The 47,185-nt window shown below is 59.2% G+C and carries 58 protein-coding genes; 39 read left to right on the forward strand and 19 right to left on the reverse strand.

Annotated features, from left to right (window positions below; all coding sequences use genetic code 11):
- From ACTG36_RS14780 to ACTG36_RS14810, 7 genes are all read left to right on the forward strand, one after another.
- Positions 1-177 (forward strand): precorrin-8X methylmutase (locus ACTG36_RS14780; RefSeq protein ID WP_439142800.1); only part of this gene is annotated, 177 nt, incomplete at its 5' end.
- Positions 170-1,378 (forward strand): precorrin-6y C5,15-methyltransferase (decarboxylating) subunit CbiE, encoded by a 1,209-nt coding sequence (gene cbiE / locus ACTG36_RS14785; protein ID WP_375279279.1) that lies wholly within the window; start codon positions 170-172, stop codon positions 1,376-1,378. The genes ACTG36_RS14780 and cbiE, both read left to right, overlap by 8 nt.
- A 67-nt stretch (positions 1,379-1,445) precedes the next feature.
- Positions 1,446-2,147 carry a precorrin-2 C(20)-methyltransferase gene (gene cobI, locus ACTG36_RS14790; protein ID WP_375279278.1) on the forward strand — a complete coding sequence of 234 codons (702 nt, stop codon included), beginning with the start codon at positions 1,446-1,448 and terminating at the stop codon, positions 2,145-2,147.
- Positions 2,138-3,979, forward strand: a complete 1,842-nt coding sequence (cobJ, locus tag ACTG36_RS14795) for a precorrin-3B C(17)-methyltransferase (protein ID WP_375279277.1) — start codon at positions 2,138-2,140, stop codon at positions 3,977-3,979. The genes cobI and cobJ overlap by 10 nt, the downstream gene beginning before the upstream one ends.
- Positions 3,980-4,747, forward strand: coding sequence for a precorrin-4 C(11)-methyltransferase (gene cobM / locus ACTG36_RS14800; protein WP_375279276.1), 768 nt, complete (start codon positions 3,980-3,982; stop codon positions 4,745-4,747).
- A gap of 94 nt (positions 4,748-4,841) precedes the next feature.
- Positions 4,842-5,189 carry a hypothetical protein gene (locus ACTG36_RS14805; RefSeq protein WP_375279275.1) on the forward strand — a complete coding sequence of 116 codons (348 nt, stop codon included), beginning with the start codon at positions 4,842-4,844 and terminating at the stop codon, positions 5,187-5,189.
- 50 nt (positions 5,190-5,239) lie between these two features.
- Positions 5,240-5,686, forward strand: coding sequence for a DUF6985 domain-containing protein (locus ACTG36_RS14810; protein WP_375279274.1), 447 nt, complete (start codon positions 5,240-5,242; stop codon positions 5,684-5,686).
- 42 nt (positions 5,687-5,728) lie between these two features.
- Here the strand turns inward: ACTG36_RS14810 and ACTG36_RS14815 are convergent, their stop codons facing one another.
- Positions 5,729-6,898: a MalY/PatB family protein gene (locus tag ACTG36_RS14815; protein ID WP_375279273.1), complete on the reverse strand. Its 1,170-nt coding sequence runs from the start codon at positions 6,896-6,898 to the stop codon at positions 5,729-5,731.
- Positions 6,899-6,991: 93 nt separating this feature from the next.
- Here ACTG36_RS14815 and def (ACTG36_RS14820) point away from each other — a divergent pair, with 93 nt between their 5' ends.
- Genes def (ACTG36_RS14820) through fmt form a run of 4 tightly spaced genes read left to right on the forward strand, consistent with a single transcriptional unit; the run spans position 6,992 to position 9,454 of the window.
- Entirely contained in the window at positions 6,992-7,519 is a 528-nt protein-coding gene (gene def / locus ACTG36_RS14820) for a peptide deformylase (RefSeq protein ID WP_375279272.1), read from the forward strand.
- Positions 7,506-8,000 (forward strand): peptide deformylase, encoded by a 495-nt coding sequence (gene def / locus ACTG36_RS14825; protein WP_375279271.1) that lies wholly within the window; start codon positions 7,506-7,508, stop codon positions 7,998-8,000. Before def (ACTG36_RS14820) ends, def (ACTG36_RS14825) begins: the two co-directional genes overlap by 14 nt.
- Complete coding sequence (gene def / locus ACTG36_RS14830; RefSeq protein WP_375279270.1) at positions 7,990-8,487, forward strand: peptide deformylase; 498 nt, start codon at positions 7,990-7,992, stop codon at positions 8,485-8,487. The genes def (ACTG36_RS14825) and def (ACTG36_RS14830) overlap by 11 nt, the downstream gene beginning before the upstream one ends.
- 58 nt (positions 8,488-8,545) lie before the next feature.
- Positions 8,546-9,454, forward strand: coding sequence for a methionyl-tRNA formyltransferase (fmt, locus tag ACTG36_RS14835; RefSeq protein ID WP_375279269.1), 909 nt, complete (start codon positions 8,546-8,548; stop codon positions 9,452-9,454).
- Between the two features lie 2 nt (positions 9,455-9,456).
- Here the strand turns inward: fmt and ACTG36_RS14840 are convergent, their stop codons facing one another.
- The 7 genes from ACTG36_RS14840 to ACTG36_RS14870 form a co-directional block, all read right to left on the reverse strand.
- Entirely contained in the window at positions 9,457-10,077 is a 621-nt protein-coding gene (locus tag ACTG36_RS14840; RefSeq protein WP_375279268.1) for a trimeric intracellular cation channel family protein, read from the reverse strand.
- Positions 10,074-10,529, reverse strand: a complete 456-nt coding sequence (gene rnhA / locus ACTG36_RS14845) for a ribonuclease HI (protein ID WP_375279267.1) — start codon at positions 10,527-10,529, stop codon at positions 10,074-10,076. Before rnhA ends, ACTG36_RS14840 begins: the two co-directional genes overlap by 4 nt.
- Positions 10,522-11,124, reverse strand: a complete 603-nt coding sequence (locus ACTG36_RS14850; protein WP_375279266.1) for a class I SAM-dependent DNA methyltransferase — start codon at positions 11,122-11,124, stop codon at positions 10,522-10,524. Before ACTG36_RS14850 ends, rnhA begins: the two co-directional genes overlap by 8 nt.
- Entirely contained in the window at positions 11,121-11,582 is a 462-nt protein-coding gene (locus tag ACTG36_RS14855; RefSeq protein ID WP_375279672.1) for a DUF3429 domain-containing protein, read from the reverse strand. Before ACTG36_RS14855 ends, ACTG36_RS14850 begins: the two co-directional genes overlap by 4 nt.
- Complete coding sequence (locus tag ACTG36_RS14860; protein ID WP_375279265.1) at positions 11,582-12,037, reverse strand: YdeI/OmpD-associated family protein; 456 nt, start codon at positions 12,035-12,037, stop codon at positions 11,582-11,584. The genes ACTG36_RS14855 and ACTG36_RS14860 overlap by 1 nt, the downstream gene beginning before the upstream one ends.
- Before the next feature lie 7 nt (positions 12,038-12,044).
- Positions 12,045-12,995, reverse strand: coding sequence for a 4-hydroxy-3-methylbut-2-enyl diphosphate reductase (gene ispH, locus ACTG36_RS14865; protein WP_375279264.1), 951 nt, complete (start codon positions 12,993-12,995; stop codon positions 12,045-12,047).
- Between the two features lie 107 nt (positions 12,996-13,102).
- Positions 13,103-13,678, reverse strand: coding sequence for a LabA-like NYN domain-containing protein (locus tag ACTG36_RS14870; RefSeq protein ID WP_375279263.1), 576 nt, complete (start codon positions 13,676-13,678; stop codon positions 13,103-13,105).
- 92 nt (positions 13,679-13,770) lie between these two features.
- On the opposite strand from ACTG36_RS14870, the gene folK reads away from it, so the two are divergent.
- From folK to recO, 14 genes are all read left to right on the forward strand, one after another.
- Positions 13,771-14,352, forward strand: a complete 582-nt coding sequence (folK, locus tag ACTG36_RS14875; RefSeq protein WP_375279262.1) for a 2-amino-4-hydroxy-6-hydroxymethyldihydropteridine diphosphokinase — start codon at positions 13,771-13,773, stop codon at positions 14,350-14,352.
- Between the two features lie 97 nt (positions 14,353-14,449).
- On the forward strand, positions 14,450-14,812 hold the full coding sequence (rpoZ, locus tag ACTG36_RS14880; RefSeq protein ID WP_296417936.1) for a DNA-directed RNA polymerase subunit omega: 363 nt from the start codon (positions 14,450-14,452) through the stop codon (positions 14,810-14,812).
- An 18-nt stretch (positions 14,813-14,830) separates the two neighbouring features.
- Positions 14,831-16,966, forward strand: coding sequence for a RelA/SpoT family protein (locus tag ACTG36_RS14885; RefSeq protein ID WP_375279261.1), 2,136 nt, complete (start codon positions 14,831-14,833; stop codon positions 16,964-16,966).
- A 26-nt stretch (positions 16,967-16,992) separates the two neighbouring features.
- The gene (locus ACTG36_RS14890) at positions 16,993-17,649 is read left to right on the forward strand and encodes a DUF2062 domain-containing protein (protein ID WP_439142778.1); all 657 of its coding nucleotides are present in this window, start codon (positions 16,993-16,995) and stop codon (positions 17,647-17,649) included.
- Between the two features lie 34 nt (positions 17,650-17,683).
- Positions 17,684-18,424 (forward strand): pyridoxine 5'-phosphate synthase, encoded by a 741-nt coding sequence (locus ACTG36_RS14895; protein WP_375279259.1) that lies wholly within the window; start codon positions 17,684-17,686, stop codon positions 18,422-18,424.
- A 36-nt stretch (positions 18,425-18,460) separates the two neighbouring features.
- On the forward strand, positions 18,461-18,925 hold the full coding sequence (locus ACTG36_RS14900) for a nucleoside deaminase (RefSeq protein ID WP_375279258.1): 465 nt from the start codon (positions 18,461-18,463) through the stop codon (positions 18,923-18,925).
- 9 nt (positions 18,926-18,934) lie between these two features.
- Positions 18,935-19,237: a Dabb family protein gene (locus ACTG36_RS14905; protein WP_375279257.1), complete on the forward strand. Its 303-nt coding sequence runs from the start codon at positions 18,935-18,937 to the stop codon at positions 19,235-19,237.
- Positions 19,238-19,251: 14 nt separating this feature from the next.
- Positions 19,252-19,707: a hypothetical protein gene (locus ACTG36_RS14910; protein WP_375279256.1), complete on the forward strand. Its 456-nt coding sequence runs from the start codon at positions 19,252-19,254 to the stop codon at positions 19,705-19,707.
- On the forward strand, positions 19,704-20,120 hold the full coding sequence (gene acpS, locus ACTG36_RS14915) for a holo-ACP synthase (RefSeq protein ID WP_375279255.1): 417 nt from the start codon (positions 19,704-19,706) through the stop codon (positions 20,118-20,120). Before ACTG36_RS14910 ends, acpS begins: the two co-directional genes overlap by 4 nt.
- Positions 20,121-20,184: 64 nt before the next feature.
- On the forward strand, positions 20,185-21,003 hold the full coding sequence (gene lepB, locus ACTG36_RS14920; RefSeq protein WP_375279254.1) for a signal peptidase I: 819 nt from the start codon (positions 20,185-20,187) through the stop codon (positions 21,001-21,003).
- The gene (rnc, locus tag ACTG36_RS14925; protein ID WP_375279253.1) at positions 21,000-21,689 is read left to right on the forward strand and encodes a ribonuclease III; all 690 of its coding nucleotides are present in this window, start codon (positions 21,000-21,002) and stop codon (positions 21,687-21,689) included. Before lepB ends, rnc begins: the two co-directional genes overlap by 4 nt.
- Positions 21,686-22,594, forward strand: a complete 909-nt coding sequence (gene era / locus ACTG36_RS14930; protein WP_375279252.1) for a GTPase Era — start codon at positions 21,686-21,688, stop codon at positions 22,592-22,594. Before rnc ends, era begins: the two co-directional genes overlap by 4 nt.
- Positions 22,595-22,631: 37 nt before the next feature.
- Positions 22,632-22,964, forward strand: coding sequence for a DUF1491 family protein (locus tag ACTG36_RS14935; protein ID WP_375279251.1), 333 nt, complete (start codon positions 22,632-22,634; stop codon positions 22,962-22,964).
- A 12-nt stretch (positions 22,965-22,976) separates the two neighbouring features.
- Positions 22,977-23,702: a DNA repair protein RecO gene (gene recO, locus ACTG36_RS14940; RefSeq protein ID WP_375279671.1), complete on the forward strand. Its 726-nt coding sequence runs from the start codon at positions 22,977-22,979 to the stop codon at positions 23,700-23,702.
- Here recO and ACTG36_RS14945 read toward each other — a convergent pair.
- Positions 23,699-24,091, reverse strand: coding sequence for an META domain-containing protein (locus ACTG36_RS14945; RefSeq protein ID WP_375279250.1), 393 nt, complete (start codon positions 24,089-24,091; stop codon positions 23,699-23,701). The genes recO and ACTG36_RS14945 overlap by 4 nt on opposite strands.
- Before the next feature lie 124 nt (positions 24,092-24,215).
- Positions 24,216-25,901 carry an acyl-CoA dehydrogenase family protein gene (locus ACTG36_RS14950; protein WP_439142783.1) on the reverse strand — a complete coding sequence of 562 codons (1,686 nt, stop codon included), beginning with the start codon at positions 25,899-25,901 and terminating at the stop codon, positions 24,216-24,218.
- Positions 25,902-26,077: 176 nt separating this feature from the next.
- Between ACTG36_RS14950 and ACTG36_RS14955 the strand changes: the two genes are divergently transcribed.
- Complete coding sequence (locus ACTG36_RS14955) at positions 26,078-26,815, forward strand: sulfite exporter TauE/SafE family protein (protein ID WP_439142785.1); 738 nt, start codon at positions 26,078-26,080, stop codon at positions 26,813-26,815.
- Here ACTG36_RS14955 and ACTG36_RS14960 read toward each other — a convergent pair.
- A complete protein-coding gene (locus tag ACTG36_RS14960) occupies positions 26,812-27,339 on the reverse strand; it encodes a DUF3859 domain-containing protein (protein ID WP_375281939.1) in 528 nt (175 codons plus the stop codon). The genes ACTG36_RS14955 and ACTG36_RS14960 overlap by 4 nt on opposite strands.
- Before the next feature lie 30 nt (positions 27,340-27,369).
- Positions 27,370-28,968, reverse strand: coding sequence for a phosphoenolpyruvate carboxykinase (locus ACTG36_RS14965; RefSeq protein ID WP_439142787.1), 1,599 nt, complete (start codon positions 28,966-28,968; stop codon positions 27,370-27,372).
- A 307-nt stretch (positions 28,969-29,275) separates the two neighbouring features.
- Here ACTG36_RS14965 and ACTG36_RS14970 point away from each other — a divergent pair, with 307 nt between their 5' ends.
- From ACTG36_RS14970 to ACTG36_RS15000, 7 genes are read left to right on the forward strand one after another with little or no spacing between them, the layout of a single operon-like run.
- Positions 29,276-29,977 (forward strand): response regulator transcription factor, encoded by a 702-nt coding sequence (locus tag ACTG36_RS14970; protein ID WP_439142789.1) that lies wholly within the window; start codon positions 29,276-29,278, stop codon positions 29,975-29,977.
- 12 nt (positions 29,978-29,989) lie between these two features.
- Positions 29,990-31,732: a sensor histidine kinase gene (locus ACTG36_RS14975; RefSeq protein WP_375281937.1), complete on the forward strand. Its 1,743-nt coding sequence runs from the start codon at positions 29,990-29,992 to the stop codon at positions 31,730-31,732.
- Positions 31,733-32,182, forward strand: a complete 450-nt coding sequence (locus tag ACTG36_RS14980) for an HPr kinase/phosphorylase (protein WP_375281936.1) — start codon at positions 31,733-31,735, stop codon at positions 32,180-32,182.
- A gap of 12 nt (positions 32,183-32,194) precedes the next feature.
- A complete protein-coding gene (gene rapZ, locus ACTG36_RS14985) occupies positions 32,195-33,100 on the forward strand; it encodes an RNase adapter RapZ (protein WP_375281935.1) in 906 nt (301 codons plus the stop codon).
- A gap of 1 nt (position 33,101) precedes the next feature.
- Positions 33,102-33,497 (forward strand): PTS sugar transporter subunit IIA, encoded by a 396-nt coding sequence (locus ACTG36_RS14990; RefSeq protein ID WP_375281934.1) that lies wholly within the window; start codon positions 33,102-33,104, stop codon positions 33,495-33,497.
- Between the two features lie 3 nt (positions 33,498-33,500).
- Positions 33,501-33,770 (forward strand): HPr family phosphocarrier protein, encoded by a 270-nt coding sequence (locus ACTG36_RS14995; RefSeq protein WP_375281933.1) that lies wholly within the window; start codon positions 33,501-33,503, stop codon positions 33,768-33,770.
- 21 nt (positions 33,771-33,791) lie between these two features.
- Positions 33,792-34,676, forward strand: coding sequence for a lysophospholipid acyltransferase family protein (locus ACTG36_RS15000; RefSeq protein ID WP_375281932.1), 885 nt, complete (start codon positions 33,792-33,794; stop codon positions 34,674-34,676).
- Positions 34,677-34,692: 16 nt separating this feature from the next.
- Here the strand turns inward: ACTG36_RS15000 and ACTG36_RS15005 are convergent, their stop codons facing one another.
- On the reverse strand, positions 34,693-35,568 hold the full coding sequence (locus ACTG36_RS15005; protein WP_375281931.1) for a 3-hydroxybutyryl-CoA dehydrogenase: 876 nt from the start codon (positions 35,566-35,568) through the stop codon (positions 34,693-34,695).
- 163 nt (positions 35,569-35,731) lie between these two features.
- Between ACTG36_RS15005 and ACTG36_RS15010 the strand changes: the two genes are divergently transcribed.
- Complete coding sequence (locus ACTG36_RS15010; RefSeq protein ID WP_375281930.1) at positions 35,732-36,553, forward strand: DUF6473 family protein; 822 nt, start codon at positions 35,732-35,734, stop codon at positions 36,551-36,553.
- A gap of 62 nt (positions 36,554-36,615) precedes the next feature.
- Here ACTG36_RS15010 and ACTG36_RS15015 read toward each other — a convergent pair whose 3' ends face one another.
- The 6 genes from ACTG36_RS15015 to ACTG36_RS15040 form a co-directional block, all read right to left on the reverse strand.
- Entirely contained in the window at positions 36,616-37,545 is a 930-nt protein-coding gene (locus tag ACTG36_RS15015; RefSeq protein WP_375281929.1) for an electron transfer flavoprotein subunit alpha/FixB family protein, read from the reverse strand.
- Positions 37,545-38,303 carry an electron transfer flavoprotein subunit beta/FixA family protein gene (locus ACTG36_RS15020; RefSeq protein WP_375281928.1) on the reverse strand — a complete coding sequence of 253 codons (759 nt, stop codon included), beginning with the start codon at positions 38,301-38,303 and terminating at the stop codon, positions 37,545-37,547. The genes ACTG36_RS15015 and ACTG36_RS15020 overlap by 1 nt, the downstream gene beginning before the upstream one ends.
- Before the next feature lie 237 nt (positions 38,304-38,540).
- Complete coding sequence (locus ACTG36_RS15025) at positions 38,541-39,113, reverse strand: cob(I)yrinic acid a,c-diamide adenosyltransferase (RefSeq protein ID WP_375281927.1); 573 nt, start codon at positions 39,111-39,113, stop codon at positions 38,541-38,543.
- A complete protein-coding gene (locus ACTG36_RS15030) occupies positions 39,113-39,316 on the reverse strand; it encodes a twin transmembrane helix small protein (RefSeq protein ID WP_439142794.1) in 204 nt (67 codons plus the stop codon). Before ACTG36_RS15030 ends, ACTG36_RS15025 begins: the two co-directional genes overlap by 1 nt.
- A gap of 60 nt (positions 39,317-39,376) precedes the next feature.
- On the reverse strand, positions 39,377-40,207 hold the full coding sequence (locus ACTG36_RS15035; RefSeq protein WP_375281925.1) for an SDR family NAD(P)-dependent oxidoreductase: 831 nt from the start codon (positions 40,205-40,207) through the stop codon (positions 39,377-39,379).
- Between the two features lie 51 nt (positions 40,208-40,258).
- Entirely contained in the window at positions 40,259-40,774 is a 516-nt protein-coding gene (locus tag ACTG36_RS15040; protein WP_375281924.1) for an SH3 domain-containing protein, read from the reverse strand.
- A gap of 150 nt (positions 40,775-40,924) precedes the next feature.
- On the opposite strand from ACTG36_RS15040, the gene ACTG36_RS15045 reads away from it, so the two are divergent.
- From ACTG36_RS15045 to ACTG36_RS15065, 5 genes are all read left to right on the forward strand, one after another.
- The gene (locus tag ACTG36_RS15045; RefSeq protein ID WP_375281923.1) at positions 40,925-43,333 is read left to right on the forward strand and encodes a DNA topoisomerase IV subunit A; all 2,409 of its coding nucleotides are present in this window, start codon (positions 40,925-40,927) and stop codon (positions 43,331-43,333) included.
- Positions 43,330-44,529 carry a DUF898 family protein gene (locus ACTG36_RS15050; protein WP_375281922.1) on the forward strand — a complete coding sequence of 400 codons (1,200 nt, stop codon included), beginning with the start codon at positions 43,330-43,332 and terminating at the stop codon, positions 44,527-44,529. Before ACTG36_RS15045 ends, ACTG36_RS15050 begins: the two co-directional genes overlap by 4 nt.
- Positions 44,526-45,680 carry a M48 family metallopeptidase gene (locus ACTG36_RS15055; protein WP_375281921.1) on the forward strand — a complete coding sequence of 385 codons (1,155 nt, stop codon included), beginning with the start codon at positions 44,526-44,528 and terminating at the stop codon, positions 45,678-45,680. The genes ACTG36_RS15050 and ACTG36_RS15055 overlap by 4 nt, the downstream gene beginning before the upstream one ends.
- Positions 45,681-45,737: 57 nt before the next feature.
- A complete protein-coding gene (locus tag ACTG36_RS15060) occupies positions 45,738-46,373 on the forward strand; it encodes a hypothetical protein (protein ID WP_375281920.1) in 636 nt (211 codons plus the stop codon).
- Between the two features lie 163 nt (positions 46,374-46,536).
- Positions 46,537-47,185 (forward strand): GTP-binding protein (locus tag ACTG36_RS15065; protein WP_439142798.1); only part of this gene is annotated, 649 nt, incomplete at its 3' end.

Consider the following 47,185-nt stretch of genomic DNA (forward strand, 5'->3'; position numbering starts at 1 on the left):
GCGATCCTTGGGTTCCCTGTGGGGTTTGTAGGCGCGGCGGAAAGCAAGGCGGAACTTGCCACCGATGCGCGTGGTGTTGAATTTGTCGCCCTGCGCGGGCGCAAAGGCGGCTCGGCCATGGCGTCGGCTGCGGTCAACGCGCTGGCCGCTGGATTGCCGGAGGTCGCACATGGATAACACTGCCCCCTGGCTTCATATCGTGGGCATCGGTGAGGACGGTATGGACGGCCTTACCCCCGCGACCCGCGCAATTGTTGAGGCGGCTGAGGTGATCGTCGGCGGGGACCGTCATCACACACTGTCCGCCAATACGACCGCTGAACGGATCGCCTGGCCTTCACCATTTGATGCCATGATCACCACCCTGACGTCCTTGAAAGGACGTCGCGCCGTTGTGTTGGTGACAGGTGATCCTTTGTGGTTTTCCGTCGGCGCGCGGATCGGTCGTGCGATACCCGCGTCCGAACTGGTCTATCATCCTCAGCTCAGTGCTTTTCAGTTGGCCGCGGCGCGTATGGGCTGGTCTTTGGCAGACGTGGAGACCCTGACCGTTCATGGCCGACCGGTCGAGCAGATGATTGCCTTCATCCAGCCGGATCAGAAATTGATTGTGTTGACGACGGGCGCAGAGACGCCCAGCCAGATTGCGACGTTTTTGGCGGACCGCGGATTTGGGGGCTCGCGCATGACGGTGCTTGCCGCGATGGGCGGCGACCGCGAGGAACGTTTCGAGGGAACGGCCGCCGATTGGTGCCATGAGGTGCCGGCTTTCAACACCCTGTGCATCGATTGCGTTGCAGCCCCCGATGCGGCCTTGCTGCCGCGTGTTCCGGGTTTGGCGGATGAACTGTTCCAGTCCGACGGCACCATGACCAAACGTGAGGTGCGCGCGGCGACGCTTGCGAAACTCATGCCGATGCGCGGTGCGTTGCTTTGGGACATCGGGACCGGCTGCGGCAGTGTCGCCATCGAATGGATGCGCGCCGCCCGCTACGCCCGTGCCATTGGTATTGAACCCCGTGCCGACAGGCGGGCGATGGCCGCCGAAAACGCGTTGGCGCTGGGCACGCCGAAGCTGGATTTGATCGACGGCACGGTCCCGCACGCGCTGACAGGTCTTGAAGCGCCCGACGCGGTTTTCATCGGTGGGGGGCTATCGCTCGAGACGTTTGAGGCGGTTTGGGCTGCCGTGCGTCCCTTGGGGCGCGTGGTCGCCAATGCGGTCACCTTGGAAAGCGAGGCGCAGTTGATTGCGCTGCACAAGACCCATGGCGGCGATCTGGTCCGTCTGCAAACCCATCGCGCCGATCCTGTTGGCAATTTCACAGGCTGGCGTCCGTCCATGCCGGTCACACAGTGGAGCCTGATCAAAAGATGAGGGGCGCGTGTGGCAGATCGGCCCTCCGGGGGGAGTTTTTGGGGCCAGATGAAACAGGGGACCGGTCATGACGGGGACGTTGATTGGTGTGGGGTTGGGCCCGGGTGATCCGGGGTTGATCACATTGAAAGCCGCGCGCGCGATTGAGGGAGCCGGAACCGTTGCTTATCCATCGCTTGCGGGCGGTGACAGCTTTGCGCGGGCGATTGCGGCGGATCTTATTCCTGCTGGCGCACGTGAGATCCGGTTGGACGTTCCTATGACTGTCGCCCGCGAACCTGCGCAGCAGGCCTACGACGCTGGTGCCGCCGAAATCGCGAAGGTCCTGCGCGCTGGGGACGACGTGGTGATGTTGTGCGAGGGGGATCCGTTTTTCTACGGGTCGTTCATGTACATCAACGCGCGCTTGGCACCTGAATTCAAGGTCGAGGTCATCCCGGGTGTCACCTCAGTCACGGCCTGTGCCGCTGTGTCTGGCCGCCCCCTCGTGGCGCGCAATGAGCGTCTGACCGTATTGCCCGGCCCAATGGATGAGGCCGAGTTGCGCGACCGTATTGCAGGGGCGGAGGCTGTGGCGATTATGAAGGTCGGACGGCATTTGAGCAAAATCCGCACGGTGATTGAGGGCCTCGGCCTGACGGCACAAGCGACCTATATCGAACGAGCGACTCTGCCGCAGCAGGTTGTGCTGCCCTTGTCTGAGGCACCTGACACGGCGCCCTATTTTTCCATGATCCTGCTGACGAAAGGGGCCGACCCATGGCTGTAACGCCCGTCATTCTTGCTTTGTCGAAATCTGGTGAGGCCACCGCGCACCGGATTGCAGCCGCCTTGGGCGCGCCGATTCATGGCCGCGAAGGTCGGGTGGACGTTGCTGATGCTTATTTTGCCAATGCCTTGGATCACGCGCGTGATCTTTTTGCGGCTGGAACGCCGATCATCGGGGTCTGTGCCTCTGGCATTTTGATCCGTGGTGTGGCGCCGATGTTGGCCGATAAGACCTCTGAACCGCCGGTGATTTCTGTGTCCGATGATGGGGGCGTGGTGGTACCCTTGCTGGGCGGACATCGGGGTGCCAACCGTCTGGCGCGCCAGATTGCCGAGGCCCTAAAGGGCACCGCCGCCGTGACCACGGCAGGCGACGTGGCGCTGGGGGTGGCACTGGATGAGCCGCCCGTGGGCTACCGTTTGCAAAACCCATCAGACGCCAAATCTGTGATGGCACGGCTGTTGTCGGGCAGCGGCGTCACGTGGGACGGACCTGCGATATTCGACACCGACCTGCCTGCAGGTGACGACGTGACCTTGCACGTCACCACCGCGCCCACGCTCGGGTCTGACACGGCGCTGGTTTACCACCCGCAAACCTACACGCTGGGCCTTGGCTGTGCGCGCAATGCGGACGTTGACGCGATGTGGCAGCACATCGAAAGCGTGCTGGCCGAACATGCCATTGCCCGCGGTGCAATCGCCTGTGTGGCCTCTATTGATCTAAAGGCGGATGAGCCTGCGATCATTGAGGCGGCCAAACGTCTTGGCGTTCCGCTGCGGGTGTTCACAGCCGATGAATTGAAAACCGAGGCCCCCCGTCTGGCCAACCCGTCGGATGTGGTCTTGGCCGAGGTCGGAACGCCCGGCGTGTCGGAAGCCGCAGCATTGGCGGCGGCGGGGGCGGATGCGACGCTCACTATTCCGAAGACGAAAACCGCAACAACCACCTGCGCGCTGGCGCTGGCGCCCCAACCGGTGACGACGTTGAAAGGACGGTCGCGGGGGCGCTTGTCTATCGTTGGGATCGGGCCGGGGCAGGCGTCGTGGCGTACGCCGGAAGTGTCCAAACTTGTCGCGGATGCGGAAGAACTAGTAGGTTACGGGTTGTATATTGATCTGTTGGGGCCGTTGGCCGTAGGCAAGACCCGCAGTGATTTCCCATTGGGCGGGGAAGAGGCCCGCTGCCGTTATGCGCTGGAACAGGCGGGGCAGGGCAAAAACGTGGCACTGGTCTGTTCGGGGGATGCGGGCATCTACGCCATGGGCGCGCTTGTGTTTGAACTTTTGGATCGTGGCCCGGACGAAGAGGGTGTCACGGACGCGGCCCGCAGGGTTGAGGTCGTCTGCTCCCCCGGTGTGTCCGCCGTGCAAGGGGCCGCCGCCCGGGCGGGCGCGCCTTTGGGGCATGACTTCTGCACCATCTCCCTCAGCGACCTTTTGACGCCGAGAGATGACATAATACGTAGGTTGCATGCGGCGGCTGAAGGCGACTTCGTCATCGCCTTCTACAACCCTGTTTCTAAAACCCGCCGCACGCTTTTGGCCGAAGCGCGGGATATCCTGCTGCAACATCGCCCCGTTGACACGCCTGTCATGTTGGCCACCAATCTGGGCCGCCCCACGGAACACGTGCGCTATCGCCGTCTTGCGGATTTGCAGGTGGAGGAGGTCGATATGCTGACGGTCGTGCTCGTCGGGTCGTCCAACACACGACTGGCGCAACTGGGCGAGGGGCCGCGCATGTTCACCCCGCGCGGCTATGCCCGCAAGATTGACGGTGATCTGACCGCCAAACGCAATGATCCCTACCTTCCAGAAGAGGCTTCCTAAATGACCGTCTATTTTATCGGCGCAGGCCCCGGCGATCCGGAGCTTTTGACCCTCAAGGCGGCGCGCCTCATCAAGGCCTGTCCTGTATGTCTATATGCAGGGTCGCTGGTGCCTGAGGATGTCGTGGCGATCGCACCGGAGGGGGCGCTGGTGATGGACACGGCGCCGATGCATCTTGATGAAACCCATGCAGAAATCACCAAAGCCCATGCCAAGGGGCAGGATGTGGCACGGGTTCATTCCGGCGATCCATCACTGTATGGGGCGATCGCCGAACAGATCCGCCGGTTAAAGGCGGACGGCATCCCGTATGAGATTATCCCCGGTGTTCCGGCCTACACCGCAGCGGCCGCAGCGTTGGGGCAGGAATTGACCGTGCCAGAGGTTGCGCAGTCCATCGTGCTGACGCGTATGTCAATGAAATCAACGGGGATGCCTGCTGGTGAAACGTTGGAAAATTTTGGCCGCACCGGCACGACCCTTGCGATCCACCTTGGCATCCGCGCCCTGCGTGAGATTGAGCGTCAACTGGTACCCCATTACGGTGAAGATTGCCCTGTCGCGGTGATCTACCGTGTTGGTTGGCCCGATCAGCTGATCATCCGTGGCACGTTGACCGACATCCGCGAAAAGGTCCGTGCGGCCAAAATCACGCGCACTGCGCTGATCCTGCTGGGGCCTGCTTTGTCGGACGAAAACGGCTTTCCAGACAGTGCTCTTTACGATGCCGCAAAGCCGCATGTTTTGCGGCCAAAAGCCAAAGCCTGACCTGCAGCATTTGACATAATATAAATCAATTCAGAGTTAACTTGACCTTCACCCCTGCTGGTCCACTTATGGACCCATAGGAACGGAGACTGTCATGTTGGAATCGCTGCCCCAATCGATCTGGACCGAAATGCACGCCGCACAGCGCAAGGCTGACCGCCGCCGGTCACGTCTGCGGGTTGAGGCGAATGGAGACAGCTACCGCATTTTGCGCATGACATCCGAAGGATTCGTGGTTGAGGCTGAGACGACGCCACGTCTGCGCGGTCTTGTGGACCTCTACGATGGCAGCCGCTTGCTCAGCCAATGTTTGATCATGGCGGCGTCCCAAGAGGGTGACGAAATGGTCTACGATTTCAAGCGCAACACGTCTGCCGCCGATGGCGCGCCACTGGATTTCGAACGTTCTGACGATGCGCCCATTGCGTTGCTGGGCCGCTAAGCGCCACTCAAGGGTTTCGTGGTGCTGGTTGGCGGCGTAGGGTCGATCCTATGGCCGATATGATCATAGCGACCCACCACCTTCCGATATTCGACAATGTCAAAGTTAAGCGGTTCGAGTTTGAGCCCCTGTCAGAGACCGCACAGGCGGCCCTTGCGCGATTTATGACACTGTCCCCGGCTGACCTTGGCCCCGTTTCGCGGCATGTGTTTGCCTATTTCCAAGACCGTCAGGATCCGGACGATGCGCTGACGATCAAAACACCCGAAGATGTTTGGGCCTATGTCTCCCCCTCTGCCATCTCGGTTGAGCCGGGGGACGTTCATCCAGATCGTTGGTACGTCGCTGTTGAGGCGAACGTCCCATGGGAGGTTGAGCATGGCGTGCACATGGCTTGGGAAAACGGCACCGACATCGTGCGCGTGGGTCCCGTTGATGGGCATATCTCTAACGTTTGGGCCTATGACGACGACAGCCTAGCGGACGTTGTCTATTAGGCCTTGAACCCCGAATTCACGACGCGGCGGATAGGTTAGCCTTTACTGCAAGTCACCGAATGCCTTGGCCAGCCGCGCCACGGCTTCGTCAATCTGCGCGCGCGGGGCGGCGAAGTTGAACCGCAGGAAATCATCCCCGCCGGTGCCGAAGGTCGGGCCGTGGTTGACGGCGATCTTGGCGTCTTGCTGCACCCGCTGGGTGAATTCATCCCGCGACATGCCGGTACCTGAGAAATCAACCCATGCCAGATACGTGGCCTCCAACGGCATCGACGCGAGGCCCGGAATAGCATTCACCCCCGCATCGAAGGCTTTACGGTTGCCATCCAGATAGGCGCGCAGATCATCCACCCATGCAGCGCCTTCGGGGGAATAGGCAGCCTCAGCCATGAACAGCCCGAAGGAGTTGGGCGACAATCCAAGGGCCGCCATCCGTGCGCCGAACTGACGGCGCAGATCGGGGTCTTCGATGATGACATTGCCCGAATGGCTGCCCGCGATGTTGAAGGTCTTGGTGGTGGCCGTCATCATCACTAGCCGGTCTTCGATCCCGTCGATATGGGCCATGGGCGTGTGCCTGTGGCCGGGGAACGTCAGGTCATGATGGATTTCGTCGCTGACCAAAATCAGGTCGTGCCGTTTGGCAAAGGCCGCCACCGCACGCAACTCCCCCTTCGTCCAAACGCGGCCGCCGGGGTTGTGGGGGGAACACAGGATGACCATGCGTTCATTGCCCGTCATCTGCGCGTCATAGGCATCAAAGTCGAATTCATAACGCCCGCCATCATTGGTCAGCTGACATTCAACGACTTCGCGCCCTGCCGCGTTAATGACCTTGGCGAAAGCGTGGTAGACGGGTGTGAACAACACGACCCCATCTCCGGGGGCTGTGAAGGCATCGACGCACATGGCCGTGCCGTTAACCAACCCGTGGGTGGTGAACACCCACTCCGGTTCGATTTTCCAGCCATGGCGCGTGTCCATCCACCATTGGATCGCGGCCAGATATTTGCTGTCATCGCCAAAGTAGCCATAGACGCCGTGGTCATGCATCGCCTTGACCGCGTCTTGCACGCACTGCGGCGGGCGGAATTCCATATCGGCCACCCACATGGCGATCCCGTCGTTGGCATCCACGCCGTAGATCGGCTCCATCATGTCCCATTTCACACAATGGGTGCCGCGCCGGTCGATGGGTGTGTCAAAGCTCATGTGGTGTCTCCTTGTTGTAACCCAAGCTAGCCACCCCGGCGGCAGGTGCAACCCGTGTTGCGTACTCGGCGGGATCGTCCTACATCAGGCGCCATGACACTCCGCACGATCCTTATTCACCCCGACCCGCGCCTGAAGGCCAAGGCCGATCCCGTAGGCTCCATCGATACGGAGATGCGGCGGCTGGCCGATGATATGCTTGAAACCATGTATGACGCGCCGGGCATCGGTCTGGCCGCCCCGCAGGTGGGCATGATGCATCGGATGCTGGTGATGGATTGCGTCAAGGATGAGGGCGAGGCCCCGCGCCCGATGGTCCTGATCAACCCAGAGATCATCGCCGCCTCCGATGAGAGGTCGATCTACGATGAGGGCTGTTTATCGATCCCCGATCAATACGCCGAGGTCGAACGCCCCGCACAAGTGAAGGTCCGCTGGACCGATCTGGACGGCAAAGAGGTGCAAGAGGACTTCGACGGTCTCTGGGCGACCTGCGTGCAGCATGAGATCGACCATCTGGATGGCAAGCTGTTCATCGACTACCTCAAACCTCTCAAACGTCAGATGATCACGCGCAAGATGCAGAAACTGAAGCGGGACATCGCACGTGGCAAAGCGTGAGGTCCGCATGTGGCCGGACCCCGTTTTGACGCAGATCTGCGCCCCCGTGGATGTGAACGCCCCTGACGTGGCGGCCCTGATTGAGGACCTGTTTGACACCATGTACGACGCTAAGGGCCGCGGCCTCGCCGCGCCGCAAATCGGTGTTTTGCAGCGGATGTTCGTGGTCGATGTGACGTGGAAAGAAGGCCCCCCCGAGCCGCGTGTTTTCATCAATCCAGAGGTTGCATCGACCAGCGACGCGGCCTCTGAGATGTCGGAGCAATGCCTGTCGATCCCCGATCTGCCCATGTCTGTTACGCGCCCCGACCACATCCAGCTGCGCTGGAGTACCCGGGCCGGTGATCGCCTTGAGGCGCGGTTCGATGGTATTCTTGCGCGCTGCATCCTGCACGAATTCGATCATTTGAATGGCAAGGTCATATTTGATCACCAGCCTGCCCCCCTACGTGCCGATCTGGAGGCCCGCTATGCCCCATAGACCCTTCGTGCCCTATCCGGCCAAAGTGCTGCGCACCCCCGCCGCCGAAGTCGACGCCATCACAGACGATATCCGCGCCCTGTGGGATGAGATGATTGAGGCCATGGACGCCATGCCTGGCGTTGGCCTTGCGGCACCCCAATTGGGCGTGCCGTTGCGGGTGTGCGTGGTCGACGCATCCGACAAGCGCGGACAGGCCGTGCGCATGGCGAACCCCACGATCCTGCATGCCTCCGTTGAATTGCGCGCCCATGACGAAGCGTCACCAAACCTGCCAGGCGTCTCTGCCGGACTTGAACGACCCCGCGCCGTGACGATCCGCTATCTGAATGAGGCTGGGGTTTACGACAGGCAGGATTTCGTGGGGTTGTGGGCGACGTCGGTGCAGCATCAGATCGATCATTTGAACGGCAAGATGTATTTTGACCGGCTGAGCCGGACAAAACGGGATATGTTGTTGAAAAAGGCACGCAAACTGAACGGGTAGGGCTGTGGCCGACCGACCCTCCGGGGGGAGTTTTTTAGGCCAGATGAAGGGGGACGCGATGCGCATTATCTTTATGGGAACGCCCGAGTTTTCGGTGCCGGTTCTGGATGCACTTGTGGCGGCAGGCCATGACATTTGCGCCGTCTATTGTCAGCCCCCCCGTCCAGCTGGGCGCGGCAAAAAGGAGCGGCCGACGCCCGTCCATCAGCGGGCAGATGCCTTGGGGCTTGAGGTGCGACATCCGGTGTCTTTGAAGGGCGCGGATGAGCAAGCAAAGCTGGCGGCATTGGGCGCGGATATCGCTGTTGTCGTGGCCTATGGGCTGATTTTGCCACAGGCGGTCCTCGATGCGCCCGCGCGGGGGTGTTTGAATATCCACGCATCGCTTTTGCCACGGTGGCGTGGGGCGGCCCCTATTCATCGTGCGATCATGGCCGGAGATGCACAGACCGGCGTTTGCATCATGCAGATGGACGCGGGTCTGGACACAGGTGATGTCTTGCTGCGCCGTGAGATCGCGATTGATGCGGGCGAGACCACAGGCGCGTTGCACGACCGGTTGAGTATTCTTGGCGCGCAAGCCATCGTCGATGCCTTGGCGGATCTGGACGCGCTGAACGCCACGCCGCAGCCGGACGAGGGCGTGACCTATGCTCACAAGATCGACAAGGCAGAGGCGCGGATTGATTGGTCTGCGGATGCCACAACGGTGGCCCGTCTTATCAATGGTCTGTCGCCCTTTCCCGGTGCTTGGACGGACGCAGATGGTGAGCGTTTGAAAATATTGCAAGCACTGCCCGTTGAGGTGGCGTTGCCAGCGGGTCAGACGTCAATCGAAGGCGGTTGGTTGGTCGTGGGATGTGGTGAGGAGGCGGTGGAGATCCTGCAGGCCCAGCGGCCCGGCAAGCGTGCGGCGGCCACGTCGGACCTGTTGAAAGGGTGGACGCCACCCGCAGTGTTTACGTGATGCTACCTGCGGGGTGGGCGACTTTTGTAGACGGGCAGACGCCAACCGAACGCAAGTGACCCCGCGCGCAGCCCGAATGTCACTGTGGCGCAGCCGATCAACGCCAGTCCCAAAGGTTGCCCCAGTGATAACAGTGCCAGCGATGACGCGGCACCTGCCAGCGCGCAGGTCACGTAAAGTTCGCCTTGTTTGAGGACCAGCGGCACCTCATTGCAGACAACGTCGCGCATCAGCCCCCCGAAACAGCCCGTGGCCACCCCCATGATCACAACAACCGGCCAAAGCGCATTCATGCCCAAGGCCGCCGCGACACCGGCGGGAACCGCCACCGCGAGGGCCACGGCATCCAGCCAAAAGATCGCCTTGAGGCGGGATTCCAGAAGGTGGGCGGTGAAGAAGACACAGAACGCAGCCGCTGTTGCGACCATGATGAAAGACGGCTCCGCCACCCAGAACACCCCCCGGTCTAAGATCACGTCACGCACGGTTCCGCCGCCGACCGCCGTCAGGCAGCCCACAAAGACAAAGCCCACCAGATCAAGCTGGGCGCGGCTGGCGACAAGCGCGCCGGTCAGTGCGAAGATAAAGACCGATGCATAGTCTAGGACCGCAAGTGCAGTCACTTTGCAGCCTTAAAGGGGGCCATGCCCGCGCGGGCCAATTCATCGGCCCGTTCGTTTTCGGGGTGGCCTGCGTGGCCTTTGACCCATTCCCACGTCACATCGTGGCGCGCGCGGGCCTCATCCAGGCGTTGCCACAGATCGATGTTCTTGATTTCCCCGCCCTTCTTTTTCCAGCCCTTGGCCTTCCAGCTGTAGATCCACTTGGTGATCCCGTCTTTGACGTAAGAGCTGTCGGTCACGACCGTCAGTGTGCTGGGCCCTGAAAGGGTTTCCAGCGCCGTGATCGCCGCCAACAATTCCATCCGGTTGTTTGTGGTGCGGGCCTCTCCGCCGGACAATTCGCGCTCTTTGACCACAGTGTCGCCGTCGCGGGCGATCAGCAGGGCCCCCCAGCCGCCGGGGCCGGGATTGCCTGAACAGGCACCGTCTGTATAGGCGTACAGATCAGCCATTTTTGCGTGCCATCATCACGACCCAAGGGTCATTGGTGCCAGCCAGCCCGACCTCATGTCCTTCGTCGGTGGCAGTAACGGTCAGGCCTGCATCGGCCAAAAGCCCCGCCAATTCATCGCGCTGCACGTAACTATACCGCCGGTCTAGCCCGTCACGGGCCATGCCGTCCCCGACTTTCATGCCGATGTGGAAAATACCGTTCGGCTTAAGGGCCGTAGCGAGTGCGGCAAGGTACGTAGGCAGCCTGTCTTTAAGGGCATGCAGCAGGGAGAAATTCGCCCAGACGCCGTCATAGACCATGACATCGGTCACATCGTCAAAGGTGCCCAGCCGCGCGTTGACACCGTTCACCTCAGCCGCGACGCGCACCATTTCGCGCGAGGCATCCAAAGCATCCACATCGAAACCTGCCTCCATCATGAAGCGAGATGCGTTGGCGGGGCCGCAGCCCAAATCCAACACACGGCCCCCGTCCGCGACAGCATCCATAAACCGGTTCAGGTGTTTGCCCGGTGTGCCGCCGCTGTTGAAATGCGTGGCGTAGTCCTGCGCCTTGGCGTTGTAGACGGCGATCGTTTTGTCATCCGCGCTCATAGGACCACCGGCAGCAGGCTTAGCACAACACCCGCCGTCAGGATGGTGCGCAGGGTCATCCACCAACGGGGTGCCAGCCCCCATGTCCAGAATGCGTAATCAAGAACCAGCAAGGCCACAAAGCCCGCGATCAAATTCATGCCCGCCGACACCGGCCCCCCGCCGATCATGAAGAACGCCCAAAGCGCGGGCAGCACAGACAGGGCGTACCCCGTGGCGGCCTGACCGCCGTCTGCCTTAGTAGCAAAGCCCCACAACACGCCGGACATGAAAGACAGGATCACAGTTCCATAGGCCAAGCCCACGTAAGGCCCGATGAACCGTGGGCCGGCCAGACCCATGGTCAATTCCGCAGCCCCTTGGCTGTAGATGGTGATGGCGCCCCAGATAAAGGGCAGCAGGCCTGCCAGCCCGAGGATCAGGGCAGATTTGGGGATTTCGTTTACGCGGTCCAAGATCAAAGCTCCTTCACCTCTGCCAGTAATTTGGCGATCCGTTTGACGCGGGTCTCTGCCCGCTTGGCTGACGTCACCTGATACAACATCCCGCGTTGTTTGCCAGCGGTCAGGCCGCCCCATGTGTCGGTCAATCCGGCTGAGCGCAAGGCGTTGATCACATCGCTTGGCACCTCCACTGCATCGTCGGGTGCGGCGCGCAGGCGGACCTCAATCCTTTCGCCCGGCTCAATACCGATGTCACGCAGGACGGACTTGCCCGCATAAAGAAAGACATCGTCGATGACCGGCGCTTTGGTCAGGGCCATGTTGATGGGGTGGTCGTTGATTTCACCCTCAACCCGGCGTGTCGGGCCGAGTGCCTCAACGATTTCTGGGGGAATGCGCAGCACAGTGTAGGTGGCGTTGCCCCACTCCATCGGCTCAACCGCGCCTTCGAATGTGATGTAGTCGGTCACGGGCCTGTCAGGCCGGTTCACGCAGCACGCGCGGGACTTTGAATTCGACGTTCTCAACGGCGGTTTCCACGACCTCAACGGTCACATCATAGCGGGCCTTGAAGGCGTCGATGATCTCATTGATGAGCACCTCAGGGGCGGAAGCGCCTGCGGTGATGCCAAGCGATGAAATCCCTTCAAGCGCGCGCCAGTCGATGTCTGTGTCGCGCATGACCAGTTGGGAATAATCGCAGCCCGCACGTCGTGCGACCTCAACCAACCGTTGGGAATTGGACGAATTGGGCGCGCCCACGACCAGCATCGCGTCGCATTTCGGTGCGGCGGCCTTCACCGCCTCTTGGCGGTTGGTGGTGGCGTAGCAGATGTCTTCTTTGTGCGGGCCAACAATCGCGGGGAACCGCGCGTTCAGGGCGGCCACGATGTCTGCTGTGTCATCAACGGACAGGGTCGTTTGCGTCACAAAGGCCAGTTTATTGGGGTCGCGCACATCGACTGTGGCCACGTCATCCACCGTTTCTACCAGCAACACGTCGCCGTCGGGCAACTGCCCCATGGTTCCAACGGTTTCGGGGTGGCCTGCGTGGCCGATCATGATCATCTGCAAACCGTTGTCGGCGTGGCGCTGGGCCTCAATGTGGACCTTGCTGACCAGCGGGCAGGTGGCATCTACATAGACCATGTCCCGTTCAGCGGCCTTGGCAGGCACCGCCTTTGGCACGCCATGGGCCGAGAAAATAACGGGCCGGTCATCGGGACATTCATCGAGTTCTTCGACAAACACCGCACCCTTGTCGCGCAGATCATCGACCACGTATTTGTTGTGGACAATTTCATGGCGGACGTAGACAGGCGCGCCCCATTTTTCCAACGCCATCTCCACGATTTTGATGGCGCGATCCACACCGGCACAAAACCCGCGTGGGGCCGCAACGTAAAGGGAAAGGGGTGGCTTGGTCATGGTGCAAAACTCCGGTTTCGCCTAACTTATGCGCGCGCGCAGGCGGCGTCCAGCGGCCAGCGGTGGGGCGAACGTGAAAAGGGCGCCCCGCAGGACGCCCGATTGCTTTATTCTTCTTCGTCGGCGGTGGCCGCTTCGGCATCTGGGCGCGGCTCACGTGGGGGGCGGCCGATGACGTCGCGCAACTCATCCAATTCGATAAAGTTATCGCACTGGCGGCGCAGTTCATCTGCGATCATTGGCGGTTGGCTGCGAATGGTCGAAACCACAGACACCCGAACGCCTTGGCGCTGCAGGCTTTCGATCAAGGGGCGGAAATCACCGTCGCCGCTGAAGATCACGATGTGATCCACATGCGGCGCATGTTCCATGGCGTCGACCGCCAGTTCGATATCCATATTGCCCTTGATCTTGCGACGTCCCATGGAGTCCACGAATTCTTTCGCAGGTTTCGTGACCATGGTGAAGCCGTTGTAATTCAACCAATCGACCAATGGCCGGATGGGTGAATATTCGTCGTTTTCCAACAACGCAGTGTAGTAGAACGCGCGCAGCAATTTGCCACGTCGCATGAATTCCTGCCTGAGGAGCTTGTAATCGATGTCAAACCCGAGGGCTTTACCGGCCGCGTATAAATTCGACCCATCGATGAACAGCGCCAGGCGTTCATCCCGATAAAACATATGAATTTGTCCTTTCAAAATCGGCCCCGACCAGAGAAATGTGTGTGAGTGGTTCGCCGGTCGGACCTGCGCAAAAATAGGGAAAACCGGAAATGCTTCAAGGGGAAGAAAGCCGCAACGGCGACATGACGCTGGTCGCGCTTGGCAGCAATGCACCTTCGATTGTGGGTGACCCAAGGGCAACCGTTTTGGCCGCCTTGGCTGAAATTCAGCGCCATATTGGACCGGTCAAAAGCAGTCAGTTGTATCAAAACCCTGCTTTTCCTGCGGGTGCTGGGCCGGATTTCGTCAACGCCGCATGCGCGGTTCAGACCGAACGAGGTGCGGCGGATGTGTTGTCCATTCTCCATAGGGTTGAGGCGGATTTTGGCCGAATGCGGATGCAGCGGTGGGGGCAACGCACCTTGGATCTGGATTTGATTGCACAAGGTGGCCAGATTGCCCCCAATGCGAAAGTCTGGCAGCACTGGGCTCAACTGCCTCCGGACGAGCAGGCGCAGATCGCCCCTGATCAGCTGATCCTGCCCCATCCGCGCCTGCAGGACCGGTCATTTGTCCTCGTGCCGTTGGCGGATGTGGCACCTGAGTGGACCCATCCGGTCACAGGGCTGACGGTCACCCAGATGCGTGACGCGCGTCCCGGTGATGAGATCGCCAGCGTTCGCGCCATGTAACGCCGCGCAACCCTCAGGAATCGGGTTGTAATCTAGCTGTCAAGCCTTTATGAGCGCGGTTCTGATACCCTCGACGATTGATTGATTGGAGTGCCCCATGGCCCGCGTGACCGTTGAAGACTGCGTAGACAAGGTTCCAAACCGTTTTGAACTGGTGATGCTTGCGGCCCACCGCGCCCGCGAAATCTCGTCCGGTGGTGCGCTGACCGTCAACCGCGACAACGACAAGAACCCCGTCGTTGCCCTGCGTGAAATCGCCGACGAAACCCAGACAGCCGATGATCTCCGCGAACGCATGATCGAAGCGAACCAGACCCAGATCGAAGTGGATGAACCCGAAGAGGATTCCATGGCGCTGTTGATGGGTGGTGGTTCTGCCGAGGCGGACAAGCCTGCAGACGACGACATGAGCGAAGAGAAACTCCTCCGCGCGCTGATGGAAGCCCAAGGGCAGAAGTAAAAGGATGGCGACACCGGCATGACAGCTGATGATCTGATCGCGCTGGTTCGCACCTACAATCCTAAAACGAATACAAAAATGCTCGCCGATGCGTTTGTCTTCGGCGAGGAGATGCACGACGGACAGTTCCGTCATTCAGGTGAACCTTATTTCACCCACCCCATTGCCGTCGCCGGTATTCTGGCCGAACAGCAGATGGATGATGCCACGCTGATCACGGCGCTTTTGCACGACACGATTGAAGACACGAAAGCGTCCTTTTCAGACGTGGAAAAGCGGTTCAGCCGTGAAATCGCTGAACTTGTGGATGGTGTCACCAAGCTGACCAACCTTCAGCTGTCGTCGTCTGAAACCAAACAGGCCGAAAATTTCCGCAAGCTTTTCATGGCCACGTCACGTGATTTGCGTGTGACTTTGGTTAAATTGGCGGACCGTCTGCACAATATGCGTACGATCAAATCCATGCGCCCGGAAAAGCAGGCCCAAAAGGCGCGGGAAACGATGGACATCTACGCGCCGCTTGCAGGCCGCATGGGTATGCAGTGGATGCGCGAAGAGCTTGAGGACCTCGCCTTTCGTGTCCTCAACCCCGAGGGCCGCAATTCTATCATCCGTCGTTTCATCACGTTGCAGCGTGAAACCGGCGACGTGGTCGAAAAGATCACCGTCGATATGGAACATGAGCTGGATAAGGCAGGCATCGCCTGTGATATCTACGGGCGCGCCAAAAAGCCCTATTCGATCTGGCGCAAGATGCAGGAAAAACAGCAGGGTTTCAGCCGCCTTAGCGACATCTACGGGTTCCGCATCATCACCCAATCCGAAGCGGATTGTTATGCCGCCCTTGGTGCCATTCACCAACGATGGTTCGCCGTTCCGGGCCGGTTCAAAGACTATATCAGCCAGCCGAAATCCAACGGCTACCGCAGCCTGCACACCACGGTGTCGGGGCGCGATGGCAAACGGGTTGAGGTTCAGATTCGCACGGTTGAAATGCACGAAGTCGCTGAGGCCGGGGTCGCCGCCCACTGGTCCTACCGCGACGGTATCCGCACCGAGAACCGCTTTGCCGTTGATCCCGCGCGCTGGATTGCCCAGCTGACCGACCGCATCGATGCGGATGACGACGACAATACCTTCCTCGATATGGTCAAGCTTGAGATGTATCAGGACCAGGTGTTCTGTTTCACGCCCAAGGGGGACGTGATCAAATTGCCACGCGGGGCGACGCCTATCGATTTCGCCTATGCGATCCACACGCGAATTGGCCATGCCTGCGTGGGTGCCAAGGTCGACGGGTTGCGTGTGCCGCTGTGGACGCGGCTGAAAAACGGCCAATCGATTGAGGTCATCACCGCCGAAGGCCAGACGCCGCAGGCCACATGGATCGACATCGCGGTCACGGGCCGGGCCAAAACCGCCATTCGGCGCGCGTTGCGCGAAGAAGACCGCGAACGGTTCATCCGGCTGGGGCGCGAATTGGTCCGCGCGGCTTTTGAAAACGTGGGCAAGAAAGCGACCGACAAGGCGTTGCGGACCGCTGGAAAATCGCTGGGGCTGGGCAACATCAACGATATGTTGGAACGGGTCGGCGCGGCCGAAATTACGTCGCGCGATGTGGTGTCCGCGATCTATCCTGATCTTGTGAAAACCGTCGGTGCCGAAATTGAGGCACGTCGCGCCGTCATCGGTCTTGATGCTGACCAAACCCACCGTCGTGCCCAATGTTGCCAGCCCATTCCGGGTGAACGGATTGTGGGCATCACCTATCGTGGCCAAGGCGTTGTGGTGCACGCGATTGATTGCGATGTGCTGGCCGATCTTGAAGACCAGACAGAACGTTGGATTGACCTGCACTGGCAGGAGGGCACCCATTCCGCGTCCAACACGATTACCTTGGACATGACCATTACCAACGACGCGGGCGTCCTAGGGCGCATCTGCACCTTGATCGGTGAGAACGACGCCAATATCTCTGATCTGCATTTCATTGATCGCAAACCAGATTACTACAGATTGCTGATCGAGGTTGACCTGCGCGATGTGGAGCATATGCACATCGTCATGACGGCGCTCGAAGCTGACAGTAATGTTGCCACAATTGAACGTCACCGTGACCCCGACCGGGCCGGACAGGTTCAACGACGCAGCTAACGCCCAAAGGGCAGGGACACGAAGACGTGGTTTTCAGACGCAGAGACAGACGCCCCCTCTGGCGGGCCGGGCTCGAAATGCTCTGGCCGCGTGGGGGTTGGGGCCGTGCCGCGCAATACGTAAAACACCGCGTGCGGCGCCTGCCTGATACCCCTGAAAAAATCGCACGTGGCATTTGGGCGGGCGTGTTTGCGTCCTTTACACCCTTCTATGGTCTGCACTTTTTTATCGCCGCAGGCATGGCCAAAATTATGCGCGGCAACATCCTGGCCTCGCTGATGGCCACTTTTTTCGGAAATCCACTGACATACCTGCCGATCGCATGGTCGGCGCTGGCGACGGGTCACTGGTTGCTCGGAACATGGATGGACCGCGAATTGCTGGGCACTGAACGGGGTGGGGATTGCCGGATCGGATGCCAGTTCGGCAATGCGTTTGAGGACCTTTGGCAGAACTTTGTAGCGATTTTCACGCACGACCGGATGGATTGGCGCGGCTTGTCGAATTTCTACGAAGGCGTGTTTTACCCCTATATGATCGGTGGGATTATCCCCGGCATCGTCACAGCGAGTCTGTGCTACTACCTGTCCGTACCTGTCATCCGCGCCTACCAGAACCACCGCCGAAAAATCCTGCGCGAAAAATTGGCGCAGCTTAAGAATCCGGCTGACGTGCAGAAATAGCGTGCTAAGTTCAGTCCAGAAGGAGGGCTGACTTATGTCCAATTTGCGTCTTGGGGTGAATATTGATCACGTGGCCACTGTCCGCAACGCGCGGGGCGGGGATACGCCTGATCCGGTCCGTGCTGCCAAATTGGCGGAACAGGCCGGCGCCGACGGCATCACTGCACACCTGCGTGAAGACCGCCGCCACATCGGGGACGCAGACATTGATGCCTTGATGGATGCCCTGACGGTGCCGTTGAATTTTGAAATGGCCGCCACGCCCGAGATGCAACAAATTGCCCTGCGTCATAAGCCCCATGCCGTTTGCATCGTTCCCGAAAAACGCGAGGAACGCACCACCGAAGGCGGGCTTGAGGTCGCGCGTGAGGAAAATGCGCTGGCCCACTATATCGCCCCCCTGCGTGAGGCCGGGTGCCGTGTGTCTATTTTCATCGCCGCCGACCGCCGTCAGATCGACGCCGCCAGCCGCATTGGTGCACAGGTGATTGAATTGCACACAGGTGCCTACTGCGATGCCCACGCGGAGGGCGATTTCGCGACCCGCGATGCGGAACTTGAAAAGATGCGCCAGATGTCGTCTTACGCCCATACGCTCGGGCTTGAGGTTCATGCAGGTCACGGGCTGACCTACGCCACCGTCAAACCCGTCGCCGCCTTTCCCGAGGTGATGGAGCTGAACATCGGCCACTTCCTGATCGGTGAAGCGATTTTTCGCGGTCTGCCCGATGCGATTGGCGAAATGCGCCGTCTGATGGATGAGGCGCGGCCTTAACCTCGCCCTCAGCGGCGCGCGCCCTATCTGTCGATCATGACGCAACCAACAGAATTTGAACGCCAGATCATGGCCGAGATCAACCGCTGGGCCGTTCAGATTGGCGCGGATGAAGGCCCGCCTGCTTTTACAGCTGCCATCGTCAAAGACGGGGACGAAATCACCCGTGGGCGCAATACGGCCCGCGTGGACGGGGACCCGACGCATCACGCTGAAATCGTGACCATCGGGCAGGCAGCGGGGGTTTTGGGCACCCGTGATTTATCCGGCTGCACGCTTTTGTCGTCCTGTCAGCCGTGCGAAATGTGTCTGGCTGCCATGCGCTGGGCCAAGATCGACCGCGTGATTTTTGGCGCACAGCAAGCCGACATTGATGACCAGATGTTCCGCTTCCCCGGCCTGACCTTGCCAGATTTTCACCAAGCGTGCGGCGGATGTTTCGACTATGCAGGCGGGGTGCATGACGACATCGTGCTGCATCTTTACCGTTTGCAAGACTAGGAGAGATCGATGATCCTTCACGCTGTGTACCTGTCGTTGACCAAAGACGCCGATCCGGCGGAGTTGGCCGATGTCATGACCGGCCTCGCAGCCCTGACCGACCTGATTGAGGCGTTTGCACATGGCCCAAATATTGACGTAGAGGGCAAAACCCCAGAAAGCCATTACGGCTTTCACGTCACCTTTGCAGATCGGGCCGCACTTGACCGATATGCCACCGATCCCCGCCATCAGGCCCTGGGCGCGCGCCTTGTTGCGCTGTGTGGTGGTGCAGACAGAATCACGGTGTATGATCTGGACTGTTCGAACTGATCAAAGGCCAGCCCATGCGAATTGTCGCGACCCTTCTTGCCACCTGGCTTTCCGGAACAGCAACGGCCCAAATTGCCGTACCGTGCGATTGGCAGGCCCGCGCGGATGCTATTGTTGAACCATGGGAAGAAAATTCCGCCACCTTTGCGGACGGGGCAGTGCGTGTCGCCCTGCTGGATACGATCGAACCTGCCGCTGCGGCTTTTCACCTGCTGATCCTGCACCCTCCCTTTGATGAGGTCGGGGCCCGGACCTGTTCGACCGTGGGCTTGGACGAAGGGTTGGGCTATGCGGGGATGCTGTTTGATGACCTCACTTCGGAATACGACCCCGCGCGCGGGCTGATTTTTACCATCCCCGCGATCATCTATCTGCCAGAACAAAGCTTTCAGAACTCCGCGCTGTTGACCATCACGGTCAATCAAGCCACCGGCGATGTGACTGTAGACCAACAGTTGGGCCGCGAATGATTTTGGGTATCGGCACCGATCTGGCGAACATCGACCGTATTCAAGGCACGTTGGACCGGTTCGGCGACAGGTTTCGCAACAGGGTCTTCACCGACATCGAACAGCGCAAAGCGGAACGCCGCAAAGATATCGCGGGCACCTATGCCAAACGCTGGGCCGCCAAAGAGGCCTGTTCCAAGGCGCTTGGTACGGGTCTGCGCATGGGAATTTCTTGGAAGGACATGGCCGTCAGCAACCTTCACACCGGCCAGCCCGTCATGGCCGTCACCGGTTGGGCCAAAGAACGGCTGGACCAGATGACCCCACCGGGGCATGAGGCAATCATCCACGTCACCCTGACCGATGATCACCCTTGGGCGCAGGCCTTTGTCGTGATTGAGGCACGACCCGCGCCGCCCCAGACTGCGGGTTGACTTGGGGCCGCCGCACGCGCACATACGCCCAAATTTTATTGATGAATCAGAGCGAGGCCGCACCGTGTGGGTATCTATCAAAGAGACAGTTAAAACAGTCGTTTACGCGCTGCTGATTGCCGGCGTCTTTCGGACGTTTCTGTTTCAGCCTTTCTGGATTCCCTCAGGGTCGATGAAAGAAACCCTGCTGGTTGGCGATTTTCTTTTCGTCAACAAGATGGCCTATGGCTATTCCTATGCGTCCTGCCCGTCGATCATCATCCCTGCCGTGGGACTTGATATCGATGCGGAGGATTTTTGCGGTGTCTTCAAAGGCGGCAATGACCGGCTGTTCGGGTCCGAGCCTGAACGCGGTGATGTCGTCGTCTTCCGCCACCCTGTGACCGGCCGCGATTTCATCAAACGTCTGATCGGGCTGCCCGGTGATACGATCCGAATGCAGGACGGCCAAATCATTCTGAACGGTGAACCTGTGCCACAGCAGGCGGCCAGTCTTTTCGTTGAGCCTTTCGTGCGGCGCGGCCAGCCTGCGACCTTCCCGACCTGTTCAAACGGCACCGTGCCCATCGGCGAAGACTGCCTGAAACAGCGGTTCATCGAAACGCTGCCCGATGGCCGCCAGTACACGGTTTTGAACGTGGGCAACCGCCGTCTGGACACCACCGGCATCTTTACCGTGCCCGAAGGCCAGTATTTCTTCATGGGTGACAACCGCGACAATTCCTCCGACAGCCGCCGTGCGCAGACGGCTGGTGGCGTGGGCTTTGTGCCTTACGAAGATATCGTCGGTCGCGCCGACCGCATCATGTTCTCGTCTGCGGGCACTTCGCTTTTGGCGTTCTGGACGTGGCGCGGCGACCGTTTCTTCAAGGGGATCGAGTGAAGCTCTCCGGCCCACTTCGCGACTTTCAAGACAGGCTTGGCCATGTCTTCACCAAGTCTGAGCTTTTGATCCGCTCGGTCACGCATTCCTCCATGTCGTCGCCCCATCGTGACGACAACCAAAGGCTGGAATTTCTGGGCGACCGTGTGCTCGGTCTGGTTATGTCCGAGGCGCTGTTGAACGCCGATCCGAACGCCGCCGAAGGTCTTTTGGCCCCGCGTTTTAACGCGCTGGTGCGCAAGGAAACCTGTGCAGACGTGGCCCGCCAGATCGATCTGGGCTTGGTCCTGAAACTCGGCCGGTCTGAGATGCTGACAGGGGGGCGCCGTAAAGAGGCCCTGCTGGCCGATGCGATGGAGGCCGTGATCGCCGCCGTGTATCTGGACGCCGGTTTTGACAAAGCCCGTGATCTGGTTATCGCGCTGTGGGGGGACCGGATCACCAATGTCGAAGAAGACGCGCGTGATCCCAAAACTGCCTTGCAGGAATTTGCCCAAGGCCATGGTATGCCGCCGCCCGCTTACGTGGAAATCGCCCGCGATGGGCCAGACCACGCGCCCGTGTTCACGATCGAGGTCCGCCTGAAATCGGGTGCCGCTGAGCAGGCCCAAGCCTCCAGCAAACGCATGGCCGAACAATCCGCCGCGAAGGCCCTTCTGGCCCGCGTCACAGGAGAAAAGACATGACCCAACGCGCCGGATTTGCAGCCCTGATCGGGGAACCCAATGCAGGCAAGTCGACCCTGCTGAATCGTATGGTGGGCGCAAAGGTGTCCATCGTGACCCACAAGGTACAGACCACACGCGCACGTATTCGCGGGGTGGCCATCGAAGGCGACAGCCAGATCGTTTTCGTCGACACGCCCGGCCTGTTTCAGCCAAAACGCAGGCTGGACCGTGCCATGGTCGCCGCTGCGTGGGGTGGGGTCGCGGACGCCGATGTGGTTGTTTTGATGATTGAGGCGCATCGCGGAGTGACCAAGGGGGTTGAGGCGATCCTTGAACGGCTCGAAGACGTTGGCACGGGCCGGACTGTGGCTTTGGCGATCAATAAGATCGACCGCGTGGAAGCGCCTGTGTTGTTGGGGCTGACCAAAGACCTCAACGAACGGTTTTCCTTTGCAGAGACATTTCTGATCTCGGCCGAAAAGGGTCATGGCACCGACGATCTGCGAAAATGGCTGGCCGACCGTATGCCTGAAGAACCCTGGCTTTATCCCGAAGACCAGATCGCCGATTTGCCCATGCGGATGATTGCCGCTGAAATGACGCGCGAAAAGCTGACCCTGCGGCTGCATCAGGAATTGCCCTACCAGTTGACGGTCGAGACCGAGAATTGGGAAGAACGCAAAGACGGGTCCTGCAAGGTCGACCAGATCATTTACGTCATGCGCGACGGTCACAAAGGCATCGTGCTCGGCAACCGGGGTGAGACGATCAAGGCCATCAGCAAAGCCGCGCGTGAGGAACTGGCTGAGTTTCTTGGCCGCAATGTGCACCTGTTCCTGCAAGTGAAAGTGCGTCCCAACTGGCTGGAAGAATCCGAACGGTATTCCGAGATGGGCCTTGATTTCAAAGACGGAAATTCGTGAGGGCGGGGGCCAAAATTCGCGAATTTTGGCGGGCGCCATGACGCCGCGGTTGACCACGGACATCTGGGTTAGCGCGTACCTCACGCGGTTGCGCCTTGCGGACATTCCGGTGTTTGTGACCCGCAAAGGCGATGCGACTGCAGGTTCTGTTCTGGTGAAGCTCAACACCTTGGACGGACAGGCGCAGGCCTTTCAACGCAGTTTTGATCTGATGACCGGAGACCGCGCTTGGGTGGTTCTGGCTGAAGGGCCTGAGACGGATGTAGATGCGTCGCTCGTCAAGCAATCCGGTTTTGACCCAGACCTTTGGATCATTGAAGTCGAAGACCGTCAGGGCCGTCATTTGCTTGATGACCCATCGCTGGCCTAGACTGCATCCATGATCGAATGGCGCGATGAAGGGGCCTTGTTGAAGGTCCGCAAACACGGCGAAAGCAGCGCCATTATTGAGGTGTTCACCCAGACCCACGGGCGCGCCGCAGGCATCGTGCGCGGTGGCACCAGCCGAAAAATCGCCCCCATTTTGCAGCCCGGTGCCCAGCTGGATGTCACATGGAAGGCCCGGCTTGAGGACCATCTGGGCAGCTTCACCGTTGAACCCGTTCGCAGCAGGGCGGCCCAAGTTATGTCGGACCGAATGGCGTTGGCGGGGCTGAATGCCGTGACCTCCATCCTCGCGTTTGTCCTGCCCGAACGAGAAGACCACCCGCCGCTTTATGCGCGCACAATCCAATTGCTGGACCTGTTGGGGCAGGGGGATGTTTGGCCTTTGGCCTATCTGCAATGGGAACTGGCGCTGTTGGAAGAACTGGGCTTTGGCCTGACGCTTGATGCCTGCGCCGTGACCGGCAGCAACGATGAACTGGTCTATGTCTCGCCGCGTACAGGCCGAGCTGTGGGGCGTCATGCGGCAGGGGACTGGGCGGATAAATTACTGCCGCTCCCACCCGTTTTGGTTGGCGAAGGGGACGCTGATATCGCGGAAATCCTCACCGCGTTGCGCACGACGGGTCATTTTTTGACCAACCATCTTGTGCCGTCACTGGGAGATCGCACCCTACCTGAGGCGCGCGCCCGACTGCTGGACGTATTGGCGCGGCAAACCTAGCGCGCTTCAAACACCAGTTGTGCGCCATTTTCGTTTGACAAGATCAGCACGGCATCCGTCACCTCGGCCAAGGTCATGGTCTGCAGTGTCCCAAAGAACCGCTGTTCTGCCGACAAATCCGGGCAAGCGCGCCGCGTGGATCTGATCGCGTCGATGTTGAACCACGGATAGGGTCGGGTTTGGATCGCGGTGTAGGTGTTGCAAGGCGCTTGGCCTGTCACGCGGCCCTCAGCCGGAAAGCTGATGGTCGATGGCGCAGCTGGCGCTGCACCGCCGATTTCAATCAGATGATAGGTTGCGTCCGTATTGGCGTAGCCAGACACGGTTTCGTCGCCGGCACATAAGGTCAGCGCCACAAGAGGCATCAGGGCAAAGGTTGCTTTAATCATGCCGCCTTATAGCACGCGCCAAGGGTGATGAGAACGCCCGCCAAAATTACGGAATTTTAGTCAACCTTATAGGATACGGCGTGACGGCGTCCAATCGGTCCATTGGACCGATTGCGCGGAGGCGTTAGAGGATACGGCGGGCAATAACCTGTGCCTGAATCTCGCCGGCACCCTCAAAGATGTTCAGGATGCGGGCGTCGCACAGGATACGACTGATCTTGTACTCCAACGCAAAACCGTTGCCGCCGTGAATTTGCAGGGCGTTGTCTGCCGCAGCCCACGCCACACGTGCGCCCAGCAGTTTCGCCATGCCAGCCTCAACATCGCAACGCCGACCTTCATCCTTTTCAAAGGCTGAGAAATAGGTCAGCTGGCGTGCCACCATGATCTCAACCGCCATCATGGCCAACTTGCTAGCCACGCGGGGGAAGTTAATCAAAGACTTGCCGAACTGTTTGCGATCCTGCGCATATTTCATGCCTTCGTCCAATGCCGAACAGGCCACGCCGACTGCACGCGCGGCGGTCTGGATGCGCGCGCTTTCGAATGTTTCCATCAGCTGTTTGAAGCCCTTACCCTCTTCGCCGCCCAAAAGGTTTTCACCCTTCACTTTGAAATCATCGAAGTTGAGGGTGTATTCCTTCATGCCGCGGTAGCCCAAAACCTCAATCTCGCCGCCGGAAATGCCGGGGTCCTGCCACGGTTCCGCGTCGGTGCCCGGTGTCTTTTCGGCCAGAAACATCGACAGACCTTTGTAGTTGTCGGTGTCGGGCACGGTGCGTGCCAGTACGGTCATCACATGGGTGCGGGCGGCGTGAGTGATCCATGTTTTGTTGCCGTTGAGGACCCAATCGCCATTTTCGTCCCGAACGGCCTTGGTGCGCAGCGCGCCCAGATCGGACCCGGTGTTGGGTTCGGTGAACACGGCGGTGGGCAGTGTTTCAGCAGAGGCCAGACGCGGCAGCCATTTTTGTTTCTGCTCTTGGGTGCCGCCTGCGATGATCAACTCCGCTGCGATCTCGGACCGGGTGCCAAGGGAACCTACGCCGATATAGCCGCGCGACAATTCCTCTGACACCACACACATTGACGCTTTGGACAGCCCAAAGCCGCCGTATTCTTCGGGGATCGTCAGGCCAAAGACGCCCATCTCAGCCAACTCGTCGATGACCTCCATCGGAATCAATTCGTCCTTGAGGTGCCATTCATGGGCTTCAGGTTCGATCCGGTCGACGGAATAACGGCGGAATTGTTCGCGGATCATCTCCAACTCATCATCCAGACCGGTGCGGCCCACGGTGATTTCAGCGCTGCGTTCCTGCATAAGGTCCACAAGACGCAGACGGGCCGCTTGCGTGTTGCCCCCTTGCGTCAACGTCATAACGGCGGGTTCCATCATGGCGCGCATCTGGTCTTGTGTCAGGCCAATGTCTTGCAGGCGCAAAATCTCGCCTTGGTTCATTGGAATGCCGCCGTAAATCTGCCAGAGGTATTCGCCAAAGGCGATCTGGTGGATCAGCTGTTCGATGTCCCCGAACTGACCCTCACCGTCCAGCTTTTCTGCCCAGATCTGCATCTGCGCCAAGGCTTCGACATAGGTCGCCAGCCACGCCAACCCGTGGGTCGCCGTTTGTTCGGCTTCAACCAAACCACCGGACACGCGGCCATCTGCCATGACTTTGCTGCGCACGCTGTCCTTGGCAGCCTCAAGCAGGTCGCGCAGGGGGGGGATCGCAGCCCCCGTTGTGGCCAGCAGGTCCGGCAAAAGGGCTGTGTCTTGGGTGTTCAGGTCTTGTCCGTCGCGGGGCATGGCCGACTCCTTCATTGTGCAGTCGCAGAAATAGAGCGTTCGCATCGGCAGCGCAATAATAATTCGCCAAAATATTTACTGACGAACAATAATAACTCGACAGAATTTTCGTGCGGGCCTGCTTTTGCCGGTATATCCAAGATATCATGGCACTTGTACCCGGCATAGACAGCATAATGTCGCTGGCCCTTGTCCTGCTCGTCGCTTTGGTGGCCGGGTTGGTGAAAGGGTCCGTAGGCTTTGCGATGCCGACGGTGATGATGTCTGGGCTGACGTTGCTTTTGCCGCCTGAACAGGCGCTCGCGGCGCTGATTCTGCCGACCCTCGTGACAAACACATGGCAAGCGCTGCGGCAGGGCGTGCGCAGCGCGTGGGACACCATGGTGCGGTTTCGTGTGTTTTTATCAGTGGGTGCTGTCTGTCTTGTGGCCAGCGCACAACTTGTGCCTGTTCTGGATGCACGCATTTTATTCGGTGCGATTGGCGTGCCGATCACCCTTTTTGCGCTGATGCAGCTGGCCGGTTGGCGGCCTTCCGTGTCCCGCCCATCAAATCGGGTTGAGGCCGCGGTGGGCGGATTTACTGGCCTCATTGGTGGTATTTCGGGGATTTGGGGGCCGCCGACGGTGGCCTATCTCACGGCGATCGGCCTTCCAAAGGCGGAGACTATGCGCACCCAAGGGGCGATCTATGGCCTTGGAGCTGTGGCTTTGGCAGGGGCACATCTGCAGACGGGTGTCCTGCGGGCGGAGACCTTGCCCCTCAGCCTTGCGATCCTGCCCACGGCCTTGCTGGGGCTCTGGTTGGGGTTCAAATTGCAGGACCGGATGGCGCAGGACACATTCCGCAGGGCCATTCTTGTTGTCCTGACCTTGGCTGGCCTGAACCTGATGCGGCGGGCGCTGTTGGGCTAGCTGAGAAGGTCGAGATACCCGCAGGCATTGGCAAGGTCCGGCACCAAGGCGGGGTCCACGACCGTGAAGGTGACTTCGTAAAGTGTGGCGACGCCGGTGGTGGCCGTCATCGTCCAGTCCCCCAAGGCCAATTCATAGGTTTCATCGAACTGGTAAAAGGTGATGCCGGGACGATCCGTTGATCCGATGGATGTGACAAAGCTTTGTGTCGTCGCTCCGCTGCCTTGGAAGGGCGGATGTGTCACTGTCATCAAAACCGTGTCTTGTGCGGCAAAGCCCAGCCCTGACCGGACGCCAAAGCCCACACCCAGAACGGCAGGCACGATGCGGCCATTGCTGACAAACGGCGGGGCCTGATTGATCACATGGGTTGTGCCAGCAACGGTGCCCAGTGCGTCGCGTTCGCCGGTCGCCTCGGGCGCGCAGACGACGCCCGCCTCAAAGAAGCCGATCATGGGGGATACAAACTCCCCCTCCTGTGCCAAAACGCAGCCGCCCCAGCCAAGGGCCAGGACGGCTGTCATGATTTGCGCGCGCATCTTCATGCGAGGATCTTAGCCAATCGCGGCGGCTTTGACATCCTCGTCAATGAACGGAACGTATTGCGCGAAGTTGTCGGCAAACATGTCGACCAGTTTGGTCGCCTGCACGTCATAGGCATCGCCATCCGACCAGGTTGTGCGCGGGTTCAAAAGCCCGTCGTCCACACCATCACAGCTGACAGGCACGTCAAAGCCGAAGTTGGCGTCCTTGCGGAACTGACCCTCAACCAACGTCCCATTCAACGCAGAAGTGAGCAGAGCACGTGTGGCCTTGATCGGCATCCGGTTGCCGGTGCCATAGGCGCCGCCGGTCCAACCGGTGTTCACCAGCCAGCAGGTGGCGCCATGTTCCGCGATCTTGCGCTGCAAGAGTTTGCCGTAAACCTCAGGCCGGCGGGGCATGAAGGGTGCCCCAAAACAGGTGGAGAACGTGGGCTCGGGTTCGGTCACGCCACGCTCAGTGCCCGCGACCTTGGACGTAAACCCGCTGAGGAAATGATACATCGCCTGCGCCGGTGTCAGCCGCGCGATGGGGGGCAGCACGCCAAAGGCGTCGCAGGTCAGCATGATGATGTTCTTGGGATGTCCACCCAACGCCGTATCCGACGCGTTTGAGATGTAGTCGAGAGGGTAGGCGCAGCGCATATTGGCCGTCAGGCTGTCGTCCTCGAAATCCAGTTCAAGCGTTTCGGGATCAAACACCATGTTTTCGATGACCGTACCGGGCATCTGGGTTGTGGCGTAAATCTCGGGCTCGGCCTCGGGGTTCAGACCGATGGTTTTGGCATAGCAGCCGCCCTCAAAGTTGAAGATGCCACGGTCCGACCACCCATGTTCATCGTCCCCGATCAAGGTGCGGTTCGGGTCGGCAGACAGTGTCGTTTTGCCAGTGCCGGACAGGCCAAAGAACACAGCCGCATCCACAGGATTGCCTTTGGCGTGGTTGGCGGAACAGTGCATCGGCATGATGTCTTTTTCGGGCAGCAGGTAATTGAGAAGCGTGAACACCGATTTCTTGTTCTCGCCTGCGTACTCCGTGCCGCCAATCAGGATCAGCTTGCGGTCAAAGTTCATGGTGATGACGGTGGACGACCGGCAGCCGTGACGTTCGGGGTCGGCCTCAAACGACGGGCAGTTGATGACAGTCCAGTCGGGGGTGAAGCCTTCGACCTCATCTGCCGCCGGGCGACGCATCATGTGGCGGATGAACAACCCGTGCCACGCCAGCTCAGTCACAAACCGGACGTCCAGACGGTGCGCAGGGTCCGCACCGCCATAAAGGTCGGACACAAAGTAATCCTTACCGCCCATATGCGCGATCATGTCGTCATAAAGCTGGTCGAACTTCGCGGGCTCCATCGCGGCGTTGTTGTCCCACCAGACGGTGTTTTCCGTGGTCGCAGACCGCACGACGTGTTTGTCTTTGGGGGACCGGCCTGTGAATTTGCCAGTGCTGACAAGAAAGGTGCCGCCTTGGCCCAGCTGGCCTTCCTTGCGGGCCAAAGCCTCTTCGATCAGCGCATCTTCGGAGTAGTTATAATAGACCTGACCCACACCGGTGATGCCCTGATCAGGCAGCTTCATGGAAAGGTTGACCGTGCCGTGGTCCATTGTCTTGCTCCTATTGTAAGGGGCCGACGTGGCCCCGGTAAGGCCGACCTAACATGATGATTTTAACCCTGGATAGTCGCCTTTGTCGCAGTTAGCGCAACCAAATGAACGTTAGCGCAACCAACTGCCCGCGATCTGGTCGCCCAAGCACAAAGTGAGACATTTTAGTCATTGGTTACCCTTTTTGTGGGCACAACGAGGCGATCATTGCGTGGTTTTTGCAGTTTTGGATTGATTCGTTCAGGCGAAGCGGGGCAAAACAAAAGAAAAACAGGCAATAATAATTGAGCAGTAGAGGGGCAGTAGTATGTCACGAATCGCACTTGTCGATGACGATCGGAATATTTTGACATCCGTTCAAATCACACTTGAGGCCGAAGGCTTCGACGTTGAAACCTACAATGACGGCCAGCAGGCGCTGGACGCATTCAACAAAAAACTTCCCGATATGGCTGTGCTGGACATCAAGATGCCCCGCATGGATGGCATGGATTTGCTTCAGCGTCTGCGCCAGAAAACCACCATGCCGGTGATCTTTCTGACGTCCAAAGACGACGAGATTGATGAGGTTCTGGGCCTGCGCATGGGCGCGGACGACTACGTCAAAAAGCCGTTTTCCCAGCGTCTTCTGGTCGAACGCATCCGCGCGCTTCTGCGCCGTCAGGATGCAATCTCGGGCGAAGAAATCGAAGAAACCGAAGAGAATAAGATCCTCGTCCGCGGCGATCTGAGCATGGACCCGCTGCGCCATGCGGTGAAGTGGAAGGGCAATGATGTGTCCCTGACCGTCACCGAATTCCTGCTGTTGCAGGCCCTGGCCCAACGCCCCGGTTTCGTGAAGTCGCGCGACCAGCTGATGGACGTCGCCTATGACGATCAGGTCTATGTCGACGATCGCACCATCGACAGCCACATCAAACGTCTGCGCAAGAAAATGCGCACGGCGGATGATGAATTTTCCGCGATTGAGACGCTCTACGGTATCGGCTACCGCTACAACCAAGAGTAAAGAAGGCACGCCATGACGGTTGCCCCAAAGATTGACGTTCGCGATCTAAAGTCCGTCCGCGCCGCCGCGCGTGAGACGGGCGACGTCGTCTTGGGTGAAGACTTTGTGGCGCCCTCCGCCGATGATTTTATGACCCAGCGCCGGAAACGGCGCTCGGTCCGGCATCTTTTTCGGTCCCCCATTGCGCGCAAGATCATCACGTTCAACCTTTTGGCGTTGATCGTTTTGGTGGCTGGGATGTTGTACCTCAATCCCGCGCGCGACAACCTTGCCTATCAGCGCGGGTCGTCCTTGGTGAATGAGGTGGAATTGATCGCCGATGTGTTTGAGGCGCAATTGCCTGTGAATGCGCCGGTGAACCTGATGTCAGGCGATGGTGCAGACGCACGAGTGACCCTTGAAAACCTGGACCTGCGGGGCGGAGTTGACGTCTATTTGTTAGACGCCCAAGGCAACGTTGTTGAACGCTGGTCCGACCCAACCCCTGACGATGACGCCATCCCCGGTCTTGACCGCACGAACCGTGGCGTGTTCCTGACGCGTGCCTTGGACAGCATCTGGACCAAGGCATCCGGTCTGTTCCGTGACGGGTTGGATGACACCGTCACCGCCCCTGATCTGAGTGAGGATTTGTCCACCAAAGTGGCCGCAACGCTTGAGGGTGGGACGTGGCTTGAGAACCGGACGGACAATCGCGGACAGTCGTTTTTCAACGTCATGACACCGGTCGTCCAGCAGGGTGGCACGCCCGTGGGCGTAATTGCTTTGGTGTCGGCACCCGGTGAATTGGATGCTCTGGTTGCCCAAGACCGCGAACAGCTGTTGCAGATGTTTGTTGTTGGCGTCGTTGTGTCCATTTTATTGAGCCTTGCGCTCGCCTCGACCATCGCACATCCGCTGTCTGATCTGGCCAAGGCGGCAGAGCTTGGGCGCGACAAGAACGCCCGCAAAATGTCGCCACATCGCATCCGCATTCCTGATCTAACCGGCCGCCCTGATGAAATCGGTCGCCTGTCCGGCGCACTGCGCGGCATGGTTTCCGCCCTGTTTGAACGCATCGAAGGCAACGAACAATTCGCCGCCGATGTGGCCCATGAAATCAAGAACCCGCTGGCGTCTTTGCGGTCGGCTGTGGGGACATTGCGGCTGGCCAAAAAAGAAGAACACCGCACGCGTATGCTGGATGTCATCGAACACGATGTGCAGCGTCTGGACCGTCTGGTCAGCGATATCTCTAATGCGTCGCGTCTGGATTCTGAACTGGTCAAGGAAGAAGAAGAGGCATTCAACCTCATCAAGACCCTCAGCCACCTGACAGAATTCCTCGGCAATCAGGCCAAGCAAAAGGGTGTCGATTTCATCTCCGATCTGCCGAAAGACCCGATTGAGATTATGGGCCTTGAGGGGCGATTGGCGCAGGTTTTCGTCAACCTGATCTCAAACGCGATCTCGTTCTGCGAAGACGGCGACGCGATCCGTGTCTGGGTCCGTAAAAAAGAAAACCGTGTGCTGGTTGTGGTCGAAGATACAGGGCCGGGCATTCCCGAAGGGGCCCTGCAAAAAGTGTTCCAACGGTTCTATTCCGAACGCCCTGAAACGCAGTTTGGCGACAATTCCGGCCTTGGCCTCGCGAATTCAAAACAGATCGTCGAAGCCCACGGTGGCGTCATCTGGGCCGAAAATATCCGGCCCACAGATGCCGACATCGGGTCCGATCCGCTGGGTGCGCGCTTCGTGGTCGGTTTGCCCGTTTAAATGCTGTCGGTTCCGGTCAAACCGCAACCGGATGGCCAGCTTCGGCTTCATGCAAGCACCGTATCCTACAATCACAAGGCCCTCGTGATTGCGGGGCCAGGCGGGTCGGGAAAGTCCAGCCTCGCACTCAGGATGATGTCATTGGGCGCGACACTGATCGCGGACGACATAACGGCACTTGCCAACACGTTGGGCCACGTCACCGCGCATTCCCCTTCGACACTTCCCGCCTTGATTGAGGTGCGCGGTCTTGGGCTTTTGAATGCGCCGGTCCATACAGGCGAGGGCGTCGGCGCGGTTCTTGATCTGGGCACCGATGAGGCAGAGCGTCTGCCGCCCGTTCGCCACCTCTCTCTGCTGGGTCAGAATGTCCCGCTGCTTCACAAACCTGCGACCCCCTATATTGCTGAGGCAATGATTCACTATCTACGCTACGGACGATCCGACTAAACCAGAGGCCTCATGTCCCAAACAACCGACCCCATGCCAAAAATTATCGTCGTCAGCGGCCCCTCGGGTGCTGGGCGGTCCACGGCGATTAATGTTCTGGAAGATCTGGGATTTGAGGCGATCGACAATGTGCCTTTGTCTTTGATCCCGCGGCTGACCGATGGCCCTTTGACCCGTCCGCTTGCCATCGGCATCGACATTCGTAACCGGGATTTTTCAGTTCAGGGCGTGCAGGACACTTTGGACGGGTTGCAGGCCAACACGCACATAGACAGCCAACTGGTCTTTCTTGAGGCCAATGAGGATGCGCTTGTACGCCGCTATTCCGAAACCCGCCGCCGTCATCCGTTGGCCCCCGATGAACCCGCTATTCAAGGCATCCGTCGGGAGGCTGAATTGCTGTCGCCGCTGCGGTCACGTGCCGAATTCCTTTTGGATACTTCTGATTTGTCGCCCCATGACCTTAAGGCGCGGCTGACGGATTGGTTCGGCGAAAAAGGTGCCGCTTTGTTCGGGATTACCCTGCAATCGTTTTCGTTCAAACGTGGATTGCCCAAAGGCTCGGATATGACGTTCGACTGCCGGTTCTTGAAAAACCCCTATTGGGAGCCTGCTCTGCGTCAGATGACGGGCCTCGATCCGGAGGTGGGCGCGCATATCCAGACAGATGCTTTGGCGGGCACATTCATTGCGAAGACCACCGATCTGCTTTTGACGCTGCTGCCGGCCTTCCGCAGTGAGGGGAAATCACACATCAGCATCGGGTTCGGCTGTACCGGCGGGCAACACAGGTCGGTTTACGTGACAGAACAGGTGGCGATTGCCCTTGCAGAACAGGGGTGGCAGGTGTCTAAACGTCACCGAGAACTTGAGAGGGCGGCGCAAACTGGCGCACCTCAACGGATCAAAGGGACATGATTTGATCGGAATTGTGATTGTAGCGCATGGCGGGCTGGCGACAGAGTATCTGTCGGCGGTGGAACATGTCGTGGGCAAACAATCGGGGATTCATGCCATCGCGATTGGCCCTGAAGATGACCGTGCCCTCAAACAGACCGAAATTTGTGAAGCAGCCGACGCCGTCGACGCGGGTTCCGGCGTGGTGATTGTGACAGATATGTTTGGCGGATCGCCGTCCAATCTGTCGCTTCGGGCGTGCAGCCCTGAAAACCGCCGGATCGTTTACGGGGCGAATTTGCCCATGCTGGTGAAACTCGCTAAATCGCGTCGGAAATCCGTGCCTGATGCGGTGCGCGCAGCCCTTGATGCGGGCCGCAAATACATCGACAGCCATTCTGTCAACTTGGACGCCTGACCCATGCCCAACCGCACCCTTGAGATCGTGAACATAAAGGGATTGCACGCGCGGGCCTCTGCCAAGTTTGTCGAAGTGGTCGAACAATTTGACGCACAGGCCCAAGTGTCCAAGGACGGCATGGCAGCGGATGGTGATAGCATCATGGGGCTTTTAATGTTGGCAGCTTCTATTGGAACCTCTATTGAAGTTGAAACCAAAGGGCCTGAGGCCGAACCTCTGATGGATGCGCTTGTTGCGCTGGTTGCGGATAAGTTCGGCGAAGGGGACTAAGGCCCATCATCCGAATAGGACATGCGTTTGACTGATACGTCGACCAAAACCGATGTGACGACTGACACCGAAGACGCGCCACGCGTCTACGATCGCCGTTCGCTGACCTATTCCGAAACCTTTGACAGCCCGCTTAAGCGCAATTTCATCATGGCGATGGAATGGGTCACCGGAAAAATCAAAGTCATCCGACGTGTGCGCAGGTTTGAAAAGATGGGCACCCCAACGGGCCAGGCCTTCTGGCCTGCGACGATGAAGGCCATGGGGATCACGATCCAAACCCCACAAGCCGAACTTGATCGCATCCCTGAGACGGGTCCCGTCGTATTTGTTGCCAACCATCCGCATGGGCTGGTCGATGGAATGATCTTGGCCGATCTGATTGGCCGTCGTCGCAATGACTACCGCATTTTGACCCGCTCCTTGCTGACCGGTATCGATGAGAGCGCCTCAAGCTACATGATCCCCGTGCCCTTCCTGCATGAGGAACACGCGCAGCGCAAAATGATCGAAATGCGGGCCAAAGCGATGGAACATCTTGGCAATGGCGGTTTGATTGCCCTGTTTCCGTCGGGCGTTGTGGCCGCATCGGAAACGGCGTTTGGTCCCGCGATTGAACAGGAATGGAACGTCTTTACCGCCAAGATGATCAAACGATCCGGCGCCACAATCGTCCCGTGTTTCTTCCCAGGCAGCAATTCGCGCGCTTATCAGATCGCCAACCAATTCAGCGCGACTTTGCGGCAAGGCTTGCTGATCCATGAGGTTGCCCATGCCTTTGACAAGCCGCAAAAGCCGGTGATCGGACACCCGATTTCGCCAGAAGACTATGCAGACCGCTTGAAAGACCCACGCGCCTTCATGGCGTGGCTCCGCGATCATACGTTGTCCTTAGCCAGCGACTAAAATTCCGGAATTTTAGCTACCGCGTCGGGACCGGCGTTTCACCACGGTAATCGTAGAACCCGCGTTTGGTTTTGCGTCCCAGCCAACCGGCTTCGACGTATTTGGTCAGCAGCGGACAGGGGCGGTACTTGGTATCAGACAGACCGTCATGCAGCACCGTCATGATCGCAAGACAGGTGTCCAGACCTATAAAATCCGCCAGCTCCAGCGGCCCCATCGGGTGGTTCGCTCCGAGTTTTAGCGACGTATCGATCGATTCCACATTGCCCACGCCTTCGTACAGGGCATAAACCGCTTCGTTGATCATCGGCATCAGGATGCGGTTGACGATGAAGGCTGGGAAATCCTCCGCCGTGGCCGAGATTTTGCCCAACCGGTCCACGACCCCTTTGCAAGCATCAAACGTTTCAGCGTCTGTGGCGATGCCGCGGATCAATTCCACCAATTGCATAATCGGCACCGGGTTCATGAAGTGGAAGCCCATGAATTTTTCGGGCCGGTCCGTGCGGGACGCCAGCCGCGTGATCGAGATGGACGAGGTGTTCGATGTCAGGATCGTGTCTGGTGTCAAATGTGGCAGCAGGTCTTCGAAAATGGCCTGTTTGACGGTCTCACGTTCGGTCGCGGCTTCGATGACCAGATCGGTCGGGCCGAGGTCCGTCAACGTCAATGTCGTGCCGATCCGACGCAGACCTTCGGCCTTTTCTTCGTCGGAAATCAGCCCCTTAGACACCTGACGGGTCATGTTTTTATCGATCGCTTTGACCGCGGCCTTAAGGGCGTCATCGTTGATGTCGGTCAGCAAAACCTCATATCCCGCAAGGGCGCAAACATGTGCAATCCCGTTGCCCATTTGACCCGCGCCAACCACGCCAATTCGTTCAATCCCCATGGATCCCGCCTTTCGATGAATGTCGTCACCATAGGCGCCACGGGGGGGACCCTCAAGCCGGTCAATCGGCTCAAAATTTAGGCAAATCCGGCGTTTAAGCCCTTGGTAAGGGAATCGGCAGAAAAGGGGCAGTGGTGAGTGTAAATTAAGAAGGGTGGGCCCTATGAAGACTTATGAAACCAGACACAGCGCATTCCGATTAACCCCATGCACCTACGGCCTGTCGCGGTTGTCGTTTCGGGGGCCACGCAGGCCCACCGACGGGCGGTATGTGGCCGTGTTGGGCGGATCGGATACCTTGGCGCGCTATGTGGCCAAGCCCTATCCAGACCTTATGGAAACCGCCATCGGTGAGGTTTGCGTCAATCTGGGCGTGCAGGCTGCGGGCCCCGATGTGTATCTCAACGACCCCGCACTGCAATCACTGCGCCATGACGCAGCGGCCACGGTGATCCAACTGCCCGGTGCGATGAACCTCAGCAATGATTTCTACAAGGTCCATCCGCGCCGCAATGACAGGTTCACAGCGCCCACTGACAAATTGATCCAGCTGTTCCCTGAGGTTGATTTTAGTGAGGTGTCGTTCACCGGCCATCTTGTGGCGCGTCTTCGGTCTGTGGATGAGGCGCGCTTTGCTCTTGTCCGTGCCGCCCTGCAATCAGCTTGGGTCTGCCGCATGGTGCAACTGGTCGAAAACGTGCCGGGGCCGGTCTTGTTGCTGTGGTTCGCGTCGCGGTCGCCCGACGGGCCGGGGCAGGGGCAAAACCCCTGTCATGAACCGGTATTTGTCACCGATCAGATGGTCGAAGCCCTGCGCGACCACGTGGACGACATCATCGAAGTGATCGCCCAACGTGGCGAGGTGGAGGGCCTGTCCTTCGCACCCCTTGATACTCTGGCGGCACAAGATGCGCTGGGTCTTGCGGCCCATCAGGCCGCCGCACGTGCGTTACGCGGGGCGGTCATGCACGCCCTCGACATATAAAAAAGGCCCGCGGGGTGCGCGGACCTTTAGGGATCCGTTGGACCCGTGATCTTGGCTAGGGTTTAGCCCAGCTTTTCAGTCAACTCAGGCACTGCGTCGAACAGGTCTGCGACCAGACCGAAGTCAGCCACCTGAAAGATCGGGGCTTCTTCGTCCTTGTTGATCGCAACGATGATCTTGCTGTCTTTCATGCCGGCCAAGTGCTGGATCGCACCGGAAATGCCCACAGCCACATAAAGATCGGGCGCGACAACTTTACCTGTCTGTCCCACCTGCCAGTCGTTCGGGGCGTAACCGGAATCGACCGCTGCGCGGGATGCGCCAACGGCGGCCCCCAGTTTGTCAGCCAGACCTTCGATCAGTGCGAAATCCTCTTCGGATCCGACGCCACGACCACCGGACACAACCACACCCGCAGAGGTCAGTTCAGGACGATCAGAGGCCGCGACCTTGTCTTCGACCCATTCGGACAGACCAGGGTTGGCTGCTGCAGCGATCTCTTCGACGGAGGCAGAACCGCCCTCACCCGCCGCATCAAATGTGGATGTCCGGATGGTCATCACTTTGGTCGCGTCAGAGGATTTCACCGTCTGGATGGCGTTACCTGCATAAATCGGGCGTTCAAATGTGTCCGCATCGACAACGCCGGTCACTTCGGAAATCACCATCACGTCCAACAGGGCCGCCACACGGGGCAGGATGTTTTTGGACGCCGCCGTGGAGGGCGCTGCGATATGGGAATAATCACCGGCCAGTGACACGATCAGATCGGCCATTGGTTCGGCTAGATCGTGACCATAGGCGTCATCTGTGGCGCAGAGAACTTTGGACACGCCGTCCAGCTTCGCCGCCTCAGCCGCTGCACCTTGGCAGCCGCTTCCGGCACACAGAACCGTCACATCGCCCATCAGCTTGGCGGCGGTCAGGGCCTTTGCGGTGGCGTCCACGGACAGCTCACCATTCACAACTTCAGCAATCAGAAGAACAGCCATTATACAGCCCCCGCTTCTTTGAGTTTCTCGACCAGTTCATCCACCGATCCCACAACGATACCTGCGGCGCGGGCCTCAGGCTCCGATGTGCCGACGATTTCCAGACGGTTCGCAACATCCACGCCGTAATCGGCCGGTGTTTTTTCGTCCAAAGGCTTTTTCTTGGCCTTCATGATGTTGGGCAGCGACGCATAGCGTGGCTCGTTCAGGCGCAGATCGACCGTCACGATGGCTGGCATCTTGATCTTGATCGTTTGCAGGCCGCCGTCCACTTCGCGCGTCACGGTGGCGGTGTCGCCATCGACGTCCATCTCGGACGCGAAAGTGCCCTGTGCCCAACCGGTGAGCGCGGCAAGCATCTGGCCTGTAGCGTTCATGTCGTTGTCGATCGCCTGTTTGCCTGCCAGCACAAGGCCGGGCTGCTCTTCGTCGATCACACCTTTAAGGATTTTGGCAACCGACAGCGGCTCAATATCGTTGTGTACGTCATCTGTGGCCACAACGAGGATCGCGCGATCTGCACCCATAGCGAGAGCAGTCCGCAAGGTTTCTTGTGCCTGCTTCACACCGATAGAAACGGCGATGACTTCTTCAGCCTTGCCAGCTTCCTTCAGGCGGATCGCCTCTTCGACGGCGATTTCGTCAAATGGGTTCATGGACATTTTGACATTGGCGAGATCAACACCGCTTCCGTCCGCTTTCACACGAACTTTCACGTTATAATCGATCACGCGTTTGACGGGTACGAGGACCTTCATCAGCGGTTTCTCCCTTTGGACGTACCTTTCGGCACTTCGGTTCAAATTCCAGTTTCAAATACCGCAGCGGCCCCGCGGAAAATAGGTCAGAATCGACGCGCAGATAGGACCTGACGTCGCGTATGTGAAAAAACGCCCAAAAATTTCACCAAGTCAAGGGTTGTGCCGCGAAGAATGCCAGAAACGACAACGGGCCGCAGGGGTCTGCGGCCCGGCCTTCAAACGGGTGACGTTGATTTAGCGGTTCGCGCCTGGAATCCACAAGACGTCGTCCTTGCCGCCGTTGTTGGCGATGCGGGAGGCGACGAAGAACCAGTCGGACAACCGGTTGAGGTATTTGACCCCCGCAGGGTTCACAGATTCAACCGTCCCCAGTTCCACCGAGAGACGTTCTGCGCGACGCGATACGGTTCGGCACAGATGCAAATGGGCGGCCAAGGCAGACCCGCCAGGCAAGATGAACGACCGCAAAGGTTCAAGATTCGCGTTCATTGCGTCAATTTCGGCCTCAAGCCGTGCCACCTGCGCGTCGGTCATCCGCAGCGGCGCGTATTCCGCTTCGGCGTCCTTTTCCATATCGGGGCGGCACAGGTCGGCACCCAGATCAAAAAGATCGTTCTGGATCGAGGCCAGTTGCGCATCCATGTCGCCGGTGGCGTGAAGACGCGCCATGCCGACGGTGGCATTGGCCTCATCCACGGTGCCATAGGCTGTGACGCGCAGTGAATGTTTGGCTACGCGGCTGCCGTTGCCAAGGGCGGTTTCGCCAGCATCACCGGTTTTGGTGTAGATTTTATTCAGAACAACCATCAGTTGCCTCCCGTCGATCTAAAATAGGCAAATCCCACAATCAGGACGACGGCCACGAATTGGGCGGCGATTCTGTATTGCATGACTTTGTTGGATTTCTTGCTATCCCCGCCGCTGCCAAACAGCGACACCCCCCAGATCAGGATCGCGCCCACGATTAGGCACGCCCCGATGATGACGTAGAAGAACGGATCGTTGGCCATGATTTCGGCTCCTTGTTGTATTTGGAAGGGACGTAAAGCGCGGGGCGGCAAAGGGAAGGGTCACGCCCTGCGCAAAATCCAATCGAGGGCGCGGGTGGGAAGGATCCGGCGCAACATCCCCATCGCGTAGGTCGGGGTCGTCACATAATAGCGCGGCTTGGGATTGCGGTGGGTGCATGCATGCAGCAGCTTTGCCGTTACCGCAGAGGCGGGCAATTCAAAGGCGTCCGGCCCGTTGTCTTCGTAAAGACGTTTCTTCAGTCCCTTTTCATATTGGTGCCTGCGGGGTGAGTTTTCCCAATCGATCCAACGTTCAAAATGCGGGATCGACTTTTTTCGAATGTCGGATGTGACGGGGCCGGTGTTCATCGTGATGATTTTGATGTTCGTGTCGCGGCCCATTTCGACCCGCAAGGTATCGGTCAGTCCCTCCAGCCCGAACTTCGTCGCATTATAGGCTCCGCGCCACGGCAGTGTGATCAGACCCAGCACCGAGGAATGTTGCACGATGCGTCCGTGACCTTGCGCGCGCATAACGGGGATCACTTGGGTCGTCAGTTCATGGACGCCAAAAACATTGGTTTCGAAATTTAGCCGCAGCGCCTCACGGGGGAGGTCTTCGACAGCGCCGGGTGTTCCGTATCCGCCGTTGTTGAACACTGCATCCAGCGTTCCGCCTGTGGCCGCCAGAACCTCCGCCAGCCCAGATGTGATGGTGGCAGGATCGGTGTAGTCGATCAGCGGGGCGTCGAAGCCTTCGGCAGCCAAACGGTCACAATCGGTCTGCGCGCGGCATGATGCAAATACGCGCCAGCCCGCTTTGCGCATGCCATGGGCGGCATCATACCCGATGCCGGACGAACAGCCGGTGATAAGAATTGATTTTGTCATACCCGCCTTCTGCCGTGATGTGCGGCTGCGGGCAAGTGGTCGGGCGCTGGATTAGGCGTCTGGCGACGTCAGCAACCGTTCTGCCATCCAACCTTCGATGCCACGATCCACGGTGGCCACATTGGCCCAACCGCTTGCGTTCACGTCCAGCACTTCGATTTCGGTGCCCCCATCAAGGGTAACAATCACGTCAAAATTCGTGCCGGGGCCTGCGCGCATGTTTACGCGGCTGCTGGCCACTTCACGGATATCAACGGGGTCTTCGATCATGGGGGCCACAACCTCAATCACCTCGGGCGCGGGTTCTGCCACAACAGGCGCGGGTTCGACCGGGGCTGGGGCGGATACAAGGACTGCGTTTTCAGCCTCTGGCGCGGGGGTAACGTTTGATGTGGATACGCTGAGCAAGGTGGGCGTCGCGGCGCGGGTCACGACCTCAGGTGTGGGCGACGTTTCCGTCTCAGCCACGATAACCTCGCGTTGCTCCGGCGCGAAATCAGCACCACCGGATATCTCATAATAGGCCCAGCCCATGAAGGCAAAGCTCACCCAAACATAGGTTTTCATTTTACGAACCCCCCAGAGATTCTTACACGTTCCCTAAGTGAACTTACCAAATCCCCCATAGTTCCGTGAGTCTTTTCCACGGGGAAAAATTCAGCAGGCGCGTCCCACTTCACCGTTGTCGCCAAATCGCCACGCCGTTACACACGATGTATGAGCGATGAGATTTTTGACCCCAAGATGAACCCCACCGAACCGTTGCGCCGTGCGATCGGGGATCGGTATCTGACCTATGCGCTCTCCACGATTATGCACCGCGCCCTGCCCGATGCGCGTGACGGGCTGAAACCGGTACACCGCCGCATCCTCTACGCGATGCGCCAGTTGCGCCTTGCGCCAACAGGGGGGTTCCGCAAATCCGCCAAGATTTCCGGCGATGTGATGGGCAACTATCACCCCCACGGGGACGCCGCGATTTATGATGCCATGGCGCGTCTGGCGCAGGATTTTAACGTCCGCTATCCGCTGGTGGACGGGCAGGGCAATTTTGGCAACATCGACGGGGATAACCCCGCTGCGGCCCGTTACACGGAGGCGCGGATGACCGCCGCCGCCGAAGCGCTGCTTGAAGGTCTGGCCGAGGACGCTGTTGATTTTCGCGAAAACTATGACGGGACGCTGACCGAACCGGTTGTGCTTCCTGCGGCCTTTCCCAACCTTTTGGCCAATGGGTCCAGCGGGATTGCGGTGGGCATGGCGACCAACATCCCGCCCCACAATTTGGATGAACTGATCCAGGCCTGCCTGCATCTGATCAAATCGCCCAATGCCCGTGATGAAACCCTGCTGGACTATATCCCTGGCCCCGATTTCCCCACAGGCGGCGTTATCGTTGAACCGCGCGAAAACATCGCGGACGCCTACCGCACCGGCAAAGGCGGCTTCCGCCTGCGCTGCCGTTGGGAGGTTGAGGATCTTGGCCGTGGCCAGTGGCAGGTCGTTGTCACGGAAATCCCTTATCAGGTTCAGAAATCCAAGCTGATCGAAAAGTTGGCCGAAGTGATCCAGACCAAAAAGGTCCCAATTTTGGCCGACGTGCGGGACGAATCTGCTGATGACATCCGCATCGTGTTGGAACCTAAATCCAAGAACGTCGACCCTGAAATTCTGATGGGCATGCTCTACCGCAATTCCGATCTTGAAACGCGGTTCAGCCTGAACATGAACGTGTTGATCGACGGTCTGACCCCGCAGGTCTGTAGCCTGAAAGAGGTCCTGCGCGCCTTCCTTGATCACCGCCGCGATGTTTTGATCCGCCGGTCACGTCACCGGATGGCCAAGATCGACAACCGGTTGGAGGTTCTGGCCGGTCTGATCACAGCCTTCCTGAACCTTGATCGGGTCATCGATATCATTCGCTATGATGACGACCCCAAGGCCGCCTTGATGTATGAGGACTGGTCGGTCCCCCATCAGGCCACCCTGACCCGCGCTACGGATGAGGCGGATTACCTGTCCCCGCTGGCGGGCGTAGATATGGACAGCCTGACGCTGATCGTGGACGAAGACGCGCAGGCGCCGTCGTTCATGGAAAGCACCGAACGTAAAATTCCGTCCTCCTACGCGGGCCGTGAAAATGGGCTGAGCGATGTGCAGGCCGAGGCGATCTTGAACATGCGCCTGCGGTCCTTGCGCCGTCTGGAAGAAGAGGCGCTGGTCAAGGAACGGGATGACCTGATGCGGGAACGCGCAGGCCTCGAAGACCTGCTAGAGGCGGAAGATCTGCAATGGAAAACCATTGCAGATCAACTGCGTGAGACCCGCAAACTGATGGGCGCCAATTCCGAAGGCGGTGCGCGGCGCACCACCTTTGCCGAGGCCGGTGAAGTTGAGGACGTCCCCCTTGAGGCGATGATCGACAAGGAGCCGGTCACAGTGGTCTGTTCCAAAATGGGCTGGATCCGCGCCATGACCGGCCACATTGATCTGGCCCGTGAGCTGAAATTCAAAGATGGCGACGAAGGCCGCTTTATCTTCCATGCGCAAACCACCGACCGGCTGCTGGTCTTTGGCAGCAATGGACGGTTCTACACCCTTGGCGCATCGACCCTGCCCGGTGGGCGCGGCATGGGCGAACCCTTGCGTCTGATGGTTGATCTGCCCAATGAGGCTGAGATCGTGGCGCTGTTCATCCACCGTCCGGGCGAAAAGTTGATCGTGGCCTCCTCTGCCGGGGATGGGTTTGTGGTGCCTGAGAACGATATCGTGGCCCAGACCCGTGCGGGCAAACAGGTGCTGAACGTACGCGGCGATACGGTCGCCAAAATTTGCAAACCGGTGACGGGCGATCACGTGGCTGCCGTCGGCGAAAACCGCAAAGTGCTTGTGTTCCCGTTGGATGAACTGCCCGAAATGGGCCGTGGCAAAGGCGTACGTCTGCAAAAATACAAAGACGGCGGCCTGAGCGATGTGACGACCTTTACCCTGTCCGAAGGGCTGTCATGGCTGGACCCCGCAGGGCGCACCCGCACGGAAACAGAGCTGACGGAATGGACATCCAAGCGCGCCAGCGCCGGTCGGATGGCCCCGCGCGGCTTCCCAAGGGACAACCGCTTTACGTGACAGATCAAACCGCCCCCGACCGCCTGACCACGACATTCGCAGGCACCCGCGGGCCGCTGTTCCGCAAGGCGCTTTGGGGGTCGTTGTGGACAATCCTGACGTTGGGGTTTTACCGGTTTTGGCTGAAAACCAAACTGCGGCGCTATTACTGGTCGTCGATCCAACCGGGCGGCACGCCGCTGGAGTATGTGGGCGACCCGCTGGAAAAACTGTTGGGGTTCTTTCTGGCCGTGGTGGTTCTGGCCTTCTACATCGGCGTCGTGAACCTGATCTTGATGTTCGCCAGCCTGTCGCTGTTGGCGTCAAACTTTACCGCCTATTTCGTCAGCTTTCTGGGCGTCATTCCGATCTGGTTTTACGCCCGCTACCGCGCCCGTCGCTATACGTTGGCGCGCAGCCGTTGGCGCGGGGTGCGTTTTGGCCTGAAACCCGGCGCTTGGGGCTATGCGTTTCGCGCGCTTTGGCATTGGATCATCACCATACTGACGCTCGGGGTCCTGTGGCCGCGTAAGACGTTCTATCTTGAGAAATACATGACCGACCGGACGGTCTTTGGGTCCGCAACCTTGCATCAGGGTGGTCATTGGCACATGCTGATGCCCGCCTTTGTGCATGTGCTGATCGGGGCCGTTTTGCTGGCCGTGGCGTCGTTTGAGACATGGCAGGGCAATCTGCGGGTTACTTATCTTTATGCACTGGCGGGGCCTTGGTTTATCTATGGGGTGATCCACTACACGGTTGAGGCAAAACGCATTCTGGCCAACCACAAAACCGCCGGGGCGCTGGGCCTTCAGGCCGCGCCGGACCGCCTGAAGATTACCCGCACTTATGTCTTTGGCTACCTTGCCACAGCGATCTGCGCGCTGCTGCCTGTTTTGCCGATCGTGACCATTGTCGGGATGGTTGAAAACCAGCGGATGCGCCAGATTTATGACACCACCGTTGAAACCGGCCTGATCTACGGGCTGCCCCTGTCGGTTTGGACAGCCCTTGGGATTATCGCGTATTTCGCTGTTTTCCTGATCTGGGGCGTGCTGCGCCACTGCTTTGTGACCTTGCCCATCTGGCGCCACTATGCCGAAACGCTGACCATTGCGAACCCCGACGCCTTGGGGGACGTCTCCCAAAAACAGCGCGACGAATTTGCCGAGGCCGAAGGTTTCGCCGAAGCCCTTGATCTGTGGGGGGCCATATGACCGACCGCATCATCATCACCGTGGATGGCCCCGCATCGCCTGCGGCCCCGCCACGTCGCGTGACCGGACAGGCCTTGTATCTGGATGGCGACACCGCGCAGCCGTTCGCCGTGCAGATCGAATACGCGGACGCCACGCAAAACCTGCTGATCCGGCATCTGGGGCAGACGTACGAATGGCCCTACGCCGATCTGCGCGCGCTGCGCGATCAAGCGGGCGATCAGTTGATCGTTCGGCTGGCCAACGATCCCACGCAACGTCTGATCATCGACACCCCCGACGACCGCGCCTTGATCCGCGCGCGTGCCAAAAAGCTGAACCGCTACGCCAGCCACGTCAAACGCAGCAAGCTGGCGATGTGGGGGGTGGCTGCTGTGGCCTCTGTTGCTTTGATCATCTTCGTTCTGGTCCCGATCATGGCCGATCAATTGGCCGAATACCTGCCGCCCGAAGGCGAAAAAGCGCTGGGCGATGCGACCTTTGAACAAATCCGCACCGCCCTTGATGACACCGGTTTTGTTGGCCTTGAGACTTGCGATAACCCGCAGGGGCTGGCCGCCCTTGGCAAAATCGAGACGCGACTGACCGACGCGATGGAACTTGAAACACCCCTGACGGTCCATGTCCTTGATCACCCGATGATCAATGCCTTTGCCCTTCCGGGCGGCTACGTCGTCTTTTTCCGTGGCCTGATCGAAGAGGCCGGCAGGCCAGAAGAGGTCGCCGCCGTCTTTGCTCATGAAATCGGCCACGTGGCGGCCCGCGACCCCACCCGCATCGCCCTTCGATCTGCGGGGTCGATCGGGGTGTTGGGGCTGCTGTTCGGGGATTTCGCAGGCGGCGCCGTTGTGCTGTTTTTGGCCGAACAGATCATCCGCGCCGATTACACCAAAGAGGCAGAGGCCGCTGCCGATACATTCGCCTACACCGCACTGCTGAACGCTGACCTGCCCCCTTCCGCCATCGGTACGTTTTTTGAACGGCTGAACCTTGAGGGTGAGCCGGACGCAGGCATCCTTGAACACCTCGCCTCTCATCCGGCGATGGGCGACAGGATTGCCGCCGCCCGCGCCGCAGAACCCGAAGGTGCGGCGTTCCGCCCCGTGTTGGACGATACGGAATGGGCGGCGCTACAATCGATCTGCGATTGATTGCTCAATGTCCTTGGGTGCGCTACCCATAACCGAACAAACGGGGGGCATTGGACCATGCGCGTACTTATCACTTTGGCCAGCTTGATCATTCTGACGGCCTGTGGCGGCATTCGTGACGATCTTTCGCAAGCCCCTGATCCGTTGGGTACCTTCCGGTTGGGCCACAACATTGCTGTGGTGAATGAACCCGTCCAAGGTCCGTTTTCGCGCACGGTCGAAGATGCGGCGTGGCAGGAGGCCATGACCACGGCGGTCAACGAACGTCTTGGGCTGGCCCGGTTCGACGGCAGCGCATTTTTCCACGTGGGCGTCGCCGTCGAAGGCTACGTTCTGGCGCAGCCGGGCATTCCGCTGGTCTATTCCCCGCGCTCCGTCCTCATTTTCAGCGTGAACTTCTTCGAAGATGCGACCCAGACGAAACTGAACGACGAGGCCATCCAGCTGACGGTGTTTGAACCATGCTGCACGGTGCCTTTCATTGGGTCCGGCCTCGTGCGGTCCGCCGATGAACAGATGGAGGGCCTCGCCTTTAATGCGGCCCGCGCCATCGAACGCACCATGCGCCAGAACGGATCGTGGTTCGGGGCCGAAGACGAAATCTTGCCAGAGGACGATACGATTCTTGAAGGCAACGTTCTGGAAACCAATCCCGAACTGATTGCGCCGCCGGAAACTCCACCGGAAACCTGATCCGGACAGGGCCATGAAATCAGCATCCTAGCGGTTGTGCGGGTCATTCATCCGGACCCGAACGACCCGCTTGATTTCCACCGCATTCCAGACTATTTGCCCCGCGTATCAAATCAGGGTCGCCCGGCGTTGCGGGACCCATCAAAACAAAGGGTGCCTCATCATGGCTAAGGAAAAGTTTGAACGTAATAAGCCGCACGTAAACATCGGCACGATTGGTCACGTTGACCACGGCAAGACGACGTTGACGGCGGCGATCACGAAGTATTTCGGTGATTTCCAGGCGTATGACCAGATTGACGGTGCGCCCGAAGAGAAAGCCCGCGGCATCACCATTTCCACCGCACACGTGGAATATGAGACAGAGACACGCCACTATGCGCACGTCGACTGCCCCGGCCACGCCGACTACGTCAAGAACATGATCACCGGTGCGGCCCAGATGGACGGCGCGATCCTGGTTGTGAACGCAGCCGACGGCCCAATGCCCCAGACGCGTGAGCACATCCTGCTCGGCCGTCAGGTTGGCATCCCGTACATGGTTGTTTTCATGAACAAAGTGGACCAGGTCGACGACGAAGAGCTGCTTGAACTGGTGGAAATGGAAATCCGTGAACTGCTGTCCTCTTACGAGTACCCAGGCGACGACATTCCTGTGATCCCTGGCTCCGCTCTGGCGGCGATGGAAGGCAACAACCCTGAGATCGGCGAAGAAGCCATCAAAAAGCTGATGGCAGCTGTGGACGAGTACATCCCAACGCCTGAGCGCGCTGTGGACATGCCGTTCCTGATGCCGGTTGAGGACGTGTTCT

The organism is Pseudooctadecabacter sp., assembly GCF_965657175.1.
Lineage (GTDB): Bacteria > Pseudomonadota > Alphaproteobacteria > Rhodobacterales > Rhodobacteraceae > Octadecabacter.

Coding starts and splice junctions, on each gene's coding strand:
- ACTG36_RS15040 (WP_375281924.1), bottom strand. CDS start 40,774: ATGAAAACCTATGTTTGGGTGAGCTTTGCCTTCATGGGCTGGGCCTAT.
- folK (WP_375279262.1), top strand. CDS start 13,771: ATGCTTCAAGGGGAAGAAAGCCGCAACGGCGACATGACGCTGGTCGCG.
- ACTG36_RS14935 (WP_375279251.1), top strand. CDS start 22,632: ATGACGCCGCGGTTGACCACGGACATCTGGGTTAGCGCGTACCTCACG.
- ACTG36_RS14965 (WP_439142787.1), bottom strand. CDS start 28,968: ATGGACCACGGCACGGTCAACCTTTCCATGAAGCTGCCTGATCAGGGC.
- ACTG36_RS15020 (WP_375281928.1), bottom strand. CDS start 38,303: ATGAAGGTCCTCGTACCCGTCAAACGCGTGATCGATTATAACGTGAAA.
- ACTG36_RS15015 (WP_375281929.1), bottom strand. CDS start 37,545: ATGGCTGTTCTTCTGATTGCTGAAGTTGTGAATGGTGAGCTGTCCGTG.
- ACTG36_RS14850 (WP_375279266.1), bottom strand. CDS start 11,124: ATGAGCGCGGATGACAAAACGATCGCCGTCTACAACGCCAAGGCGCAG.
- fmt (WP_375279269.1), top strand. CDS start 8,546: ATGCGCATTATCTTTATGGGAACGCCCGAGTTTTCGGTGCCGGTTCTG.
- ACTG36_RS14810 (WP_375279274.1), top strand. CDS start 5,240: ATGGCCGATATGATCATAGCGACCCACCACCTTCCGATATTCGACAAT.
- cobI (WP_375279278.1), top strand. CDS start 1,446: ATGACGGGGACGTTGATTGGTGTGGGGTTGGGCCCGGGTGATCCGGGG.
- ACTG36_RS14970 (WP_439142789.1), top strand. CDS start 29,276: ATGTCACGAATCGCACTTGTCGATGACGATCGGAATATTTTGACATCC.
- rapZ (WP_375281935.1), top strand. CDS start 32,195: ATGTCCCAAACAACCGACCCCATGCCAAAAATTATCGTCGTCAGCGGC.
- ACTG36_RS15005 (WP_375281931.1), bottom strand. CDS start 35,568: ATGGGGATTGAACGAATTGGCGTGGTTGGCGCGGGTCAAATGGGCAAC.
- ACTG36_RS15030 (WP_439142794.1), bottom strand. CDS start 39,316: ATGGCCAACGATCCGTTCTTCTACGTCATCATCGGGGCGTGCCTAATC.
- ACTG36_RS15055 (WP_375281921.1), top strand. CDS start 44,526: ATGACCGACCGCATCATCATCACCGTGGATGGCCCCGCATCGCCTGCG.
- ACTG36_RS14950 (WP_439142783.1), bottom strand. CDS start 25,901: ATGCCCCGCGACGGACAAGACCTGAACACCCAAGACACAGCCCTTTTG.
- ACTG36_RS14805 (WP_375279275.1), top strand. CDS start 4,842: ATGTTGGAATCGCTGCCCCAATCGATCTGGACCGAAATGCACGCCGCA.
- ACTG36_RS14870 (WP_375279263.1), bottom strand. CDS start 13,678: ATGTTTTATCGGGATGAACGCCTGGCGCTGTTCATCGATGGGTCGAAT.
- ACTG36_RS14905 (WP_375279257.1), top strand. CDS start 18,935: ATGATCCTTCACGCTGTGTACCTGTCGTTGACCAAAGACGCCGATCCG.
- ACTG36_RS14900 (WP_375279258.1), top strand. CDS start 18,461: ATGACGCAACCAACAGAATTTGAACGCCAGATCATGGCCGAGATCAAC.
- ACTG36_RS14815 (WP_375279273.1), bottom strand. CDS start 6,898: ATGAGCTTTGACACACCCATCGACCGGCGCGGCACCCATTGTGTGAAA.
- cbiE (WP_375279279.1), top strand. CDS start 170: ATGGATAACACTGCCCCCTGGCTTCATATCGTGGGCATCGGTGAGGAC.
- ACTG36_RS14960 (WP_375281939.1), bottom strand. CDS start 27,339: ATGACAGCCGTCCTGGCCCTTGGCTGGGGCGGCTGCGTTTTGGCACAG.
- ACTG36_RS14945 (WP_375279250.1), bottom strand. CDS start 24,091: ATGATTAAAGCAACCTTTGCCCTGATGCCTCTTGTGGCGCTGACCTTA.
- cobM (WP_375279276.1), top strand. CDS start 3,980: ATGACCGTCTATTTTATCGGCGCAGGCCCCGGCGATCCGGAGCTTTTG.
- ACTG36_RS15010 (WP_375281930.1), top strand. CDS start 35,732: ATGAAGACTTATGAAACCAGACACAGCGCATTCCGATTAACCCCATGC.
- ACTG36_RS14980 (WP_375281936.1), top strand. CDS start 31,733: ATGCTGTCGGTTCCGGTCAAACCGCAACCGGATGGCCAGCTTCGGCTT.
- def (WP_375279270.1), top strand. CDS start 7,990: ATGCCCCATAGACCCTTCGTGCCCTATCCGGCCAAAGTGCTGCGCACC.
- ACTG36_RS14975 (WP_375281937.1), top strand. CDS start 29,990: ATGACGGTTGCCCCAAAGATTGACGTTCGCGATCTAAAGTCCGTCCGC.
- ACTG36_RS14885 (WP_375279261.1), top strand. CDS start 14,831: ATGACAGCTGATGATCTGATCGCGCTGGTTCGCACCTACAATCCTAAA.
- ACTG36_RS14995 (WP_375281933.1), top strand. CDS start 33,501: ATGCCCAACCGCACCCTTGAGATCGTGAACATAAAGGGATTGCACGCG.
- ACTG36_RS14895 (WP_375279259.1), top strand. CDS start 17,684: ATGTCCAATTTGCGTCTTGGGGTGAATATTGATCACGTGGCCACTGTC.
- def (WP_375279272.1), top strand. CDS start 6,992: ATGACACTCCGCACGATCCTTATTCACCCCGACCCGCGCCTGAAGGCC.
- ACTG36_RS15025 (WP_375281927.1), bottom strand. CDS start 39,113: ATGGTTGTTCTGAATAAAATCTACACCAAAACCGGTGATGCTGGCGAA.
- ACTG36_RS14955 (WP_439142785.1), top strand. CDS start 26,078: ATGTCGCTGGCCCTTGTCCTGCTCGTCGCTTTGGTGGCCGGGTTGGTG.
- era (WP_375279252.1), top strand. CDS start 21,686: ATGACCCAACGCGCCGGATTTGCAGCCCTGATCGGGGAACCCAATGCA.
- ispH (WP_375279264.1), bottom strand. CDS start 12,995: ATGACCAAGCCACCCCTTTCCCTTTACGTTGCGGCCCCACGCGGGTTT.
- ACTG36_RS14910 (WP_375279256.1), top strand. CDS start 19,252: ATGCGAATTGTCGCGACCCTTCTTGCCACCTGGCTTTCCGGAACAGCA.
- cobJ (WP_375279277.1), top strand. CDS start 2,138: ATGGCTGTAACGCCCGTCATTCTTGCTTTGTCGAAATCTGGTGAGGCC.
- ACTG36_RS15045 (WP_375281923.1), top strand. CDS start 40,925: ATGAGCGATGAGATTTTTGACCCCAAGATGAACCCCACCGAACCGTTG.
- ACTG36_RS15000 (WP_375281932.1), top strand. CDS start 33,792: ATGCGTTTGACTGATACGTCGACCAAAACCGATGTGACGACTGACACC.
- ACTG36_RS15060 (WP_375281920.1), top strand. CDS start 45,738: ATGCGCGTACTTATCACTTTGGCCAGCTTGATCATTCTGACGGCCTGT.
- rpoZ (WP_296417936.1), top strand. CDS start 14,450: ATGGCCCGCGTGACCGTTGAAGACTGCGTAGACAAGGTTCCAAACCGT.
- ACTG36_RS15035 (WP_375281925.1), bottom strand. CDS start 40,207: ATGACAAAATCAATTCTTATCACCGGCTGTTCGTCCGGCATCGGGTAT.
- acpS (WP_375279255.1), top strand. CDS start 19,704: ATGATTTTGGGTATCGGCACCGATCTGGCGAACATCGACCGTATTCAA.
- rnhA (WP_375279267.1), bottom strand. CDS start 10,529: ATGGCTGATCTGTACGCCTATACAGACGGTGCCTGTTCAGGCAATCCC.